This window comes from Arthrobacter sp. StoSoilB13, assembly GCF_019977255.1.
Taxonomy (GTDB): Bacteria; Actinomycetota; Actinomycetes; order Actinomycetales; family Micrococcaceae; genus Arthrobacter.
Map to the genome: position 1 here is coordinate 743,317 of NZ_AP024647.1, position 57,671 is coordinate 800,987.

Genomic DNA, 57,671 nt, shown 5'->3' on the forward strand with positions numbered 1-57,671 from the left:
GTTCCTCGGCCAGGTGGATAAGCCGGATGTGGACTTCATTGAGGGCCTGTCGCCCGCGGTGTCGATCGACCAGAAATCCACCAGCAAGAACCCCCGCTCCACCGTGGGCACCATCACCGAAATTTACGACTACATGCGCCTGCTCTGGGCGCGCGTAGGCCGTCCGCACTGCCCGGTTTGTGGCGAGCCCATCGCCCGGCAAACCCCGCAGCAGATCGTCGACCAGCTGTTGGAACTGGAAAAGGGCACACGATTCCAGGTTCTCGCTCCTGTGGTTCGCGGGCGCAAGGGCGAGTTCGTGGACCTCTTCAAGGAACTCACGGCCAAAGGCTATTCGCGCGCACGGGTGGACGGCGAACTGGTACAGCTCAGCGAGCCGCCCAAGCTTGGCAAGCAGTTCAAGCACACCATCGAGGTGGTAGTGGACCGCTTGGTGGTTAAGGAAGAGATCAGCCAACGGCTCACAGATTCCATTGAAACTGCCTTGGGCTTGGCAGAAGGCCGGGTGCTGATTGAGTTCGTGGACCTTGACGCCGGGGACCCCGCACGTATCCGTGCTTTCTCCGAGAACCTCGCATGCCCCAACGAGCACCCCCTGGCCATTGATGAAATCGAGCCACGCTCTTTTTCGTTCAACAACCCCTTTGGCGCCTGCTCGGCGTGCAGTGGCATCGGAACCAGGCTTGAAGTGGACGAGGAACTGATTGTTCCCAATCCGGAGCTTTCCCTGGCACAAGGCGCCATCGCCCCCTGGTCCTTGGGCACCGCCACCACGGAGTACTGGAACCGCCTCCTGGAGGGCCTGGCCCATGAACTCGGCTTCTCCATGGACACCTCGTGGGAAAAACTCCCCAAGGATGTCCGGAACACCGTGCTGCACGGCAAGGACCACAAGGTTGTGGTCCAGTATCGCAACCGGTTCGGCCGGGAACGCAAGTACAGCACCGGCTTTGAGGGCGCCATCCAATATGTTCACCGCAAACACGGCGAAACTGACTCGGATTGGGCACGGGACAGGTACGAAGAGTACATGCGCCAGATTCCCTGCCCCGAGTGCAACGGTGCCCGGCTCAATCCTGCCTCGTTGTCGGTGTTGATCAATGGGAAGTCGATCGCTGAAGTCGCGGCCCTTCCCATGCGTGAATGTGCGTCGTTCCTGGGCAGCCTGACCCTGACCGACCGCGAGGCACAGATTGCCCACCAGGTCCTGAAGGAAATCCAGGCCCGGTTGACGTTCCTTTTGGACGTGGGACTTGAATACTTGAACCTGGAACGTCCTTCCGGGACCTTGTCCGGCGGTGAAGCCCAACGTATCCGCCTGGCTACGCAAATTGGTTCCGGCCTGGTGGGAGTCCTCTACGTCCTTGACGAACCTTCCATCGGTCTGCACCAGCGCGACAACCGCCGCTTGATCGAGACGCTGACCCGCCTGCGGGATCTCGGCAACACACTGATCGTGGTGGAGCATGACGAGGACACCATCCATGAAGCGGACTGGGTGGTTGACATTGGACCCGGCGCCGGGGAGCACGGCGGGCAAGTGGTCCATTCAGGTACCTACAAGGAGCTCTTGGAAAACAAGGACTCCCTCACTGGCGACTACCTGTCCGGCCGCCGCAAGATCGATGTCCCGGCCAAGCGCCGCAAGTACGACAAAAAACGCGAACTAAAGGTCATCGGTGCCAGGGAAAACAACCTGGACAATGTGGATGCCACGTTCCCCCTGGGGCTCTTCACGGCAGTGACGGGTGTCAGCGGTTCGGGCAAGTCCACGCTGGTGAACGAGATCCTTTACAAGGTCCTCGCCAACAAGCTCAATGGCGCCAAGCAGGTTGCCGGGCGGCACCGGAGCGTGAATGGATTGGAGCACCTGGATAAGGTGGTCCACGTCGATCAGAGCCCCATTGGGCGCACACCCCGCTCCAACCCGGCAACGTACACAGGCGTGTTCGACAACATCCGGAAACTGTTTGCCGAAACCACCGAAGCAAAGGTCCGCGGTTACCAGCCCGGCCGCTTCTCGTTCAACGTCAAGGGCGGCCGCTGCGAAGCGTGCTCCGGAGATGGCACATTGAAGATCGAAATGAACTTCCTGCCTGACGTCTACGTTCCGTGTGAGGTGTGCCATGGCGCCCGTTACAACCGGGAAACCCTTGAAGTGCATTACAAGGGAAAGACCATTGCCGATGTCCTTAACATGCCCATCGAGGAAGGCGCTGAATTCTTTGCTGCCTTCACCCCTATCGCGCGGCATCTGAACACCTTGGTGGACGTGGGACTGGGCTATGTCAGGCTGGGCCAGCCGGCCACAACCCTGTCCGGTGGCGAGGCGCAGCGCGTGAAGTTGGCTGCAGAACTCCAGAAGAGGTCCAACGGACGCAGCATCTATGTTCTGGACGAACCCACTACCGGCCTGCACTTCGAGGACATCCGGAAGCTGCTTATGGTCCTGCAAGGACTGGTGGACAAGGGCAACACCGTGATCACCATTGAGCACAACCTGGACGTCATCAAGTCCGCGGACTGGATTGTGGACCTCGGGCCGAACGGTGGTTCAGGTGGCGGCAAGATCGTCGCAACGGGCACGCCTGAGCAGGTAGCCAAGTCCACTGACAGCCACACCGCAACGTTCCTTGCGGAAATTCTGCGCTAACAGCCCAGATCGCCTTCCTGGACGCCTAAAGAATATCCTCAGCGGGGCAGAAGTATTCCGGTAGCGGCATGCGAGTTTCAGGCATGCCGCTACTCGTGAGAAACTAACCCGGTGACTCAAACAACGGTGCCCGTAATTTTCGATCTGGACGGCACCCTTGTCGATCCAGCCGGCGGTATCACAGGAGGAATATCCGCGGCCCTGCGCGAAATGGACCTCCCGGTCCCGGAACAGGCCGTGCTGAACGCCATGGTTGGCCCCAAGCTCAGCGATGCACTCCTGCATCTGGCGAATGTTCCGACCGAATTGGTCGATGAAACCATTTCCCGTTACCGGCGGCATTACAGGGAAACCGGTATTGGCCAGAGCAAGTTGTATCCGGGAATATTCGACCTCCTTGAATTCTTTGCCGAAACGGGGCGGGCCGTCGCCGTTGCAACCCAGAAGCCTCAAGGTATTGCCCGGATTGTCCTTGAGCATCACGGTATTGCGGATTTCTTTGTCTCCATTAGGGGAGCTTCCGACGACGAATCGCTGGCAGCCAATTCCGCGTCCGGAAAGATCGGGATTGTTGGCGCGGCCTTGGCTGATCTCCACTCCCAGCCTGCTGTGATGGTGGGGGACCGGCACCAGGACGTTGCCGGAGCAATGGCCAATGGCCTTGACTGCATTGGTGTTGGCTGGGGTTTCGCTTCGGACGGCGAACTGGAGGAAGCCGGTGCGGTTGCCGTGGTCGGCAGCACCCTTGAGTTGCGAACCAAAATTGAAGAACTTGACGCTGTCCGCGCGGCGGCCCTGAGCGAGGTACAAAACGATGGCAGTCTTTGATGCGATCCGCTGGACAACGCGTGGACTGATCTCCACCACGTGCCGGCCCACGGTCATTGGACTGGAGAACGTGCCAACAGAAGGCCCGTTCATTGTGGCGCCAAACCATCTCTCTTTCCTGGACAGCGTCATTGTCCAGGCGCTCATGCCCCGTCCAGTAGCGTTCTTCGCCAAGGCGGAGTATTTCACCACCAAAGGCGTTAAGGGCGCCGTGATGAAGTCCTTCTTCGAAGCCGTCGGTTCCATCCCGGTGGAACGCGGTGAACAGGCTGCCAGCGTGCAGGCCCTGAAAACCCTTCTGGACATCCTGGAGTCCGGCAAGGGCATTGGAATTTACCCGGAGGGCACCCGCTCCCGTGACGGCATCCTTTATCGCGGCCGGACCGGCGTCGGTTGGTTGGCGCTCACCACGGGCGCACCTGTAATTCCCGTGGGCCTGATAGGCACGGAGAAACTGCAGCCAGCGGACAAGAACGCCGTCCGCCCCCAGCACTTCACCATGAAGGTTGGCGAGCCGCTCTACTTCGACAAGACGGGGCCCGGACCATTCCCTTCCAGCACGACGCCAGGTGACGGACAAGATCATGGATGCCATAGCTGCCCTCAGCGGACAGGAACGGTCCTCAAGCTACAACCAAAGCAAGTCGGTGGAGTGAGCGGGCTGGCGTAGGCTGCCGATCCTGTTCACTAGACTGGAATCGTGGCAAATCCAGCAAGTTACCGGCCCCAAACGGGTGAAATTCCCACCACCCCGGGCGTCTACCGTTTCCGCGACCCCCACGGCCGGGTTATCTACGTGGGGAAGGCCAAGAACCTCCGTTCCAGGCTGAATTCCTACTTTGCAAACCCGTCCGGGCTTCCACCCAAGACGCATGCCATGGTCCATGCCGCGAGCAGCGTGGAGTGGACGGTTGTGGGTAGCGAATTGGAGTCGCTACAGCTGGAGTACACCTGGATCAAGGAATTCAAGCCGCGTTTCAACGTGGTCTTCCGGGACGACAAGACGTATCCCTACCTGGCCGTCACCATGGGGGAGAAGTACCCCAGGGTGCAGGTCATGCGTGGCGAACGCAAGAAGGGCACCAGGTATTTTGGCCCCTATACCGCGGGCGCTATCCGGGAAACCATGGACACCCTCCTTCGCGTGTTCCCGGTCCGCAGCTGCAGCGCGGGCGTTTTCAAGCGCGCACAAGCCAGTGGGCGCCCTTGCCTTCTTGGCTACATCGACAAATGCGCAGCACCCTGTGTTGGCCGCGTGACGCCGGAGGAGCACCGTGAACTTGCGGAGGACTTCTGCGCCTTCATGGGCGGGGAAGCCAAACGCTTCATCAACCGGCTGGAAAAGGATATGGCGGCCGCCGTCGCAGAACTCGACTATGAGCGCGCCGCACGGCTCAGGGACGACATCATCGCTTTGCGCAAGGTCTTCGAACGCAACGCCGTAGTCCTCGCCGAGGATACGGACGCCGACGTCTTCGCGCTGCATGAAGACGAGCTCGAGGCGTCCGTGCAGGTGTTCCACGTCCGCGGCGGCCGGGTCCGTGGACAGCGTGGCTGGGTGGTGGAGAAAGTCGAAGACGCCACGACGCCCGAACTCATCGAGCACCTGCTGCAACAGGTGTACGGGGAAGACAGCGAGGTCCAGGGCCGCATTCCCCGGGAAGTACTCGTTCCGGAGAATCCGAGCAACCATGCCGAGCTGAGTGAATGGCTGGGCAGGCTCCGCGGAGCAAAAGTGGATATCCGCGTGCCCCAGCGAGGTGACAAGGCTGCGCTCATGTCAACGGTCCGCGAGAACGCCGAGCAGGCGCTGAAGCTGCACAAGACGCGCCGGGCCGGGGACATCACCGTCCGTTCGCTGGCCCTTCAGGAGCTACAGGAGGCCCTTGAGCTTCCGGTTCCGCTGCTTCGGATCGAATGCTTCGATATCTCGCACGTCCAAGGAACCAACGTGGTGGCGTCCATGGTGGTGGTGGAAGACGGCCTGCCCAAGAAGTCCGATTACCGTAAGTTCTCCATCACGGGAGCGGCGGCAACCGATGACACCGCCGCCATGCACGATGTCTTGACGCGCCGCTTCCGCCACTACCTCACCGACAAGGCCGCCCAGGTTCCCGTCTCCGGTGAAATCATCAACCCAACCCGTGCGGGCACCGCCGCGGCTGCCCCTGGAACTGAAACGCCGCCGTCGGACCCCACCATGCCGGCCCCCAAAGCCAAGTTCGCGTACCCGCCCAACCTGGTGGTGGTGGACGGTGGGCAGCCGCAGGTCAACGCTGCAGCGCGTGCATTGGCCGGGTTGGGCATCGACGACGTCTACGTGGTTGGCCTGGCAAAGCGCCTTGAAGAGGTCTGGCTCCCCGACAGCGACTTCCCGGTGATCCTTCCCCGGACGTCGCAGGGCCTGTACCTGCTCCAGCGCATCCGCGATGAAGCCCACCGCTTTGCCATCACGTACCACCGGCAAAAGCGCGGCAAGGCCATGACAGTGTCTGCCCTGGACGGCGTTCCGGGCCTGGGAGAAGCCAAACGCAAGGCCTTGGTGGCACATTTTGGGTCCCTCAAGAAGATCAGGGCGGCCAGTGTGGAGGAACTCACCTCCGCCAAGGGCATCGGTCCGGCGTTGGCAGCTGCAGTCGTGCAGCATCTGGGCTCCAGCGAAGACGCAGGTGAAACCGCTCCTGCCGTGAACATGACCACCGGCGAAATCCTCGAATCTTAGCTAGGGTAAGAACTTGACCGGTGGCCGCAACTGCGATGCCACCGGTCAGGCCGTAACAACCACTTGTCGAGGAAACGGGGACCACTGATGGATGAGGCAACGGCAGGAGCCGGCGCGGAGCAGGACGGACTAACGCCCGTCAAGCCGGCGGAGGCGGAACTGCTGGTGGTTACCGGCATGTCGGGGGCGGGCCGCAGCACCGCTTCGGACGCCTTGGAGGACCACGGTTGGTACGTTGTGGACAACCTTCCTCCCCAGATGCTTGGCACCCTGGCGGAAATTGTCTCGCACGCGCCCAAATCCATCCCGAAGCTGGCCGTAGTGGTGGATGTCCGAAGCAAGGACCTCTTTACCGACATCCAGACAGCTCTGGGGGGCCTTGAGCGCCACCGGCATCACGTTCCGGGTGTTGTTCCTCGATGCCAGCGACGAAGTCCTGGTCCGCCGGTTCGAACAAGGCCGGCGGCCGCATCCGCTGCAGGGCGGGGGACGGATCCTTGACGGAATCGGCATAGAGCGTGAAGTCCTGCGCGAACTGAGGGAGCATGCCGACGTTGTCCTGGACACCAGTGAGTTCAACGTGCACGGCCTTGCAACAGCCATCACTGAATTGTTCAGCGATACCGGACCTGTGACGCTACGGCTGAATGTCATGAGTTTCGGGTTCAAGTACGGCTTGCCTGTTGACGCCAACTTCGTAGCCGACGCCCGTTTCATTCCCAACCCGCACTGGGTGCCGCAGCTACGTCCCCATACAGGACTGGATGAGGACGTCAGCGACTACGTGCTCTCTGCCGATGGGGTGCAGGATTTTGTCGACCGTTACGTCAAGGCCCTTGAGCCGGTCCTGGACGGTTACCGCCAGGAGAACAAGCACTACGCCACCCTGGCCGTGGGATGCACCGGTGGCAAGCACCGTTCGGTGGCAGTCGCCGTCGAGCTCTCCAAACGCCTCGCGCAATATCCGCGCGTTACCGTGACAACCACCCACCGCGACCTGGGGCGTGAGTAATGGGAGTCCTCACAGGTCCGTTGCCCCTCATCCCGCCAAAGGGCGTTCCGGGCAGCCAGCAAAACAAAAGTCCTTCGGTCGTGGCCCTCGGCGGCGGACACGGACTGGCCGCGTCGCTCTCCGCACTTCGTTTGTTGACGTCGGAACTGACGGCGATCGTCACGGTAGCTGACGACGGCGGCTCCTCCGGGCGTCTTAGGGACGAGTACGGCGTCCTCCCGCCCGGCGACCTGCGCATGGCACTGAGCGCGCTCTGCGACGACACCGACTGGGGGCGGACATGGCGGGACGTCATGCAGCACCGCTTCACTGCCGGAACCGCCAAGGGCGGTTCGTTGGACCACCACGCCATGGGCAACCTGCTCATTGTCACGCTCTGGGAGCTGCTGGGGGATACCGTGGCCGGCCTCAAATGGGCCGGGGCGCTGCTGGGCGCGCGGGGCCAGGTGCTGCCCATGTCCAGTGTTCCCCTGACCATTGAGGGCCAAGCCCGGGTGGAACTGCCCGGCGGTGGATATGAACTGCAGACCGTCAGCGGCCAGGCAAAGTGCGCCGTTGCGGGAAAACTGGACGAAGTGCGGCTGCTGCCCGAGGACGCCCGGGCCTGCACCGAGGCCCTCACCGCGATCGAGCTCGCCGATTGGGTCATCCTCGGACCAGGGTCCTGGTACACCTCGGTATTGCCTCATTTGCTGCTCCCCGAGCTTCGGCAGGCCTTGGGGGATACCGCTGCCAAGCGCTGCCTCACCATGAATCTTGACGTCGAAACCAAGGAAACGTCCGGCATGACGGCGGCCGACCACCTGGATGTCCTGCGACGCTATGCGCCGGAGTTCAGCGTCGACGTCGTACTCGCCGATCCCTCCGCGATCCAGGACCTGAAGGCCTTTGAGAAAGCAGCGGGGATGATCGGTGCGGAGGTGGTGTTGGGTAGAGTAGGGGCTTCGAGGCGCCGCCCTGTCCATGATCCACTGCTCCTGGCAGCGGCGTACCACGATATTTTCGGGAACAGTTAGGAATACACACGCGATGGCACTTACCGCGTCGGTCAAGGACGAACTGTCCCGGCTGGACATAAAGAAATCTTCAGTCCGTAAAGCTGAGGTTTCGGCGATGCTCCGCTTTGCAGGGGGCTTGCATATTATCTCGGGACGAATCGTTATCGAGGCTGAGGTGGACCTGGCTTCCACCGCTCGGCGGCTGCGTGCCGCGATTGCAGAGGTGTACGGGCACCAGAGCGAGATCATCGTGGTTTCAGGTGGCGGCCTGCGCCGGGGGAGCCGCTACGTGGTCAGGGTTGTCCGCGACGGCGAAGCCCTTGCCCGCCAGACAGGTCTGCTGGACGGTCGCGGCCGCCCGGTGCGCGGCCTGCCTTCCGTAGTTGTCAATGGGTCCGCGGCCGATGCGGAAGCCGTCTGGCGCGGAGCTTTCCTTGCCCATGGCTCCCTCACCGAACCGGGTCGTTCGTCGTCCCTGGAAGTAACCTGCCCCGGACCGGAGTCCGCGCTGGCACTGGTGGGTGCCGCCCGCCGTCTGGGCATACAGGCCAAGGCCCGAGAAGTCCGCGGCGTAGACCGCGTGGTCATCCGCGACGGTGACACTATTGCCGCGCTCCTCACCCGGATGGGCGCTCATGACGCCCTGATGGTCTGGGAGGAGCGGCGCATGCGCAAGGAAGTCCGGGCTACTGCCAACAGGCTGGCCAACTTTGATGACGCCAACCTGCGCCGCTCGGCGCAGGCCGCCGTAGCGGCCGGCGCCAGGGTTGACCGGGCACTTGAAATCCTGGGCGATGATGTTCCGGACCACCTGAAGTACGCAGGCGAACTCCGGGTCGCCCACAAGCAGGCCAGCCTGGACGAACTGGGCCGCCTTGCCGATCCGCCCATGACCAAGGACGCCATTGCAGGCCGGATCCGTCGCTTGCTCGCGATGGCTGACAAACGCGCGCTTGATCTCGGAATTCCGGGTACGGAAGCAAATGTGACTCCGGAAATGATGGACGAATAGTTCCCGCCCATAGAATCGAGATCGTGTGGAGGAAATACTGCGAGGGCGCGGCGGGTTGTTCCCGTTGGTGGCAGGAGCAGGCTTCTTCCCCAGAGATTTCCGGCTGGCCTGCCGGCCGGATGAACACAACGAGAGTTACCAAACCGGACTTCGGTCCATTACATTGGAGGATTTCGTGACAGAGTACGTTCTGCCCGAGCTCGGCTACGACTACGCAGCTCTTGAGCCGCACATTTCGGCGAAGATCATGGAGCTGCACCACAGCAAGCACCACGCCGCCTACGTTGCAGGTGCCAACAACGCCCTCAAGCAGCTCGCTGAAGCCCGCGAATCGGGCGACTTCGCCAACATCAACCGCCTCTCCAAGGACCTCGCGTTCCACACCGGCGGACACATCAACCACTCCGTGTTCTGGAACAACATCTCCCCGGATGGCGGCGACAAGCCTGAAGGCGAACTCGCAGCAGCCATCGAGGACGCTTTCGGTTCGTTTGACGCTTTCCGTGCCCAGTTCACCGCTGCCGCACTGGGCCTGCAGGGTTCCGGCTGGGCCTTCCTGGCCTACGAGCCCATCGGTGGCAACCTCGTCATCGAGCAGCTCTACGATCAGCAGGGCAACGTCGCCGTTGGCACCACCCCGTTGCTCATGCTGGACATGTGGGAGCACGCGTTCTACCTGGACTACGTCAACGTCAAGGCTGACTACGTCAAGGCATTCTGGAACATCGCGAACTGGGCAGACGTCGCCAAGCGCTTCGAAGCAGCCCGCGCCAACGCTACGGGCCTCATCGTTCTGTAGCTGGTGAGGCCCGGTTCACGCTGATGTAACAAAAGTCACATTAACGGTGAAATGGGACCAAATACTGGAAAGCCTGCCCCCGCAGTTGCGGGGGCAGGCTTAGTTAAACGTAAGATGGGTCACGGAAGGCGGTTAGCCTTCAGCAACGTGGCTGGTCGCCCTCCGATCTGATAATCACCTCTGCCCAATGACGTGCGGGGTCTGTTAGTTGGAAATATTGATCCGACTCACTAGGCGTGCTTGCAAGAGCACCAAGGAGATTGACACATAGTGACCACCCGTATTGGTATCAACGGCTTCGGCCGCATCGGCCGTAACTACTTCCGCGCAGCACTGGCCCAGGGCGCAGACCTTGAGATCGTCGCAGTCAACGACCTCACCAGCCCCGAGACCCTCGCCCACCTCCTGAAGTACGACTCCGTCGGTGGCCGTCTGACCCAGTCCGTGGAAGTCAAAGAGGGCAACCTCGTTGTTAATGGCGAGTCCATCACGGTTCTTGCTGAACGCGATCCCGCGAACCTTCCCTGGGGCGAGCTCGGTGTTGACATCGTCATCGAATCCACCGGGTTCTTCACCAAGGCTGCAGCTGCGCAGAAGCACATCGACGCCGGCGCCAAGAAGGTGCTCATCTCGGCACCTGCCAGCGATGAAGACATCACCATCGTCATGGGCGTGAACCACGAGCTCTACGATCCTGCGGCACACCACATCATTTCCAACGCATCCTGCACCACCAACTGCCTTGGGCCGCTGGCCAAGGTAGTCAACGACGCCTTCGGCATCGAGCGTGGCCTGATGACCACGGTCCACGCCTACACGGCCGACCAGAACCTGCAGGACGGCCCCCACGGAGACCTCCGCCGTGCGCGCGCTGCCGCCATCAACATGGTTCCTACCTCCACCGGTGCCGCAAAGGCCATCGGCCTGGTCCTGCCGGAGCTCAAGGGCAAGCTGGATGGCTATGCGATCCGCGTCCCGGTCCCCACCGGTTCCGCCACGGACCTCACGGTCACTGTTTCCCGCGAAGTTACGGTCCAGGAAGTTAATGCCGCGGTCAAGGCCGCTGCTGAGTCCGATCAGTTCGCCGGGATCCTGAGCTACACGGATGCCCCTATCGTCTCCTCGGACATCGTCGGCGACCCCGCTTCCTCGATCTTCGACTCCGGCCTGACCAAGGTCATCGGCAACCAGGTCAAGGTTGTTTCCTGGTATGACAACGAGTGGGGCTACTCCAACCGCCTCGTCGACCTCACGGAGCTCGTCGCATCCAAGCTGGGCTAGGGTAGACACATGACATCTCACACCCTCAACGAACTCATCGCTGAAGGTGTCCGCGGGCGGTACATTCTGGTCAGAAGTGACCTTAATGTGCCGCTCGACGGCTCTACAGTGACCGACGACGGCCGCATCAAGGCCTCCCTCCCGGTCCTTAAGAAGCTCTCGGACGCCGGTGCCCGTGTGCTCGTAACCGCCCACCTCGGCCGCCCCAAAGGGGCCCCCGAGGAAAAGTACTCTTTGAAGCCCGCAGCAGCCCGCCTCGCGGAACTTGCGGACTTCAACGTCCGATTGGCTGCCGACACAGTTGGGGACTCCGCCAAGGAGTCTGCAGCTGCACTGCAGGACGGCGAAGTACTCATCCTGGAGAACGTCCGCTTTGACGCCCGCGAGACCAGCAAGGACGACGGCGAGCGCGGCGCATTCGCTGACGAGCTGGTTGCCCTGACGGGCGACAACGGCGCGTTCGTGGATGACGCCTTCGGCGCAGTCCACCGCAAGCACGCCAGCGTTTACGACGTCGCAACGCGGCTGCCGTCTTACCTCGGCGACCTCGTGCACACCGAGGTGGAAGTTCTCCGGAAGCTCACCGCGGACACCCAGAGGCCTTACGTCGTTGTCCTGGGCGGTTCCAAGGTCTCGGACAAGCTGGCAGTCATCGACAACCTTCTTGGCAAGGCAGATACCATCCTGGTTGGTGGCGGCATGCTGTTCACCTTCCTGGCCGCCGAAGGCCACAAGGTTGCCGGCAGCCTCCTGGAAGAAGACCAGATTCCGGTGGTCCAGGACTACCTCAAGCGCGCGGCTGATGCCGGTACTTCGTTCGTGATTCCCACGGACGTTGTGGTTGCAAGCCGATTCGCGGCGGATGCCGAGCACGAAGTCGTCCGGGCGGATGCCATTGAGGAAAGCTCCTTTGGTGCCTCCGGCATCGGGCTGGACATTGGGCCCGAATCCGCGTCTGCATTTGCAGCGCAGATTGAAGGAGCCAAGACCGTCTTCTGGAACGGCCCCATGGGCGTCTTCGAATTTGAAGCATTCTCCAGCGGCACGCGGGCTATCGCGCAGGCACTCACTGACACTGTGGCCTTCACAGTGGTCGGTGGCGGCGACTCCGCCGCAGCAGTAAGGACCCTCGGCTTCGAGGATTCCCAGTTTGGCCACATCTCTACCGGTGGCGGGGCAAGCCTGGAATACCTTGAAGGCAAGGAACTTCCGGGCCTCAGCGTCCTGGACCGCTAAACAGCAATCCGGCCGGCAGGACGCCCTCGCGTCCTGCCGGCTGTTTCCATTTATCAACGCATTCTTGGAGTTCATGTGACTACCTCTGCCAACGGCAACTTTGTCCGAAAGCCCTTCATCGCAGGCAACTGGAAGATGAACATGGACCATGTCCAGGGCATCACCTTGCTACAGAAGCTCGCCTGGAACCTCTCTGACGCCAAGCATGACTACAACCGTGTAGAGGTTGCCGTCTTCCCTCCGTTCACTGATCTCCGCGGCGTGCAGACGCTCGTACAGGGCGACGAACTTGACGTTGTTTACGGCGGACAGGATCTGTCCCAGTTCGACTCCGGAGCCTATACCGGTGACATCTCCGGACAGTTCCTCAGCAAGCTGGGCTGCACCTACGTACTGGTAGGGCACAGTGAACGCCGGACCATCCACAACGAGTCCGACGACGTCCTGAACGCAAAGGTCAAAGCCGCGTTCCGCCACGGTGTCACACCGGTCCTTTGTGTCGGTGAAGGCCTCGAAATCCGTCAGGCAGGAACGCACGTGGAGCACACGCTGGCGCAGCTGCGCGCCGGCGTCGAAGGCCTCACTCCGGAACAGGCCCGCTGAGCTTGTGGTCGCCTATGAACCTGTGTGGGCTATCGGAACAGGTGAAGTCGCAGGTCCGGACGACGCACAGGAAATGTGTGCAGCTATCCGCGCCGAACTTGCCAAGCTCTTCGACGAGGGCGTAGCTGAGAAGACGCGCCTTCTGTACGGAGGCTCCGTCAAGGCAAACAACGCTGCCGCCATCATGGCGGAAAACGATGTTGACGGCCTGCTTGTGGGTGGCGCCAGTTTGGACCCAGCTGAGTTTGCTAACATTGTCAGGTTCGAGAGCCACCTCGTCACGGACTAGTCCGGCTCCCGATTTCCGCTTCTTCGAAAGGCCGTCGTGGACGTTCTTCATGTCATTCTGCAGATCCTGCTGGGCGTAACCAGCCTTCTGCTGACGCTGCTCATTCTTCTCCACAAGGGACGTGGAGGCGGTTTGTCCGACATGTTCGGTGGGGGAATGAGCTCCGGATTGAGCTCCTCCGGTGTCGCTGAGCGGAACCTGAACCGCTTCACCATCATTCTTGGCGTTACCTGGGGAGTCGTCATCATCGGCCTTGGCCTGATCATGCGCTTCACTTCGGGTGGCGATTCTTAAAAGTTCGTGTGGGAAGGCTCCTGCAAGGGAGCCTTCCCGGCACTTCCGGATCATTCGGCACCAAACACCAGTGCCGCCGTCGTACCCCTCGCATTAGACTGGCCCTGTTGGCCGTAAGGCCTACGGGCCGTGACGGCCAACCACCGAGTCGCTAGGGGTTCGAAAATGGTTCATGGCACGCCTGGTTACCGGGGCACCCGTGTTGGTGTAGCACTGGGATCTGCCCCTCGACATCAAAGCGACCACGGCGATGGAGAACAACTGCCGCGTATTCGTGTCCCATATTGGTGCGCCAAGGGACACGAGACGCGGCTTGTTTTTCTTAAGCTGCCGGACGAACAAATACCCAAGACCTGGGACTGCCCCAAATGCGGCCTTGTGGCATCCAGAGACCCGGGCCAGGTTACGGAAGCCCGGCCGGACGACGACCTCTTCAAGTCCCACCTGGATTACGTTAAAGAACGACGCTCCAGCCAGGACGCCGAAATCGTCCTGGCTGGAGCGTTGGAGCGGTTACGCGCCCGCGGGGTCCTTCCGGACCAACTGCTGGGGGACACGTGACGCAGCGTTCTCGTCAATGAGCCACAGGGTCCTGGAGCGCCCCACGGGGCCCGCTGCGGGGACCTGAACAGGATTGGCACCTGCCAAGGCAAGGCCCACAGCACCGGCCTTGTCTTCACCCGCTACCACCATCCAGATTTCCTGCGCCGTGTTGATGGCGGGCAAGGTCAGGGAAATGCGCGACGGCGGCGGCTTGGGTGAGTTTTCAACGCCCACCACTGTCCGGTTCTTCTCCCTGATGGCAGCCTGTTCCGGGAAGAGGGACGCGACATGGGCGTCCGGACCTACACCGAGCAGGAGTACGTCGAAACGCGGAAGGACGCCGGGCTCCTCCGGGCGGGTATCGGACATGTCAGCTGCGTGCTCTGCCTCAGCTGCTGCCTTCAGCCTGTCGGCATAGTCAGCCGCAGCGTCGTCAGCTGAAACGAACTCGTCCGAGGAACCGGGCTCGTGGACCCGGGCAGGGTCAACCGGCAGGTGAGCGAGCAGGGCCTGGTGTGCCTGGCGGGTGTTGCGGTCATCGCTGTCTGCTGCGACAAAGCGCTCATCACCCCACCAGAAGTTCACCTTTGACCAGTCGACAGCTGGTGCCGCGGCCGAGTCCGCCACCGCTTTCAGGGTGCCGATCCCGACAGTTCCTCCTGTCAGGACCACCGTGGCCTCACCGTGCTTGTCCTGGACATCCACAAGCTTGGTGATAAGGCGGGCCGCAATGGCCGCCATGAGCACCTTGGAATCGGGGTGGATGCTTACTCTGGGCTCAGCGTGCACTGGTCTGGACTCTCCTCTGACTGGTTAATGGCAGTCCCATCGTAATCACTTCTCCGAAGACTTCGTCGGGGTCCAGCCGGCGGAGTTCTTCGGCAAGGCAATCCTTCAGGCTGCGTCGGGGGAGGGTGATGCGCTGCGCGGGCTGACCCGGCTGCGTTAGCTCTGCCACGGACAATCCCGGGCGGAAAAGTTGGACGTCACCGCTGGCACGCGTCATGCGGACGCGGCGGATTCCCGTACCGGCCGGATCGGCAACGATCGTTACAGGCGCCTGCAGGGCAAGGCTCAACCAGGCTGCCAGTAGCAGGGTACTCGGAGAGTCCGAAGCACCTTCCACCGCAACGGCCGAGACAGGATCGCCGTCCACTTGGTCGAACACGGCAGCAAGCTGCATGCGCCAGTTCGTCAGGCGGGTCCATGCGAGATCGGTGTCGCCTGCCTTGTAGGTCCGACGAATGTTCTCCAGTGCTTGGGCGGGGTCGGGCTCATTCGCGGAGTCCGTGATGCGACGGTGTGCAATACGACCGATGGACGTCTCGCAGGCACTTTCCGGTGCGCCGTGGGGCCACCACGCCACAATCGGTGCGTCCGGAAGCAGGAGGCCTGATACCAGGGACTCGCTTTCGTGGGCCATGTGGCCGAATCCCCGGAGAACGATGACTTCGGAAGCACCGGCGTCGCCGCCAACGCGGATCTGCGCGTCGAGGCGGTCCGGTGCTTCTGCCCCGGCATCGGCAAGCACGATGATGCGGCAGGGGTGTTCGCGGCTGGCCTCGTTGGCTGCCTCGATGGCGTCTTCTTCCTGTCCGGACTTCGTGACGACCACCAGGGTCAGGACCCGGCCCAGGGCGATCACGCCGCCCTGTTCCCGCAGGGACATGATCTTTTTGGAGATCTTGGAGGTGGTTGTGTCGGGAAGATCTACGATCATGGCCTTCTCCAGGTTCGTCCGTCGCGGGCCAGGAGCTCATCGGCTGAAGCCGGCCCCCAGCTGCCCGGTGCATAGGGTTGCGGTTGTTCGTCCAGGCCCGCCCAGTACTCTTCGAACGGGTCCAGGATCTTCCAGGACAGCTCAACTTCCTGATGGCGCGGGAACAGCGGCGGTTCGCCCAGGAGTACGTCCAGGATGAGCCGTTCGTAGGCTTCGGGGCTGGACTCGGTAAACGAGTGGCCGTAGCCGAAGTCCATCGTGACGTCGCGGACCTCCATTTGCGTGCCCGGGACTTTGGAACCGAAACGGATCGTGGCGCCCTCATCAGGCTGGACACGGATCACCACGGCGTTCTGGCCGAAGTCGTCATCGTTGTGATCGCGGAACAGCAGGTTGGGCGCACGCTTGAAGACAACCGCAATTTCGGTCACGCGGCGGCCCAGGCGCTTCCCGGCACGCAGATAGAACGGCACCCCGGCCCAGCGGCGGGTGTTGATATCCACACGGATCGCGGCGTACGTTTCGGTTTTGGAATCAGCAGGAATGCCGTCCTCGTCCAGGTAGCCAAGGACTTCCTCGCCACCCTGCCAGCCGCCGGTGAACTGTCCGCGGGCGGAGTGGGTGGAGAGGTCATCCGGCAGCTTGACGGCGGCCAGGACCTTTTCCTTCTCGGCCCGCAGGTCATCGGCGTTGAAGGAAATGGGCTCCTCCATTGCCGTAAGCGCCAGCAGTTGCAGCAAGTGGTTCTGGATGACGTCGCGGGCAGCACCCACGCCGTCGTAATAGCCTGCGCGGCCACCCGTGCCGATGTCCTCGGCCATGGTGATCTGGACGTGGTCAACGTAGTTGGCGTTCCAGAGGGGCTCGAACAGCTGGTTCGCGAAGCGCAGCGCCAGGATGTTCTGGACCGTCTCCTTGCCGAGGTAATGGTCGATCCGGAACACCGCATCCTGCGGGAACACAGACTCCACGATGTCGTTCAGCTGACGGGCAGACTCGAGGTCGTGGCCGAACGGCTTTTCGATAACTACACGCCGCCATTGCCCGGGCTTCGCTTGGGCCAGGCCATGCTTGGACAGCTGGCGACAGACCTGCTCGAACGCCTTGGGCGGGATGGAGAGGTAGAAGCCGTGGTTGCCACGCGTGCCGCGGGTTTCATCCAGTTCCTCCAACACGTCACCGAGGCGCTCAAAGGCGTCGTCGTCGTCGAATTCGCCCTGAACGAAGCGGATGCCCGAAGCCAACTGTTCCCAGACAGCTTCGTCAAACTTGGTCCGTGCATGGGCCTTGACGTTCTCCTTCACCTCTGCGGCGAAGTCGGCGTTATCCCACTCACGGCGTCCGAATCCAACCAAGGCAAAGCTGGGCGGAAGCAGGCCGCGGTTCGCGAGGTCATAGACCGCTGGCATGAGTTTCTTACGGGCGAGGTCCCCGGTGACTCCGAAGAACACCAACGACGACGGCCCGGCGATGCGGTTCAGGCGCCGGTCCCGCGGATCCCGCAAGGGATTCCGCAGGCCGGCGTTCTTCCTGCCGTTTTCAGTTTCTGGCATGTTTGGTTTTGTGCCTTAGCTTTCGAGTGCGCTGGCCTGGCCGGCCAGAGCAGCGACGACTTCCTGGAGTTGGGCTACGCCGGCAGCACGCTCGGTGAGGTGCAAGCGCAACACAGGACGGCCATGGCCTTCCAGGACCTGGGCATCCCCGGAGGCCTGTGCAGCAATGAGCTCCCCGAATGTGAAGGGGCGGTCCGGGATTTCCAGATCCAGGGACGACGCTGCGGTGATCTGGAGGAACACACCAATAGCCGGACCGCCCTTGTGGAATTGTCCCGTGGAATGCAGGAACCGCGGGCCCCATCCGAACGTCACCGGACGGCCGGAGACTGCGGCAAGTTCGTCACGGATGCCCTCAAGGGGTGCGTGGGAGATGCGGTCCAGGTAAGCCTGGACACTGAGGTAGCCATCCGTGCCGAGCTGGGCCAGAAGGGCCTGCACGGCTTCAGGTGTCGTGGACGCACTACCGAGCCAATCTCCGCCGCGAACCTCTACGACGCCGTCAGTGAAAGCCGCGGGCGTGGGCTCAGGGCGGGCATCCAGAAGGCCGCGCGCGGCCACCTTGGCAGCCTCGACGTCGGGCTGGTCAAACGGGTTAATGCCCAGGAGGCGTCCAGCTACGGCGGTGGCGAATTCCCAGAGGAACATCTGGGAAGCGAGACCACCAGCGATGGCTACTTCGTTTTCACGAAGTTCGACGTCGGCGTCCGCACTGACCAGCCGGACCACCAGGACATCCTCGGCCCCGTTGAGGGCCTCGGGGGAATCAGGTCCTGCAACAACAGGCAACACACCCGTGCCCAGCTTGCCCGTGGATTCAGCGATGAGCTGCTCGGCCCAGTCGGCGAAGCCGACAATGCCGGAACCATCCTCGGCAATGACGATCTTGTTGCGCAGAGGATTGGTACCACCCAGGGCAATGCCCAAAGCAAGACCAATGTTGTCCTCCGAATCCTCATTGAGGATCTCGGCAGCCTCCTCAGCTTCGTCCAGGAAAGCCTGGATATCCACGCCAGCCAGGCCACATGGGACAAGCCCGAATGCCGTGAGCGCAGAGAACCGGCCCGCCGACGTTGGGATCGGCGTTGAAGACTGCACGGTAGCCGGCTTCGCGGGAAGCCTTGTCCAGCGGAGAACCCGGATCCGTGACGATGATGATCCGGCTCTTCGCATCGATACCGGCGTCGTTGAACGCCTTCTCGAACACCCTGCGCTGGGAGTCAGTCTCAACGGTTGAACCTGACTTGGAGGAAACCACAATCGCGGTCTCCACCAACCGGTCCGTCAAAGCAGCGTTGACCTGCTCAGGATCCGTGCTGTCCAGCACAGTCAGCTCGACACCGGCGGTGCCGGCAATGACCTCGGGAGCCAAGGAGGAGCCGCCCATGCCACAGAGGACAATACGGGAGACGCCCTCGGCGCGGAGAGCATCGCGAAGTTCGAGAATGCTCTCCACCAAAGGTTGCGATACGGCGGCAGCCTCAACCCAGCCCAGGCGGATTGCCGACTCGGACTCCGCTTCAGGACCCCACAGCGTATGGTCTTTGGCGAAAATCCGTGTGGCGACCTTGTCGTCTACCAGGCTGGAGATGTTCTGGGCGATGGCCTGCTGCGCGGCACCGCTGGCGTCGTAGCTGATTGTGCTCATGGTTGGTTAGGAAGCCTTCCGTGCGGTGGCGAGGGCGCCTTCAACGTCGGCCAGGAGTTCCTTCCAGCTGGCCACGAACTTCTCGAGGCCTTCGGTCTCAAGGACGGCTACGACGTCGTTGTAGGAGACGCCGAGTGCTTCGAGTGCGTCGAGGGTCTGGTTCGCTTCTGCGTAAGTGCCGGTGATGGTGTCTCCGGTGACTACGCCGTGGTCGAACGTTGCATCGAGTGTCTTTTCCGGCATGGTGTTGACCACGCCGGCGGCGACGAGTTCGGTGACGTAGAGGGTGTCCGGGTAGGCCGGATCCTTGACGCCCGTCGAAGCCCAGAGCGGACGCTGGGGGAGCGCGCCGGCTTCTGCGAGCAAGGCCCAGCGTTCGGTGGAGAACAGCTCTTCGTAGACCTCGTAGGCGAGGCGTGCGTTGGCGACGCCTGCCTTGCCCTTGAGGGCCTTGGCTTCATCGGTGCCAATGGCGTCCAGGCGCTTGTCGATCTCGGTGTCCACGCGGGAAACGAAGAAGGATGCCACGGAGTGGATCTTGGAGAGGTCGTGGCCGTTGTCCTTGGCCTGCTCCAGGCCCGTCTGGAAGGCGTTGATGACGGCGCGGTAGCGCTCCAGGGAGAAGATCAGTGTCACGTTGACGCTGATGCCCTCGGCCAGGGTAGCCGTGATGGCCTCCAGGCCTTCCAGGGTTGCCGGGATCTTGATGTGGACGTTGGCCTTGTTGACCTTGCCGTACAGGTGCTTGGCTTCGGCAATGGTGGCTTGGGTGTCCCAGGCCAGGCGGGGATCCACTTCGATGGATACGCGACCGTCCACGCCGTTGGTGGCGGCAGCGATCGGTGCGAACAGATCGCAGGCGTCTGCGACGTCCGTAGTGGTGATCTCGAAGATGGTTTCTTCGACGCTTGCACCGGCCGCGGCCTGCGCGGCGATCGTGGCGTCATAGTCCGTGCCCGTGGTGATGGCGGCGTGGAAGATGGACGGGTTGGTGGTTACACCGACGACGTTCTTTTCGTCGATGAGCTTCTGCAACGTACCCGTTTCGAGGCGGTTGCGGGAAAGGTCATCGAGCCAGATTGAAACGCCGGCGTCGGAGAGTTGCTGCGTGGCAGTGCTGGTCATTGTTTTCTCCTTGATAGAGGTATCAGGCGCTCAGGCCTGCGAGGGAGTCTTTTGCGGCGGCGGCAACGGCTTCGGCAGTGATGCCGAATTCCTGGAACAACCGCTTGTAGTCTGCCGAGGCGCCGAAGTGCTCAAGGGAGACCGAACGGCCGGCGTCACCGACGAATTCCTTCCAGCCCAGTGCGAGGCCGGCTTCAACGGAAACGCGTGCCTTCACATCGGCCGGGAGCACGGACTCGCGGTAAGCCTCGTCCTGCTTGTTGAACCATTCCACGCACGGCATGGAGACAACGCGGGTGGCGATGCCTTCAGCCTGGAGTGCTTCGCGGGCTGCAACGGCGAGCTGGACTTCGGAGCCGGTGCCGATCAGGATGACCTGGGCGTCAACGGTTTCGCCGTTCTTGGAAGCCTCAGCCAGGACGTAACCGCCCTTTGCCACACCAGCGGTGGAACCGAAGGTGTCACCTTCTGCAGTGCCTTCGCCGCGGGCGTAGGTGGGGATGTTCTGGCGGGTCAGGACAATACCTGCGGGGTTCTCGTGGTTCTCCAGCATGGCCTTCCATGCTGCGGAGACCTCGTTCGCATCACCAGGCCGGACTACGTCCAGGCCGGGGATTGCGCGCAGGGAAGCGAGCTGCTCCACGGGCTGGTGGGTGGGACCGTCTTCGCCCAGGCCGATGGAGTCGTGCGTCCACACGTACAGGGACGGCACACCCATCAGAGCGCCGAGGCGGATGGCCGGGCGCTGGTAATCCGAGAAGATCAGGAACGTGCCGGAGAACGCGCGGGTACGTCCATGCAGGGAGATACCGTTCACGATCGAGGCAGCCGCGTGCTCACGGATACCGAAGTGCAGCACCCGCCCGTAGGGGTTGCCCTTCCAGGCTTCGGTGGAGCGCGAGGCCGGAATGAACGACGGCGAGCCTTCGATCGTGGTGTTGTTGGACTCCGCGAGGTCGGCCGAGCCACCCCACAACTCCGGCAGGACAGGTCCGATGGCGTTCAGGACCTTGCCCGATGCCGCACGGGTGGAGACGTCCTTGCCGGCTTCGAAGACCGGCAGTGCAGCGTCGATGCCGACGGGAAGCTTCTTGGCTTCGACGCGCTCAAGCAGGGCAGCGGCGTCCGGGTTGGCGGACTGCCATGCCTCGAACGAGGACTGCCATGCGGCGCGGGACTCGGCGCCGCGGTCCAGGACCTTGCGGGCGTGGGCCAGGACTTCTTCGTCAACATCGAAGGACTTCGCGGGGTCGAAACCGAGCACGGTCTTCAGTGCTGCGACTTCCTCGGCGCCCAAGGCAGAGCCGTGGATCTTGCCGGTGTTCTGCTTCTTCGGGGCCGGGTAGCCAATGATGGTCCGCAGCGAAATGATGGACGGTTTGTTCGTCTCAGCCTTCGCTGCCAACAGTGCCGAGTAGAGTTCCTGGACGTCCTCGACGTACTCCCCGGTCCTGGTCCAGTCCACACGCTGGGTGTGCCAGCCGTAAGCTTCGTAGCGCTTCAGGACATCTTCAGTGAACGCGATGTCGGTGTCGTCTTCAATGGAAATGTGGTTCTCGTCGTAGATCACTACGAGGTTGCCCAGTTCCTGGTGGCCGGCAAGCGAGGACGCCTCTGAGGTCACGCCCTCCTGCAGGTCGCCGTCGGAAGCGATAACCCAGATCGTGTGGTCGAACGGCGACTCGCCAGCGGGAGCATCGGCGTCGAACAGGCCACGCTGGCGGCGCTGGGAGTAAGCGAAGCCAACAGCCGAAGCCAGGCCCTGGCCCAACGGGCCAGTAGTGATTTCCACACCCGCGGTGTGCTTGTACTCGGGGTGTCCCGGAGTCAGCGAACCCCAGGTACGCAGTGCCTCGAGGTCCTTCAGCTCCAGGCCGTATCCGGAGAGGAACAGCTGGATGTAAAGCGTCAGTGACGTGTGGCCGGGGGACAGGACGAACCGGTCACGCCCAATCCAGTCAGGGTTCTTCGGGTCATGGCGCATCAGCTTCTGGAACAGCAAGTATGCTGCCGGAGCCAAGCTCATAGCCGTGCCAGGGTGGCCATTTCCGACCTTCTCCACGGCGTCAGCGGCCAACACGCGAACGGTGTCAACAGCCTTCTTGTCCAGATCGGTCCATGACAGTTCTTGCTCTTCCAAATGTGGCACGAAAACCGAGCCCCTCTCTGTGCTGACGGCAGGTGTAAGGACACGGCACGCAGGAAGCACAGGATGGCGCCCGCTGCAATGTGTCTACCAGCCGTTCACCATTGAAACGTTGATCCTTCATCCAGACGCACGGCTCCTCCGAGAATACGGTTTCCCGGATTGTCAACGTGTGCTGATCTGCTCAACAGCTTAGCCCCAAACGTGTCCTGAGACTCAGGGAATCCCACTAACTGGACAGAATTTCCCTTATATGAATCACGATGGCGCCCCCGCAGAGTGAACTTTCCGAAACATTGGCGTATTTTGCGGACATGGACGCACTTCCAGCCACGGTATGATATCTGGAGGCCACCAGCGGTTCATGCGCCTGCGGTTCCACCTCGGAAACCCGGACTGCGACCGCTGCGAGAACCCCAGAGCATAGAACAGAGTGACTGCCGCCGTGAGCACAACTGATACGCCCCTCAACGCGTCCCCGGCCCGGGGAAGCATCGGAATCTCCCGTAAGTTAAAGGCGTATCTGGCTCTCACCAAGCCGCGTGTCATCGAGCTGCTCCTGGTCAGCACGCTCCCCACCATGATCTTCGCCCAGCGCGGCTTCCCGTCCATCGGGCTGATTCTGGCCACTCTCGTTGGCGGCGCCTTCGCGGCGGGCAGCGCCGGCGTGTTCAACTGCTACATCGACCGCGACATCGACAAACTGATGCACCGCACCGAGAAGCGCCCGCTCGTAACCGGCGAAGTCTCCCCGCGGGAGGCTTTGGTATTCGCCTGGATTCTCGGCGCCGCGTCGATCGCAATTCTGTGGTTCGGTGCGAATCCCTTGTCCGCATGGCTTGGGTTGGGTGCCATCGTCTTCTACGTGGTCATCTACACCATGATCCTCAAGCGCCGCACCGCACAGAACATCGTTTGGGGCGGGGCTGCCGGCTGCTTCCCGGTACTTATCGCCTGGGCCGCGGTCACCAACACCGTTGAATGGCCTGCCATTGTGCTGTTCATGGTCATTTTCCTCTGGACGCCGCCGCACTACTGGCCGCTGTCCATGCGCTACGGCGAGGATTACCGCAACGCCAAGGTGCCCATGCTCGGCGCGATCGCCGGCGCCAAGGTTGTTTCCGTGCAGGTGGTCCTCTACGCCTGGGCCATGGTTGCCTGCTCCCTGCTCATGATTCCCGTTGGCGGCGCCGGCTGGGTCTATACAGTTGCCGCTGTCGCTGCTGGCGCCTGGTTCCTGTACGAAAGCCACGCCCTCTACAAGCGCGCACAGGGCGGCGACGTCTCCAACAAGGGCGCCATGAAGGTCTTCCACGGCTCCATCAGCTACCTGACGCTGCTCTTCATCGCGCTGGCCGTGGACCCGTTCATCGGATCACCAATCATCGGCGGCTAACCACCGCGACCGCTTCAACAAAGAAGGCACGACGCCGGAACCCACCCGGGTTCCGGCGTCGTGCCTTCTCGTTTCCCCAGCGATGTTCTCTCACATCCTGCCCGTTTTCGGCGGACGCTCTCTCACATCCGGCCGGTCCAAAGCGGATCTTCTCTCACATCCGGCCGGTCCAAAGCGGATCTTCTCTCACATCCTGCCGGTCCAAAGCGGATCTTCTCTCACATCCTGCCGGTCCAAAGCGGATCTTCTCTCACATCCTGCCCGTTTTCGCCGGATGCTCTCGCACATCCTGCCCGTTTTCGGCCGGATCCTCTCGCACGTCCTGCCGGTTCAAAGCGGGTCTTCTCTCACATCCCACCGGTCCAAAGCGGATGTTTTCATAAGGCACTTATGCATGCACGTCGTCTGCGCTCGGACGTGGCGGTGCTGTAGATAGCGAACAGCCACTACACGATCTGATAGAGCATCCGGCCCCACACCCACACGATCTGCGATAACATCCGGCCCCACACCCACACGATCTGCGACAGCACCCGACCCACACCCCACGATCTGATAGAGCATCCGGCCCCATGGCCGCAGGATGTGAGCGAGCACCCGCCCCAGGGCCACACGATCTGCGAGAGCACCCGGCCCAGGGCCGCACGATCTGATAGAGCACCCGGCCCTGCGGCCGTATGGTTTTCTGAGACAGCTTGATGGGAGATTCGTTTCAGATGACCACGCCCAGAAGAAAATATGATGCCGCTTTCCGTGAGGAAGCAGTGCGGCTGGTGCTGTCCACGAACCGTTCGGTGAAGCAGGTCGCCGAGGAGATCGGGGTGAAGGAAAGCACGCTGGGGAACTGGCTTCACCGACATCGGGAACGTCAACCAAATGCCCCTGTCCCGTCCGAGGACAGGGGCCCGGTTGCCTGGGAAGAACACCAAAAGGCCTTGGCCGAGAACGCCAGGTTGAAGGCCGAGGTCGAGTTCCTGGGAAAAGTCAGCGCCTTCTTTGCCGCGAAGCAAAAGTAGAGGATTTCTACGAGTTCATCGAAGCGGAGAAGGCCAACCATTCAGTGGTGTGGCTGTGCCGGGCATTGAAGGTCTCACGGGCCTCGTTCTATCGGTGGCGCAACCCCGCCGGGCCCTCACCACGTGCCGTGCGGCATGAGGATCTGGTCACCGCGGTCACCGACCTCTATACGAAGGAGGAAGGCCGTGCCGGACGGGACCAGTTGGCCTTGTTGCTGAACGCGGCCGGGACCAAGGTCTCCGCCCCAACCGTCGGAGCCATCATGCGCGAGACCGGTCTGCGTGCCATCCGAACTCGGGCCTGGAAACAGACCACGGTCCAGGACCCGCAGGCCAAGACCGCCCACATCGAGAACCACATGCTCGACACCGACGGCAAACGCGACTTCACCTCCACCGTGCCCGGGACCCGTCTGGTCGGCAATATCACCTACCTGCGCACCGGCGAAGGCTGGCTCTACCTGGCCACCGTCATCGATCTGTTCTCCGGCATGGTCATTGGCTGGTCCATGGCCGGACACATGCGTGCGAGCCTGTGCACCGCGGCCCTGCAGATGGCCCGGAACCACGGCCGCTTCGCCGAGGATTCTGTGGTCTTCCACTCCGACCGCGGCGCCCAGTACACCTCTGAGGAATTCCAGCAATGGTGCGGCACCAACGCGGTCACTCAGTCCATGGGCAAGGTAGGGGTGTGCTGGGACAACGCGGTCGCCGAGAACTTCTTCTCCCACCTCAAAACCGAGTTCTACCACCACCACCGCTTCGGTTCCAGGCTCGCCGCCCGGACCGCCGTGATGGACTACATCGAGGGCTGGTACAACCGCCGCCGACCCAACCGCAGGGCCGGCGGCGCACCACCCGTAACAGCCCACACCGCTTACCAAACCACCGTTCAGGGACCCCTGGCCGCCTAACCAACAACAACGAGAACTGTCTCAAAAACTTGACGAGCGCACCCAGGGGCGCAGGATGTGAGCGAGCGTGTTTGGGGTGCTACTTGGAGGGGCTGTACTTGGCGATATCAGCTGCGTTGGTCGATGCACTCATCAGCAGGGCTGCCCCCAGCATGTGTGCGCCCACGAGAAGGGCGGGAATTCCGTTGTAGTACTGGGTGAACCCGATGACGGCTTGGAGCAACGTCACGGCGAGCAGCAGGAAAGAAGCGGTTCGGAACGGGCCGCCGATCCTATGCCGCACCACAAGGTACACAGCCAATAGTGTCCCGGCCGTAATCAGGTAAGCGGGCACAGCGTGAATGTGTGAGAAAAGGTCCCAGTCCAGATCATTGCGTGGCGCATCCGCATCGCCTGCATGCGGACCGGCGCCTGTGACAACCACGCCAAGCATGACCGCTATTGCAGAGAAGACGGCGACAGCCAGCATAACGGGGCGGGCAACCACAGGCAGGGCAGGCAGTACCTGCTTCATGAATCGGCCGGTGCGGCCGAAGGCGCGGTTCACGAGCAGGGTCGCGAAGACAACCAAGGCCATGGATACGAGGAAGTGCAGGCCCACGACCCAGGGGTTGAGGTTGGACAGGACGGTGATTCCGCCGATGATGGCCTGGGCAGGGATGCTCGCCAGGAGGCCAAGAGCGAGCATGAAGAGGTCCCGACGTTCCTTGCGGAGATTCCACAAGTAGACCAGCATGAGTGCTGCAACCGCCGCCAGCGCGAACGTGAGCATACGGTTGCCGAATTCGATAAAACCGTGAATGCCCATTTCAGGCGTGTTGACGAGCGATTCGTTGGTGCATCGAGGCCACGTGGGGCAACCGAGGCCCGAAGCCGTAAGGCGAACTGCACCACCGGTCACCACGAGTACCGTCTGTCCGATCAGGGAAAGTACCGATAGCCGGCGGATAGTGCGGTTTACCTGCGTCGGCAGCTTGGTGGTGAATCGCTGGACGGATTTAGGGAGGCGCGATGCCGTGCTCACAGTTTGCTCAACTCTCAGTTCTGCTTTGTTGTCAGTTCCACTTGAACCAGCGAATGGCTGCGGCGCCGGCCAGCAATGTCCACACCAGGAGGACCAGGACGGCGGGGAAGGGCACAATGCCCAGCAGGAACGCGTCCCGCAATGCCTGGCCCAGGGCGCCGGAGGGCAGGAAGTGCACGATGCCCTGGGCCACGGCGGGAAGCCGTTCTGCCGGGACAACGATCCCGCCCAGCGCTCCGAGGAGGATCCATAGAAGATTGGTGATGGCCAGAGTGGCTTCCGGTCGCACCGTTCCAGCGACGAGGAGTCCCAGCGCAGTGAACGCAGCCGCACCAAGGACAAGGATGCCAAGGGCCCGGAAGCCATGCCTCCGGCCGCGGCTGCCAGCCCAGGAGTCCAGCGACTACCCCGACTACCAGTACTTGAAGGAAGAGGACGACCAGCACGGCGAGTATCTTGCCGGCGATCAGGCCACCCCGCCCCAGCGGGGTGGTCGAGAGAAAGCGAAGAACGCCGTAGCGCCGGTCAAATCCCGTGGCAATGCCCTGGCCAGTGAAGGCGGTGGACATGGCACATAGGGCGAGAATGCCCGGCGTGGCTACGTCGACACGAGAGCCTCCGAGCCCATCCAGCAGGGGAGTGACAGTCAGCCCGGCCAACGCAAGAAGTGGCAGGACAACGGCAAGAATCAGTTGCTCACCGTTCCGCAGCATCGTGATGGTCTCGTACCGGCCTTGCTGCAGAATACGGCGTGGCAGGGAAGCGGGTCCGGCGTTGGGGGACAGTAACTTGCTCATCGGAGGTCCCTTCCGGAAATGTCCAGGAAAACGTCCTCGAGGCTCCGCGCCTCGAGTCTTAGTGACGCGGGCATAATGTTCCGTGCGGCCCACCAGGCGGTCAGGGCGGCAAGGTCGTCGGGCCCCAGGGCGCCGGTAATCGAGTAGCTGCCGGCCCGGGTTTCAAGGACTTGCAGGCCTGCTCCCAGGACGTCTTTGAACTCGAGCCCCGGCGGCGCATCGAAGAAGAGGGTCCGGTCAGTGATTGCGGTGTCGGTGGAATGATCGTGCCGCAGGAGGTCGGCGACCGTTCCCTCCGCGACGTTGTGTCCGCCGTCGATGATGTAAACGTAGTCAGCCAGGCGTTCGGCGTCATCCATCAGGTGCGTCGTGAGGATGATGCCCATGCCGGCGTCGCGCAGTTCCGCAATGAGGTCGAAAACCACTTGCCGCGAATGCGGATCCAATCCAGCGCTGGGTTCATCGAGGAAGAGGACCTCGGGGTTGCCAATCAATGCCGCAGCCAAGGCCACCCGCTGCTTCTGGCCACCTGAGAGGCGCCGCACGCTGGTGCGGCTGAACTGGGCAATGCCCAGGCGGTCCACGAGGGCATCGACGTCCATGGGGTTGCGGTACATACCGGCAACATGACGCAACAGAGGGATGGGACGGGCCGACGGCGGGAGGCCGCCATCCTGGAGCATGACACCTACCCGGGACCTCAAGTCAGCGCCGGCAGTATCCGGGTCTTCCCCCAGAAGTGAAATGGTTCCAGCGGTCCGTCTCTGCAAACCCTGGGCACATTCAAGGGTGGTGGTCTTGCCGGCGCCGTTGGCTCCAAGGAGCGCGGTAATCCGGCCCCGCTCAGCCACCATGGACAGCCCACTGACAACCCGGAGCATTTTGCCGTCAAGGGAGGCCAGGGGCCCTACATCCTTAATGAGTCCGTCTATAGTGAGGACAGGGGAATCGGTGGATCGCACCAGAGTATTCTACGTGAAGTAGTACGGTCGCACCTTGCGGGTGACTAAGGTCAGTCTTGCCTTACTGGATGCATGAAACAAATTACGACATGATTGTGTTGTGTATTCCATGAGCAGTCCAATTTCCATGCCCTCACGGCGGCATGCTGCAGCGGCGGAGGCCTTCGCGCCTTCGTCTGCGCTGCCGGACGCGGAAGACCGCACAAGGGACCGCGTACTGGGTGCCGTGTTGGAGCACGGCCCCGTGAGTGCTGCCGAGTTGGGTGACCTCCTTGGCTTCACGCCTGCAGCAGTCCGCCGGCATCTGGATCACTTGGAGCGCAATGGCGTTATCGAAGTCAAGCGCGTCGCCAAGGCTGGAGCCGGTGCGGGACGCCCTGCGCGGCGCTATGTCCTGAGTTCACAAGGGCAATCCAAACTTGGCGATGACTACTTGAACATCGCCAGCTCCGCGCTCCGTCGACTCCAGGAAATTGCCGGTGAGGATGCAGTCCGCGAATATGCGGAAGAGCGCTTCTCTGAAATGGAGCGCCGCTATGCCCCCGAAGTTGCGGCCGCCGGGCAGGACATCGCCGCCCGCGCCTTGGCCTTGTCCAAGGCCCTCAGCCGGGACGGCTACGTAGCCTCTGCCCATTCCATTGAGGCCAAAGCCCCTCTGCCGGCAGAATTTTCCAGTGTCCAGCTGTGCCAGGGACATTGCCCCATCCAGCAGCTCGCAGCCGAATTCCCGGTTTTTTGTGACAGCGAAACCAAAGTCTTTTCCCGCTTGGTGGGCGTCGACGTCCGGCGTCTTTCAACCCTGGCGCAAGGCGGGCACGTCTGCACCACCCATATACCTACCGGGCGACCAGCTGCCACGGTGCCCCACAGCACCGCAGAGCAGTCCGGGAACCCGTACCAGGAATCAAACAACCAGCAAGAAAGGCCGTGATGACGGACCAACTAGCAGAGAAAGCGGTAGCTGACGGCACTGTGATCTCGGAGATTCTGGAGAAGAATCCCGAACTGCACGGTATCGGAAACTACGAGTACGGCTGGGCCGACAAGAACGACGTAGGCGCAAACGCCCGTCGTGGCCTCGACGAGGAGGTTGTCCGCGACATCTCCTCGAAGAAGAACGAGCCCGAATGGATGCTCGATCTGCGCCTCAAGGGCCTGAAGTACTTTGACCGTAAGCCCATGCCTACGTGGGGCGCAGACCTCTCGGGCATCGACTTCGACAACATCAAGTACTTCGTGCGTTCCACTGAGAAGCAGGCGGCCACGTGGGAAGACCTGCCGGAAGACATCCGGAACACCTACGAAAAGCTCGGCATCCCGGAAGCTGAGCGCAGCCGGCTCGTTTCCGGCGTCGCTGCCCAGTACGAATCCGAAGTTGTCTACCACCAGATCCGCGAGGACCTCGAGGCCCAGGGTGTTATCTTCCTGGACACGGACACCGCGCTGCGGGAACACCCGGAGATCTTCCAGGAGTACTTCGGCACCATCATCCCCGTGGGCGACAACAAGTTCGCTTCCCTGAACACGGCAGTATGGTCCGGTGGATCGTTCGTGTACGTGCCCAAGGGCGTGCACGTGGACATCCCGCTCCAGGCTTACTTCCGTATCAACACGGAGAACATGGGCCAGTTCGAGCGCACCCTGATCATCGCCGATGAGGACTCCTACGTTCACTACATCGAGGGTTGCACGGCTCCGATCTACACCTCGGATTCCCTGCACTCCGCCGTTGTGGAGATCATCGTGAAGAAGGGCGCCCGCGTCCGCTACACGACCATCCAGAACTGGTCCAACAACGTGTACAACCTCGTCACCAAGCGTGCCATCTGCGAAGAGGGCGCCACCATGGAGTGGATCGATGGCAACATCGGTTCCAAGGTGACCATGAAGTACCCGGCTGTTTACCTGGTAGGCGAGCACGCCAAGGGCGAAACCCTGTCCATCGCTTTTGCCGGCGAGGGCCAGCACCAGGACACCGGCTCCAAGATGGTGCACATCGCACCGAACACCAAGAGCTCCATCATTTCCAAGTCCGTGGCGCGCGGCGGTGGCCGTGCAGCTTACCGCGGCTTGGTCCAGGTCCGCGAAGGTGCAAAGCACTCGGCCAACACGGTCCGTTGCGACGCCCTTCTGGTGGATACCATTTCCCGCTCGGACACGTACCCGTATATCGACATCCGTGAAGACGACGTCGTTATGGGTCACGAGGCCACCGTTTCCCGCGTCAGCGAAGAGCAGCTCTTCTATCTGATGTCCCGCGGTATGCCTGAGGACGAGGCCATGGCCATGATCGTGCGCGGCTTCATTGAGCCGATCGCCCGTGAACTGCCCATGGAATATGCCCTTGAGCTGAACCGCTTGATTGAACTGCAGATGGAAGGGTCCGTCGGTTAACAATGACTGATATCACTACTGAAAAGGCACGCATCGGCGCGCCCTCGGCCCAGCCGTTTATCGACGGCTTCACCGAGGAAGGCGAAAACCTTTCGCCCGTAAACACCGGAACAAACACCAGCACGACGTCGGAGCAGCCTGCTGCTGGTCCGCTCGGCGGCGCATCGGTAAAGAGCCACTCGCATGGCGGCGGCGTCGGTATTCCGGACAGCTCCCGCGCCGGACGCCTCACGTCCTACAAGCTGGAGGACTTCAAGCCCCTGACCGGTCTTGAAGAAGACTGGCGTTTCACACCGCTGAAGCGCCTGCGCGGCCTCCACACCGAGGTCCTTGACGGTGCAGCTCCCGCTGTCAGCGTGACTGCACCTTCCGGCGTCGTTGTCGAAACGGTTGGCCGCGAGGATCAGCGGATCGGCCAGGCAGCAATTCCCGAAGACCGCGTGTCCGCCAACGGTTGGGAGAACTTCACCGAGGCTACCGTTGTCACGGTTCCGGCTGAGCTCCAGGCAGAGGGCGAAGTTTCCGTCCTGATCACCGGATCCGGCGAGGCTCCGGCTGCCCAGCACATCGTGATTGTGGCAGAGCGTTTCTCCAAGGCTGTTGTTGTGTTGGACCACCAGGGCACCGCGGTCGTTTCCGAGAACGTTGAAATCATCGTAGAAGATGGCGCTGAACTGACTGTCGTGTCCTTGCAGGAATGGGACGACAAAGCAGTACATGCTTCATCGCAGCAGGCCAAGATCGGCCGCGACGCGAAGTTCAAGCACATTGTGGTCAGCCTCGGCGGCGATGTTGTTCGCGTTACGCCGTCCACCCGTTTCACGGCCCCTGGTGCCGACGTCGAGATGTTCGGCCTGTACTTCGCCGATGCCGGTCAGCACCTTGAGCAGCGCCTGTTTGTTGACCACGCAGTGGCCAACTGCAAGTCGCGTGTGCTGTACAAGGGCGCGCTGCAGGGGCCGCAACGCCCACACTGTGTGGGTAGGCGACGTCCTGATCCGTAAGGAAGCCGAAGGCACCGACACCTATGAGGCCAACCGCAACCTGGTCCTCACGGACGGTGCACGTGCGGACTCTGTGCCGAACCTGGAAATCGAGACGGGACTCATCGAGGGTGCCGGCCACGCCAGCGCCACCGGCCGTTTCGACGACGAGCACCTCTTCTACCTCATGGCGCGCGGCATTCCGGAAAAGGTTGCCCGCCGCCTGGTGGTTCGAGGCTTCCTCAACGAGATCATCCAGCAGATCAACGTCCCGGCAATCGAAGAACGCCTGACCGCAGCTGTTGAGCGCGAACTCGCCGCGACCGACAACTAGCAGACCAGGCAGGCAACCATGAGTGAACAAACCAAGGGCGAACTGGTATGCAACGCCAATGACATCCAGGTCAAGCAGGCGCTGCGCGTCCTGATCGATGACTATCCCGTAGCCATCGTGAGGGACTCGATGGGTGAGATCCATGCCATCGGCGATACCTGCTCGCACGCGGACATCTCGTTGTCCGAAGGCGAGATTGACGGCTGTGCGATTGAGTGCTGGGGGCACGGTTCCCAGTTCGACCTCCGCAGCGGACAGCCTCTCCAGCTGCCTGCCTACGACCCCGTTCCCGTTTTCGCCGTCACCATCGATGGTGACGACGTCTACGTGGACGTGACCAACGTTGTGAACGGTGCTTCGGTAGATAACTACTGAGCGCCCGGTATCACCAGACTTACGAACGGAAAAGAAAGAAGAGCATGTCTACTCTTGAGATCAAGGACCTGCACGTCAGCATCGAGACGGAGCAGGGCACCAAGGAGATCCTGAAGGGCGTCAGCCTCACCATCAAGACCGGTGAAACGCACGCCATCATGGGCCCCAACGGCTCGGGCAAGTCCACCCTCGCTTCCACCATTGCCGGCCACCCCCGTTACACGGTAACCAGCGGCACCATCACCCTCGATGGCGAAAACGTTCTCGAAATGAGCGTTGACGAGCGCGCCCGTGCAGGCGTCTTCCTCGCCATGCAGTACCCGGTTGAGGTTCCCGGCGTCACCATGACGAACTTCCTGCGGACCGCCAAGACCGCGATCGACGGCGAAGCACCCGCCCTTCGCACGTGGACCAAGGACGTCAAGGCTGCCATGCAGCAGCTGCGCATCGACGCCGACTTCGCACAGCGCAACGTCAACGAAGGCTTCTCCGGTGGCGAGAAGAAGCGCGTCGAGATCCTTCAGCTCGAGCTCTTCAAGCCGAAGTTCGCGGTTCTGGATGAGACCGACTCAGGCCTGGACGTCGACGCCCTCAAGGTAGTTTCCGAAGGCGTCAACCGCGCACACGCAGAGGGCAACATGGGCACGCTGCTCATCACCCACTACACCCGCATCCTGCGCTACATCAAGCCGGACTTCGTCCACGTCTTCGTTGACGGCAAGGTCGTTGAAGAGGGCGGCCCCGAGCTCGCTGACCGCCTTGAAGAAGAAGGCTACGACCGCTACGCCGCTGGCGCCGGCGTTGCCGTTGCTCCTGCCGTACAGGCCTAGTTAGGATCGTTCCATGACCGAAATCAACGCGGCGCGCACCAGCCTCGAGGACGTCGAGGAAGCGCTCAAGGACGTCATTGACCCGGAACTCGGTGTCAATGTCGTTGACTTGGGCCTCCTCTATGGCCTGAAGTACTCGGACGAGGACGGCGCACTCCTCATCGACATGACGCTGACCACTGCGGCCTGCCCGCTGACTGACGTCCTGGAGGAGCAGGTGGGCAAGTCCCTTGACGGAATCGTCGATGACTGGCGCCTCAACTGGGTATGGATGCCGCCATGGGGTCCTGAGCGGATCACCGACGACGGCAAGGACCAGATGCGGGCCCTCGGCTTCAACATCTGATCAGCAGTTTTCGCCTTTGAAGGGCAAATAGAAATGGTTCCGGGCCAATTGGCCCGGAACCATTTCTGCATTTAACCGATAGTCCAGCAGCTACGGTGCTGCAACACCAAAGGTGTCGCATTTGTTGATGTCGCCTGTGGCGTACCCCTGGTAGAACCACTTCTGTCGCTGTTCGCTTGAGCCATGCGTCCATGATTCCGGCGAGACCCGTCCGGTTGCGGCTTCCTGGATGCGGTCATCGCCGACGGCGGACGCGGCGGACAGCGCGTCCTGCAGGTCCTGCTCGGTGAGGGGGTCAAGGAACGGCTTGCCCGTTGCCGGGTCCTTCTGGGTGGTGGCGTGGCGAACCCATAGTCCGGCGTAGCAGTCCGCCTGCAGTTCGACACGGACTGCACCGGATTGTGGTCCTTGGGGATCCTGTTGTGCCCGGTCCAGGTTGCCCAGGATGTTTTGGATGTGGTGGCCGAATTCGTGGGCCACCACATACTCCTGCGCCAGTGGACCCCCTGATGAACCGAAACGGGTCACGAGCTCATCGAAGAACCCGGGGTCGAAGTATGCCTTGGTGTCCGCCGGGCAATAGAAGGGTCCTACAGCCGTGGTGGCAGGGCCACATCCCGTATTGGTTCCCTGGTCGAAGATGACCGTTCCGGGCCGGGAGTACTGCACGTTGTATTGGGCGAGGTATTCCGGCCAGAAGGCATTAAGGCTGTTGACCGTGCCTGTGATCCGGCAGTCGAGTCGTTTATCCGCGTCAGCGCCCGTCTGGCACTCCTGCACACCGCCGCTCCCGCCTTCCACGGCGGGCGGCTGCGTTCCGCCGCCTGTAAGGTCACCAAGGATGTTGGGGTTGATTCCGAAGAGGGCCAGAAGCAGCACGACGATGCCACCACCAATCCCGCCACCTATCTTCGTCCCACGGCCCATGCCTCCGCCGCGTCGGTCTTCTACCTGGGATGGGTCAAGCTGCGCACCGTCATTGAAACTCATACAGTCAGAATAGACGTCACCGTTGGTGCCGTAGGGAGAACACTGCCGTAAAATTGCGGGGATGCCTTTCCTGGACAAAATTCAGCTCTGGGCCGATGAGCGTCCCCACGACACCGCCGTCGTTGTGGGGCGCAGCCGGCTCAACTGGGCCGAGCTCCGCGACGCCGCGGCGGGCCTGCTTGGCCATGCGATGGCCACTACGGTGCTTGCCGAGCCCAACTCCACTGACTTCATCGCCAAGTTCGCGGCGGCGGTGGCGGGAGAGCGCCGCTGTGCTGTGCTGGACCCACAGTGGCCCGCAGCAATGGTGGAGGAAGTGACGTCCCGGATCGTCGACTCTTCCGTCGCATCCGGCGTCGAACTCACTGACGGCGATCCCTCCACGACGTTCCTGATTGGGCTTACTTCCGGCACCACTTCGGTGCCGAAGGCGTTCACGCGGTCCCGCCGTTCCTGGCAGGTTTCCTTCGAGGCATCGATCGAGTTCTTTGGGCTCTCGCAGGACGACCGGACCCTGGCAGCAGGTCCGCTCTCCTCCAGCTTGAACCTCTACGCCCTGTCCGAGTGCCTGTACGCGGGCTCCGCATTCCACACGCTGGAGTCATTCGACGTGGGTGACGCCCACGCTTCGATCAGCCATGACAACATCACAAGGCTGGTTCTTACGCCGACCATGCTTCGTTTGCTGAGTGAACGGGGCCCTGGCTGGAGACGTGGATGCTTCCGGCATCCGCAGCATTGTCTGCGCGGGTTCCAAGCTCGATGGCCGTACGTTGGAAGCGGCGCGCCGCTGGGCCCCGCATGCTGCCATCTTCGAATACTACGGGGCCTCCGAATTGAGCTTCGTTTCCGGCACACGGTTGGCTGCGGGGGAACCCCTCGACGTCGGGGGTACGGGGATTGGCCGGCCTTTTCCTGGCGTGGAATTGCGGATCCTGGACGACACCGGCCGGAACCTTCCGGACGGGGAGCACGGCAACATCAGCGTCCGCAGTGGGATGGTCAGCAACGGCTACCTCTGGGGTGACGACGGCCAGGCCCTCCGCTGCTTGGACGGCTGGTACACCGTGGGGGACCAAGGCTATCTCGCCGACGGGACCCTGCACATTCTGGGACGTCGTTCGGACATGATCATCACTGCGGGGAAGAACGTGTATCCGCACGAGGTCGAACTCGCCCTCGCCTCCGTTCCGGGCATCGAAGTTGCGGTAGCAGCCGGCGCTCCGGATGACGTCCGCGGTCAAAAGGTGATTGCCGGCGTCGTTCCCGCCTACGGTGCCGTCACGGCGACGCAGCTCCGCACCGGCCTTGATGGCCTTCTCGCACGGGACAAGTGGCCACTGCAGTACTACGTCCTGTCCGAGTTACCCATCACGGATCGCGGTAAGGTCAGCCGGATGGTGCTACTCGACTGGATCAAAAACCATGATGCCCGGGCGCGTCCCCTTGGGTAGCGGCGTCCCCTTGGGTAGCGGCCCTTCAATGCAGGAGGTGGACGAGTCCCGCCAGCCGGTCATCATAGCGGCGCTACGGACTCCGATCTGCCGTGCCAACGGGCAGCTGAAGCACTTCCGGGCGCCGGACCTCCTGGCGCCGGTCATCCGTTCCCTCGTCGAGTCGGCAGGCATTGATCCGGCAGGGGTGAACGACGTCATCGTGGGCAATGCTGTTGGTGGTGGTGGAAACGTGGCGCGATTCGCTGCGCTGCAGGCCGGCCTGCCCATCACCGTGCCCGGGCTCACGGTTGATCGGCAGTGTGGTTCCGGCTTGGATGCTATTGCACTTGCTGCGCGTCTGGTTGGCGCCGGTGGAGATCCGCTGTATGTGGCCGGCGGGGTGGAAAGCATCAGTACCGCTCCAGCACGGGCCAACAGGACCGACGACGGCGGCCTGGACTTTTACTCTCGGGCCACCTTTGTGCCACCCGGGTTTGGTGACCCCGACATGGGTGTTGCTGCGGAAAATGTGGCGCGCACGTTTGGTATCAGTCGTGAGCGGCAGGATGAGTACGCACTCCGCAGCCATCGGCGGGCACTTGAGGCTGTTGCAGCGGGCAAGCTCGCACGCGAAATCGTGCCGCTGGAAAATGCCGGGACGCTCGTCGAGGCCGACGACGGCCCCAAGCGTTCGTTGCGCGCTCCGCTGATGTCACGGTTCCCGGCAGTTTTCGTCCCTGACGGAACTGTCACGGCAGCCAACTCATGTTTCGATGCCGACGCGGCTGCCGCCGTCGTTATAACGTCCCTGAAGCGTGCCCGGGAGATGGGCGCGGTTGACGGCTTGCTGGTTTTGGGTTGTGAAACGACGGGGGTGCATCCGGAGTTGCTCGGCATCGGGGGCCCGCGCATGCTGCGGAACGGTTGTTGGCTCAGCAACGCGTTGCTGCCACTGACGTTGACCTCATCGAATTCAATGAAGCTTTTGCCTCGCAGGCCATCGCTTGCCTTGATCATCTGGGCATCGATCCCGGGAAGGCCAATGCAGAGGGCGGAGCGCTGGCGCTTGGCCACGGCTACGGCGCTTCGGGGGCTGTCCTGGTTACGCGCCTGTTCACCCAGGCGCGCAGCCTGTCCGAAAACTCCGGACTCGCACCGCTGGCCTTGGCGATGATCAGCATCGCGGGGGGCATGGGCACGGCAGCCCTCCTGCGTTACGCCCGGCTCTGAACCAACTGAGTCGCATTAGAGCGCGTTTAGAGCCGTGAAAACGCGCTCAGCTGCGACCTAGTTGGGCTCGTTCGGTTCCCCGAGTCCCCGGGCGGCCAAAGCGTCGCCGGTCTGCCGCGCATAAGCGACCGTCGAGATAAAGACGGGGAGTATCAGTGCCCTTGGATTGCGTTCAAGTCCGCGGGCGCGGGCCGCATCCCTGACGTCCGAAAAGGCTCCCGCAATGAACGGGATGCTCCTGAGCATCACGGCGATGGTCAGCGCGAAACGCTCGGGATCGGCACCGAAGCGCTGGAACGGTTTGGCGAGGGAGACAACGCCGTCCAAGAGGTCCTGCACGGGTGTCGTGGCAGTTAGAACCGAGGCGGCGACGACGCACACCAGGACGTTCAGGACAATGCGTGCAGCCGTGGGGGCACCCAATTGCCACCATTGAAACAAGCCGATCACCACAAGGATGGGCGTAACCGTCCATATGGCACGCATCAGTCGGCGCAAACCGGCCCCGCTGAGCAGGAACAAGCCGCACATCAGGGCGAAGACCACCAGCGACACCGCCCAGTCGACGATCAGGAAGGACGCCGTTCCGCAGGCAGCCACTACGAGGAACTTCAGCCACAACGGGATCTGGTGGATGAGCGAGTTTCCCGGCACAAAGTTTGCGATCAGGAAGCCATGGCCCCTCATAACCGGCACCTCATGACTGGCCTCTCCCCGGACGTTCGCCAAAGCCCGGGACCTCGTCGAGGGCAGTTGCGCACAGCTCCCGGTACCGTGCGACGCCTTCGGCCGGCCCGCCGTCGAAAATGATGCGCCCTGAGTCCACCACCAGGACGCGGTCCATATCCAGGGCGAGGTCGAGGTCGTGCGTGGACATCATCACTTGCTGGTCCAAGGCCGCCACCGTGCGGCGAAGGAGTTCGCGGTTACGCAGATCAAGCAAGGTGGAGGGCTCATCGAGGACCAGCACTTTGGGGTCGACGGCGAGGACCGCAGCCAGGGCCAGCAACTGACGCTCGCCACCGGAGAGCTCATAAATGCTCTGGTCCGCCAGGGGCAGCAGGCCAAACCGGTCAAGAACCGCCTCCGCGCGTGTGGCGCGTTCGCGCGTGTTCTTGATGGTGCGGCGGAGCGAGAGTTCAACGTCTTCCCGCCCGGTAGGCATCACCAATTGCGACAAGGGATCAGTGAAGACGAAGCCGACGTTCGCACGAACCCTGCGCACAGCTTTGACTGTGTCATCGCCGTGGACTTCAACAGTTCCGTCGCTGGGCTCAACCAGGCCGTTCACCAGCCGCAACAGTGTGGACTTTCCGGAACCGTTGGCCCCAATGACGCCGATGCGCCGCTCCGTAAGGCTCAAGGAAACATCCTCCAGCAGGGTCTTGGACGTGCTGGAGCCGTCAATGGCCACACGAACCGAGACCCTGCTGAAGCTGATGGAGTTCATAGAGGTATTGTTTCCGACTTTGCGTGCCGCAGGCTATTTGACCCTGCGGACCAGGACATCGGGGAAGGCTTTGTGAATAGCCACAGCAATGATCACTGCAAGGACATTCTTGAGGATGTCCCCGGGGTAGAACGCCAGATCGGCAATGAAGGCTTTGGTGAAGTCCAGTTTGCCGTTGACCATCATGCCCAGGACGCCCAGGCCGTGGATGAGGACGATGCTGCTGGCCATAGCTGCAGCAAACAGGAGCAGGGAGCGGTTCCGCACCGTCTTACGGATAATCAGCGCGGCCAGATAGCCCGTGGCGGCCGCCGCGAGGGGGAAGGCAATGATGTAGCCTGCCGAAGCTGTAGCGAGGATGCCCAGTCCGCTGCGGCCGCCGCTGAAGATCGGCAGCCCGGCGAGCCCAAGGAGGACATAAAGCCCGACGGCGGCGAATCCCCGCCCGGGGCCAAGCACCAGGCCGCTCAGCATCACAGTGAGGGTCACCAGGGTGATCGGCACGCCAAGGGCGCCAACCGGAATGCCGGGAACGATCGCGGATGCGGCCACAAGGGCTGCGAAGACGGCAATGAGGCCGAGGTCCGTGGCGGTCCATCGCTTACGCGAAGAGTTGCGTTCCACAGAGGCGGAGGTGGTTTGGCTCATGACGGGTCCTATCAGGAAATGCTGTGGGTGCGAGGTTGACGTTTATTTCCCCCAACAGTGAGGATACGGAGCTTGGGAACGGCCTTTTTTGGAGCCTCTCCACAACCGTGGGTCTAAATTCTGTGGGTGATGGCACAACGCGCCGACCGGGCAATGTGAGGTCCGGGGGAGGGCATGGTGCCGGTAGACTTGAACAGGCTGTTCTCACAGCCGTCCCCGCCGCACTACCGGGCCAACCGGTCACGCAGGCGTTCCCCATTGAAAGGCATCACCCGAATTGATTACCGTCCAGGAACTCGAACTCCGCGCCGGCGCACGCCTGCTCATGGACAAGGTCAACTTCAGGGTGGACAAAGGCGACAAAATCGGCCTTGTTGGACGCAACGGCGCCGGCAAGACCACTTTGACCCGCGTCCTCGCGGGCGAAGGCCTCCCGGCGGGCGGCAAAGTGACCCGGAGCGGCGAGATCGGCTATCTGCCACAGGATCCCCGCACCCCGGACATGGAACAGCTCGCCCGTGATCGCATCCTTTCTGCACGTGGCTTGGACGTGGTGGTAGGGAAACTGAAGAAGGCGCAGGCTGAGATGGCCAGCGAGGATGACGCCATCCAGCGCAAGGCCATGAACCGCTACGATCGCTTGGAAGCTGAGTTCCTGGCTGGCGGCGGATACGCCGCTGAAGCTGAGGCAGCCGCGATCTCCTCCAACCTTGCGCTCCCGGAACGCATCCTTAACCAGCCGCTGAAGACCCTCTCCGGTGGTCAGCGCCGTCGCGTGGAACTCGCCCGTATTCTCTATTCCTCGGCAGAAACCCTGCTCCTTGACGAACCAACCAACCACCTCGACGCCGACTCCATCACCTGGCTGCGCGACTTCCTCAAGGACCACCAGGGTGGGTTGATCGTGATCAGCCACGATGTTGAATTGTTGGAGGCCACGGTCAACAAGGTCTACCACCTTGACGCGAACAGAGCCCAGATCGACTACTACAACATGGGCTGGAAGCGCTATCTCCAGCAGCGCGAAACGGATGAAAGGGCCCGAAAGCGCGAACGGGCCAATGCGGAAAAGAAGGCCCAGGTCCTCATCGACCAGGCCAACAAGATGCGCGCCAAGGCAACGAAAGCCGTCGCAGCACAGAACATGGCAAAGCGTGCTGAGCGTCTCCTTGGCGGTTTGGAAGCCGTTCGTGAAAACGATCGCGTCGCCGCCCTGCGCTTCCCGGATCCGTCACCCTGCGGCAAGACCCCGCTGACTGCCGAAGGTCTCAGCAAGTCCTACGGCTCCCTGGAGATTTTCACTGACGTGGACCTGGCGATCGATCGCGGTTCCAAAGTGGTGATCCTTGGCCTCAACGGCGCGGGCAAGACCACCCTCCTGCGAATGCTTGCAGGCGTGGACAAGCCGGATACCGGCGACATCATCCCGGGGCACGGATTGAAGGTGGGCTACTACGCCCAGGAACACGAAACCCTGGACCACGATCGCACCGTCCTCGAAAACATGCGTTCCTCCGCACCTGACATGAAGGACGCCGAAGTCCGCGGCATTCTGGGTTCGTTCCTGTTCTCGGGTGACGATGTCGAAAAGCCGGCGGGTGTTTTGTCAGGTGGCGAGAAGACCCGGCTAGCCCTTGCAACCATCGTGGCCTCCAGCGCCAACGTGCTGCTCCTCGACGAGCCCACCAACAACCTGGACCCCGCCAGCCGCGCGGAAATCCTTGGTGCACTGAAGAACTACAGTGGCGCTGTCGTCATGGTCAGCCACGATGAGGGCGCCGTATCGGCCCTGAACCCGGAGCGCGTGGTGCTGCTTCCGGACGGTGTCGAAGACCACTGGAACGAGGACTACCTGGACCTGATCACGCTGGCGTAGGGACCGTTCACTTCTGCGTCCGCTTCGCGGCGCGCTAGCGGACCTGCAACGCCTCGGCGTTCGTTATCCTTTGCAGCTGGTCGTAAGTGATGGAGAACATTGAATTGTGGTCTCCGGCGCCGGCCCATAGGACGGGGTGTTGCTTCAGCGAGACATCCAGGATGGTGCGGATGTGGTTGGGGTGACCTACCGGGGCGACACCTCCCACCTCCTGGCCGGTGTGTTTGAGCACGAAATCAGGCTTCGCCCGGCGGATCTTTCCGGTGCCGAGCAGGTTGGCCACCAGTGCTGTGTCTACTCTCGCGGCTCCGCTGGCGAGGATCAGCAGGGGTTTGCCGTCGAGGTCGAAAATCAGGCTGTTGGTGATGGCTGCAACCTCGCATCCAAGGACAGAGGCGGCCGCTGCGGCCGTGGGCACCTTGTCCGTGAAGATCCGGACGGTGTCCTCAACGCCGGCCGCCGTGAGGGCCGACTTCACGTTGAGCACCGGGTCCGGAATAGCTTCAGTAACCTTGGGCATCCAGGATTGCGTCTTCCTCTTCTTCTGACGTGGGGCGCTTGTTCTTTCGGTTTGCGGGCGCACGACGCTTGGGTGGGCTACTGACGGCAATGACTTCGTCCTCGCCTTCTTCTTCCTCTTCCGCGTCGATGGCAGCGTTACGGGCCTGCTGTCGGGCTGCGTAACCGAAGCCAATGAACATCAGGACGCCGAAGGCAAACCACTGCAGGGAGTAGGAGAGGTGCGTGCCCTCCTCCGTGGCTGGTTTGGGGAAGGGCGTTGGCATGGGCTGGACTGCGGGGTCCTCGCTGGCCAGCTGCCCATAGGCGCCCGTCGCGATGGGATAGGGGAGTTCGCTCGCGAAGCCGGCAAGGTCAATGGATGGCAGCTGTCCGTCCACCGCACCACGGTCCAGCTTCGGTTCCGTTGGCTTGAGGCGGGCAACCACGGTGACCTCACCCACGGGAGGGGCCGGAACGACGTCGGGACGGCCGGGAGTGTTGTTGCCAATTGGCAACCAGCCGCGGTCGATAACCACCGCTTCGCCGGTGCTGAGGCGGAAAGGAACCACGACGTCGTAACCTGGCTGCCCATTCAATGGACGGTTCCGTACAACGCGCTGGCCGTTTAGGTCATAGCTACCCCGCAGCTCTACCTGGGTCCATTCGCGCTCAGGGTCCAAGGTGTGGAACTGGTCTTTGATGTCAGCGAAGGGGACTGGCGTCGCGGAGTAATTGCTGACTACGCGGTTGATCTCAGCCAGCGTCTCCGCCCGCCGATCCATCTGCCAACGGCCGAGGAACACGCATGCTGTGGCGAAGATAACGGCCAGAACGAAGTAACCCAGCCACTTGCTGGAGAACAGGAACCGATACATTCAGCGGGCCTCGCCAACGGCAGCGTCATCTGCCTCGAAAGGGATGGTCTCTTTCCAGAGGCCCCGGGTTTGAAGGTAGTCCTCAAGCCAATCGCGGTGCTCGTCGCACGAAAGCCAAACCTTCCGCCGGTCAGGGGTGTGGATGCGCGGGTTGTTCCACAGGAGTTGCCAGGCTGCGCCCTCCCGGCACCCCTTGCGGGAGCAGAGGGCAGGGCCAGTGGCGCGATCGGACTCCTGGCTGCCCAAACCGGTGCCGCCAAGGTTGAAGATGTTCATGAAGCCGCCCGTTCGTTGCCGGCATCCCCGGTCTTGGGTGTCTGGGTCGCGTCAGGCTCTGTTCCCTGACCTGCTGGCTCGTCGTCTACCAGTTCGCCTTTGAGCACAGTGATGTTGTCTGTCGATTCGTCGTAGGTGGACTGGGGCGAGCCCTCGATTTCCGCTGCTGCCACATAATCCAGGAGGGAATCGCTGTGGTCCTCGGCTTTATCGCTACCGTTCGCGATGACAACGGCTATCCAGGGAAGGAACACGGCGCCGGCCACGGCGATGATCTTGAACCAGCCGTCCACCACGAAGATCAGGATGATGCAGACCATGCGAATACCCATGGCCACTGCGTACTTGATCATGCGTTCCCGCATGTCTTCCGAGTGGGCAGCAGCGGCATCGGTGATGCTGTGGACTTCGGGGTCGCCGGAGACAGCGTCCGGATCCCCGGGCACCTGCTGCAGGGGACTGTTTTCTCGTGTCACAGCTGAATCATCACGCTCCAAAGGCTTCACTCAATTCTCTCACCAAGGCGGTAGCCGCCCAAACCGCGGGACGGGCCGGTTACCCGCGGGTTGGAGCAGGTGCCCGATAAGATCGAGGCAGGAAATCCCCTCTTCACCGCAGCACACCCATGCCGCAGAACCTGGAGCGAAAGTATGTCTGAAGCAGTATCCACCGGCCGCAGCGTCCTCATTACCGGCGGCAACAGGGGCATCGGTCTGGCCATTGCCGAGTCCTTCCTTGCAAACGGTGACAAGGTGGCAGTGACTTATCGAAGCGAATCAGAACTGCCTGAAGGCATCCTGGGAGTCAAAGCCGACGTCACGGACGAAGCCTCGATTGATGCCGCCTTCAAGACAGTAGAGGAAGCGCACGGCCCCGTGGAGGTTCTGGTTGCCAATGCTGGCATCACCAAGGACACGCTGCTCCTGCGCATGAGTGAGGACGACTTCACCTCTGTGCTGGACACGAACCTCACCGGAGCGTTCCGCGTCATTAAGCGTGCTTCCAAGGGCATGATCCGGCTCCGCAAGGGCCGCGTAGTCCTCATCTCATCGGTGTCCGGCCCTGTATGGAGCTCCGGGCCAGATCAACTACTCCGCATCGAAGGCGGGCATGGTGGGCATCGCACGCTCGCTGACCCGCGAACTGGGCAGCCGGGGCATCACGGCCAACGTGGTAGCTCCCGGATTCATCAATACGGACATGACGGCAGAACTACCCGAGGAAACCCAGAAGTCGTATCTGGCAAACGTGCCGGCGGGCCGTTTCGCCGAGGCTTCCGAGGTAGCCAACGTTGTGCGTTGGGTAGCCAGCGATGAGGCCGCCTACATTTCAGGCGCTGTGATTCCGGTTGACGGCGGCCTCGGGATGGGCCACTAAAGCGGCACGCTCTGAGGCCATCAGCCAGTTTTTGTCGCGACCCGACAAAGGCGTTCGAGCCCACCACTGGCATGATGGAACCCAGGCCCGCACATTTTTAGCTGAAGTGAACAAAAGGAGCACGAATGGGAATGCTGGATAACAAGACCGCGATCGTCACGGGATCTTCCCGTGGTATCGGTGCTGAAGTCGCCAAGATCCTCGCGGGCGAGGGTGCCGCCGTCGTCGTCAACTACCGTCAGAAGGCACCGCGCGCCAACAAGGTAGTTGCTGAAATCCAGGCAGCGGGCGGCCGCGCTGCGGCTGTCGGCGCAGACCTCACTACCGATGAAGGCGTACACGCGCTTGCCAGCACCGCCATGGAACAGTTCGGTTCGCTGGATGTCCTGGTCCTGAATGCTTCCGGAGGCATGGAGTCCGGAATGGAGGAGGGTTACGCCCTCAAACTCAACCGCGATGCCCAGATCAACATGCTCAATGCGGCTGTTCCCCTCATGCGCGAAGGTTCGCGCGTCGTCTTCGTGACCAGCCACCAGGCGCATTTCGTGGAGACCGTCCCCACAATGCCTGAATACGAGCCGGTGGCAAAGAGCAAGCGGGGCCCGGCGAGGACGCCCTGCGTGCACTCCTGCCCGACCTCGCCGCCAAAGGCATCTCGCTGGTGGTTGTTTCCGGTGACATGATCGAGGGCACCGTCACGGCCACCTTGCTTGACCGCTCCAACCCGGGCGCCATCGAAGCCCGCCGTGCAGAAGCCGGCAAGTTGTACTCGGTTGAAGAATTTGCGGCCGAGGTCGCCAAGATGGTGACGGCCGACGTCGAATCCGGCCACACTGAATACGTGGGTGGAGCAGACTACTTCGGCAAATCCGCCGAGTAGGCATCCTGCCAAAATTTGTTGTGGCCCGGACACGCGTCCGGGCCACAACTGTTTAACCGTTCAAATGGCAACCAAAGGTGGGGGATGACAATTTCATAAATTGTTCAGCTTTCTGCGACACGAAATTCGATTAGTTGTTTCAAGTTCGAGCTTTTGCATTTACGGAATCGATCTGATTGAATCTCCAAGGCGTCATCGTCCCTAAGGTAAGCAAACTGTATTAGGCCAAGGCAGGAACTTTATGGCAGTGTCCAGGGTCGAACCCACTACTGTGAACTAGGAGCATCTTTGGACCTGTTACTGCATGCTGATGATATTCACGCGTCCTACGATCAAAGGCGCATCCTCAAAGGTGTTGGACTTTCACTCCACCGCGGCGAGATCCTGGGATTAATCGGGACCAACGGCGCCGGCAAAACCACCCTCATGGGCGTATTGGCTGGCTCCCATAAGCACGATGGCGGGCACATCATGCTGGCTGGCGAGAAATATGGACCGGATTCGATGGAGGAATCCCAGGCTTGCGGCGTAGGCCTCATCCCGCAGAACTTCCGGCTCGACTCTGACCTGACCGTCGCCGAGGCAATTTTCCGGGGAACGTTTCAAGCCAATCGATCCCATGATGAACTCCGGGGTCAAGCAATCAAACTCATTCAGGACATCGGAATCACCTTGGATCCCGACGTGAAGGTGGGCACTTTGATTCGTGCCGAGCAGACCCTCGTGGAAGTTCTGAGAATGGTTGCCGAGGAAGCCCAACTCGTGATCATGGACGAGGTTGCTGCGTCGCTGCCGGATCATGACGTCGCCGTCCTGCATCAAGTCCTGCGGATGCTGGTCGGGCAGGGACGTGCCATCATCTACATCACCCACCGCCTTGATGAGGTCCGGTCCATAGCCCACCGCATCGCCGTCATGCGGGATGGAAGGGTCCACAAAATCCTGGAAGCCAGCCGGACCGACGTCGACGAGCTCGCCTTCCTCTTGCTTCAGCACGAGCTGGCCAACAACTCCAGGCCCACGGATCCGGCACCCGGAGATGAGGCCATTCGGGTGGTGGAGCTCACTGTCGAAGACAGTATCCGCGATATTTCCTTCAGCGTGTCCAAGGGTGAGATTTTCGGTTTGGCCGGAACACATCGCTCAGGCATTTATCAATTGCTCGAAGCGCTGGTAGGTATCCACCCGAGTACCTCGGGCCAGATTTTCATACAAGGGAAACCTGTACAGATCCAGGGGCTGCAGGATGCCCTGCGTTTGAAGATCGGTTACTTGTCAGACACCGCAGACACCCTGGAATCAGCAAGCGGAATCGTTGAAGGCCCTCCAGCGTACTGACGATGCTGCGGGCGCGAATTTGCAGGATGAGATCACCCAGCTTCGTGGCGTGATCGAACTGGTTCGCCGCATGCGCATCAACACGACGAACATTCATGGCGCCATCACCACTCTTTCGGGCGGCGATCGCCAGAAGGTGCAGCTTGCCAAATGGATGACCAGTGACTGCGATGTGTTGATTCTTAGCCACCCCAGCCGCGGTATAGATGTTGGGGCCAAAGAGACCGTGTACAGGATGCTCCAGGAGCTCAGCCGCACGGGGGTTGCGATCATCCTCTTGTCGTCGGATTTGTCGGAACTGGTCAGCTGGTGCCATCGGATTGGCGTGATGCGCAACGGCGAAATGGTGGCCATCGAGGCCAATGCCAATACCAACGAAGACGCCTTGGTGCACCATATGCTGGGCGAGAAGTTCACTTCCGGCAGTGGGGAAGCCCGCCGGGTGAAGAGTTGACGGCCCTCTCTTCCTGACGCGAACCGAAAGGGGCGACCGCGAATGCGCGGCCGCCCCTTTCACTGTTCCGGGGAAGATCAGACGGTAATTCCCTTGGCCAGGTTGTTGAGCTTGTGGCGCGCCAGCGCAAGGTTTGCGTACGTTCGATCCAGCACCAAGTAGACAAACAGGCCCTTGGAACCGCCTGCGTTCAGGACGTTAATCAGGTGGTACTGCGAACCGAGGGTGATGAGGATATCTTCGATATCACTGTCCACGTGGAGGTCCGCCATGGTGCGGAGTTTTGCACTGACAACATTTGAGTTGCCGGCAGCTGCCACACCCAGGTCAAAGCCAGGGTTTCCACCCTGGGCCAAAGCCATTCCGCTGGAGTAGTCCACGACGGCCGCGCCCGTTGCGCCCTCTATGGACAGCAACTGCTTTATGGATTCGTCAAGCGTGCTCATATTATGTTCTTCCTTTTCTTTTTTATCATCACCGATATGTGTGAAGTAGTCCGTCCGGATCTCTTGGTACACCGGCGCATTGGGAAGTGATTCATCCTCATTGGCAAGCACTCCAGCAGATACAGACTTTTCCTGACGTTTCCACCATCTCCGTGCGTGCCGCGAACGATTCACTTTCTGCCCCTGCTGGTATTGATCCCCGGCTGCCTAATGCATCACGGCTCCGTCTTGGAGTTTCCAACTTTACACATTGGGAACACACTGGAATGCACTGTCTCAACAAGTGAACCAGTTAGTGACGATCGCATAAATTATTCCGAAGTTGGCGTCACGAAATACGTTCATGAGTTTCAGGGGCGTTTATGTTCATCGCCTTTCGATTAATGAAGGCAACGTTAATAATGTGGTCCCCACCGGCCTCCACCGTGTTCTGGAAGATCACTTGATAGGGCGTGTGCCCAATCAACAGGGCTATTCCGTCAGGTGCCCTGTCAGGCGTTCGCGACGCATGTGCGAGCATGCTCCGAAAACCCGGATGGTTCTCCACGTGCCCACGGATCCCCGAATGATCAAAGGATGCCAAGGTAGACAGCCAGACAGTTCCATCTGCCTCGACCACCCCGTGGGCCGGGTACACGATGTGGCCGGTTTCGGTGGCGAAGCCGGATTCTGTTGGAAAGATCTTGAACCGCGCACACCAGGACGTGAAGTGCTTCCTCAGCACACCGTCAGGGTCAGCCGAAACAACAGACTTGCACAGGGTTTCATGCTCCAGCAACGCATCTCCTTCGGATCGGCAAGGCGACGTGCGCCAACCGGCAAGCGCCACATCTGATGAGTGTCCTGAAAGCGCAAATCGTTTCGCTGAAAGGTCGTGGAATCCGCAACATGAACACCGTCCCAGCGCTACTCGAATGGTGGAGGCCCTCGGCCAAGTGTCCTGGGCACCATCAATCGAAGGGGAAAAGTGTGATCAATCAACGCGCCTCACGACATTGGCGAGCCGCCACTGCCGCCTTGGCAGGGGCAGTGCTGTCTGTGTCACTCTCCGTCGCGCCGGCCCTCGGCAGCCCCGGTGATCAATAGTGACCAGACCGGTTCCATCACCGTTCACAAGTTCGAGAAGCCCATCCCTGGTGGCAGTGGCGGCGGTGGCCACGGCGGGGGTGGCAATGGCAGCGGCCACGGCGGGGGAGGCAATAACTTTTCCCGCGTCGTTCCGGACACCACGGGCCTGACGCCCTTGCCTGGTATTGAATTCACGATCCAGCAGGTCAATACGATTGACCTATCCAGCAATGCAGGCTGGGACGCGGCACACAACCTTAGCAATGTCTTTGTGCCGTCTGACCCCTCCGGTTCCATTACTGGCGCTGGATACACCCTGGGTGCCAGCCAGGTGCAGGTCACTGCTGCCGACGGCACTGCCGTCTTTGCCGACCTGCCCATTGGCGTGTATCTAGTGACCGAGACGAACTATCCGGCCGGTGTCACCCCATCGGCTCCGTTCCTTATCTCGGTGCCGACAACTGATCCGGATAACCTTGACAACTGGATCTACGACGTCGACGTGTACCCGAAGAACTCCGTCTCCGGTGCGGAGAAGACGGTCACTGATGCTCCCGACGTCAAGCTCGGCAATCAGGTCGATTGGACGATCACCGCTGATATCCCCAACGAGGCCGTGATCGACGGTTACAAAGTGGTGGATCAGCTCGACACCAAACTGACGTATGTTGGTGCCACCGCCTTGCTGGAGGATGGGACCGCACTTGCGGAAGGTGCCGATTATGTTGTGAGCTTCGATGCCACAACCAACACTGTCTCGGTGGTCTTCACCGATGACGGCCGTGCCTTCCTGGCCGCCCGCACCGATACCCGTGTGCAGATAGTTGTGAGCACCAAGGTCAACACCATAGGTGAGATTGAAAACGTCGCACTTGCCTACCCGAACGCTGCGAGCTTCACCATCACCCCCGGCCAGCCCGGCGGCCCGGTAGTAACGCCGCCCGTCGTTACCAAGTGGGGCGGGATGACGTTGCAGAAGGTAGACGAGAATGCTGCCGCCCTGGCTGGCGCTTCTTTCTCGGTCTACACCAATGAGGCCCGATGCCAACGCAGGCACCAACCCTGTGGATATTGACGGCCAGACTGTCTTCACCGTTGGCGGCGATGGAACCTTGACCATTTCAGGGCTGCGCTACTCGGATTGGGCCAACGGTGCGGCCGTTGCCCCTGGGGACCTGGACTACCGCACCTACTACCTGGTGGAGACCACGGCGCCGGCAGGCTACGAGTTGCTTGCTGAACCTTTGTCCTTCCTGATCAACTCCACAACCACAACCGTTGGCGTTGACCTGAGCGTGAAGAACATGCGGTCCAACGCCGGGTTCGAGCTGCCTCTGACGGGAGGAGTGGGAACCGGTCTGCTTTATGGAGCCGGCGCTTTCCTGGTCATTGGTGCCGGCCTGCTGTTTGTCCGCAACCGCAGGGCAGGTAGCAACAGCTAGGGGGTTCAGACGTTGGCGATGTGCCGCACCGCATCAAGGTAGGGCATGTTGATGACGGCGTCTGCCACTGCACGGACGGCCGGTTTGGCGTTAAAGGCAACGCCAATTCCGGCCGCTCCCAGCATGTCGAGGTCGTTGGCGCCGTCGCCCACTGCGATGGTGTGCTGAAGGTCGATCCCCTCGGCAGCTGCCCACTTGCGCAGGTACTTCTCCTTCGCTGCGCGGTCGATGACGTCGCCCAGCACCCTGCCCGTCAAAGCGCCATCGACGATTTCCAGCTCGTTGGCAATCCAGTAATCCAAGCCGAGTTCTTCGGCTATGGGCCCGAGGATCTGGTTAAAGCCACCGGAAACCACAGCCACCGCGTGGCCCGCTTCCTTGAAGGCAGCCACCAGTTCTGCTGCGCCAAGGCTGAGGCGCACCTCCGCGCGTACAGAATCGACGACGGCGGCCGGCAGCCCTGCGAGGACCTCAACGCGGGCGTAGAGGCTCTGTGCGAAATCAAGTTCCCCACGCATGGCGGCTTCGGTTACGGCTGCAACTTCGTCGCGCTTGCCTGCATAAGCGGCAAGCAACTCAATGACTTCCTGTTGGATCAGCGTGGAATCCACATCCATGATGAGGAGCTTCCGTGGAGCCTGGCGAAGGTCCTCCGGAACGATCGCAGTATCCACGCCGGCATCCGCGGCCTCAGCCACCCGCCGTCGAATACTTGTCAGGGCTTCGGGCGTGATGGCATCAACGGCAAGACCGGCCGTGTGAACACGAAAGCGGTGGTCCCCCGATTGTGATTCCGATGACACTTCGGCGCCGGCATCAGCCAGCACTTTGCGCACGTTATCAAGCGATTCAGGGGACAAATTCACGCCATAGCTGACCGCAGCCAAGTTCGAAGTCATGGTCCCAATCCTACTGAGCGTGCTACCTCCACCCGAATTCGTTTCTCCGCAGCAGCCAGCACGTACGCCCGGTTATCAGTCATCTGTATTTTTGTCCTAGTGTCTACTGCTATGAGTGATGTTCTGGAATTGGCTTCCGTCAGCGTTGTCCGAGGCAAGAAGACCCTGCTGGACAAGGTTGACTGGCAGGTCAACGAAGGCGAACGCTGGGTCATTCTTGGCCCCAACGGCGCAGGCAAAACGACGCTTCTCCAGATTGCTGCAGCCCGCATGCACCCGACCAGCGGAAGGGCAGGGATCCTTGACGAAACCCTGGGCCGGGTTGACGTCTTTGAACTGCGCCCCCGCATCGGCCTTTCCTCGGCCGCACTGGCTACCCAGATCCCGGAACACGAGAACGTCCTCAACGTCGTAGTGACCGCGGCATACGGCGTCACCGGCCGCTGGCGTGAAGGATACGAGCGCGACGACGAGCGTCGTGCCTTTGGCCTCCTGAATGACTGGGGGATGGGACCGCTGCTCAACCGCACGTTTGCCACGCTTTCCGAAGGTGAGCGGAAGCGGGTGCAGATCGCACGCGCACTCATGACCGATCCCGAACTCCTGCTCCTGGATGAACCGGCCGCCGGACTCGATCTTGGGGGGCGCGAAGAGCTCGTGCACAAACTCGGTGAACTTGCCAAGGACGAGGCAGCTCCGGCGATGGTCCTGGTGACCCACCACCTTGAGGAAGTTCCCCCGGGATTCACCCACGCCATGCTGCTGCGCGAAGGTGGAGTAGTGGCAGCCGGTGCCATTAAGGACGTACTCACGGACGAGCACCTGAGCAACACTTTCGGCCTGGCCCTGGACGTCACGGAAAACGCCGGCCGTTACACGGCAACCGCCCGCCGCCAGGCGGGCCAGTAGTCGACGGTGGAGATTCTTAGCAGCATCCTGATCTTTTTCGCGGGCTTGTGGGCCGGCACCATCAATGCGGTGGTCGGCTCCGGCACCCTCGTGACTTTTCCTGTGCTCATCGCGCTGGGCGTGACTCCGGTGGTTGCCTCCATGAGCAATGCCATGGGCCTGGTGGCTGGCACTGCCGCCGGAGCCTGGGGGTATCGCCGCGAACTCGCGGGCCGCGGCAGGCAGTTGATGAAGCTGCTTCCGGCCTCTCTGCTGGGCGGTATCACGGGGGCTTGGCTGCTGCTTCATCTGCCGGACAAAGTCTTCCACTTTGTGGCCCCCGTCCTGCTGGTACTGGCGCTGCTGATGGTGATGTTCCAGCCTCGTCTCCAAGCCTCGGTGCGAAACCGTGAACAAAATCCGGAACATGCCCTCAGGGACCGGAGCCACGGAGTCCTCCTCGTGGTCCTGGTTTACCTCGCCGGCGTTTACGGCGGCTACTTCGTAGCGGCTCAAGGGATTTTGCTTGTAGGAATATTGGGCGTGTTCCTCACAGGGACCATGCAGAACGCCAACGCCATGAAGAACATCCTGGTGCTCGGCGTCAACATGGTGGCTGCTGTGTCCTACCTGATCTTCGCCTTCGATCGAATCAACTGGCTCGTGGTCCTGCTGATCGGCGTGAGTTCAACCATTGGCGGCCTGGTCGGATCCAAGGTTGGCCGCAAGCTTTCGCCACGCGTCTTGAGGGCGGTCATCTTTACGCTTGGGATCGTGGCCCTTGGCTTTATGATCGCCAATCTGCTGAAATAATCGGCCGGTGACGTTTCACTATCTTGAGTCCGCCGATGATCCCCGCGTGACCGACTACACCACGCTGACGGATGTGCACCTTCGCAAGGTTCGCGAGCCGGAGGAAGGCATGTACATTGCCGAATCCTCCAAGGTCCTCCGCCGTGCATTGGCAGCAGGTCATCAGCCACGCTCGTTCTTCCTGGCGGAGAAGTGGCTGGAAGACCTCGACGACGTCTTCCAGGCTTATCCCGACGTCCCGGTGTTCGTTGGCAAAGCCAAGCTGCTGGAAGAAATCACGGGTTTCCATCTGCACCGCGGAGCGATGGCAGCCATGCACCGTCCGGCACCTGTGCCGCTCTCGCAGCTGCTGGCGGATGCGCGCCGGGTTGCCGTGCTGGAAGACAGCGTGGACCACCCCGACGTCGGTGGTTCCAAAGTGCAAGGGGACGAAACCGCTCCTCTTCGAGGACGATCGAGGATCGCGGTCCTTGAAAACCTAACCGACCATACGAACGTAGGGGCGATCTTCCGCAGCGCGGCAGCCATCGGTGTCGACGCTGTACTGGTCTCGCCCCAGTGCGCCGACCCGCTGTACCGACGCTCCATCCGGGTGTCGATGGGCACCGTGTTCCAGGTGCCGTGGACGCGGATCGAGTCGTGGCCTGGAGACCTTGGAGTCCTTAAGGATGCAGGTTACTTCGTTGCCGGCATGTCGCTTGGCGAAGGGGCCATAACACTCGATGAGCTGGTCGCCCAGGACCATCCGAACCTCGCGCTGGTCTTCGGCACCGAGGGTGAGGGATTGAAGCCTGAGACCGACCAAGTGCTCGACGCGCGCGTAACAATTCCGATGATGAATGGCGTGGATTCGCTGAATGTTGCCGCGGCATCCGCTGTGGCGTTCTACGCGACAAAGTAGTGGCCCCCCAGCGATCGCGGCCCGACGATGGCCGGGTCATGCTGAGGCGATGAGGCGGGGGAGGTTGGAGAGCGCTCCGGCGGCATGGGCTCGGCTGCGCTCCTGAGCCTCGGGGATGCGTGGGTCGTCGGCATAACGCTGCAGCTCGGCGAAAGGATACAGCCGGCTCGTGCGCGACCATGCGGACACGGCCGGATGCTTGCCGCGTGCCCGGGAGTTCGCCATCAGCGCGGCGTAGGCGATAAGGAAGTCGACATTCCGATCCCAGAGGTGCAGCGGGCGGCACAGCTTGTTCTTCTGGTCGTCGTCGTGGAGTTCGGCTTCGACGACGCCAAGCATCGCGTACTGGAACGAGACGGTGCCCCAGAACATCGGCTGAAGCGTGATGCGGCCAGGTTCGAAGATCGGACGAAGTGGAGGCCGGACGAGCCCCGTCGCCGCGCAGTGGACGTGCAGCGTTTCGCGTGTCGTGGGGATGACGCCGTCGTCGAGGATGATGCGGTCGCGCTCGACACTACGCACGTGGCCGAGTCGGACGACATCCTCGATTTGCCGGAGGAGGGCGATCTCGGCTTCTCCGACGATCGCGCCGTGGAACATCGTGGGTGGCACCGAGGGATCAACCCGTAGCAGGATTCCCTGTTCGTCGAGCCGTGCGAAGAGATCGTCAAGCGTCGTTGCTTGGGCCATGGCCTCGATCTGTGCAGCGTTCGCGACGTACTGGTCGACGACCAGATCGTGCGGCTGCAGGTAGCGTCTATTCGGCCACCAGCCCTCGCGCGGCTTGATCCACGTGAGGTCGGCGGGATCCACACCCCGCTCAAGAAGCCACACGCATGTGTCGAGGGCGGTCTTTCCTGCGCCGATCACGGTGAAGCGTCCGGCCGGGTGGGCGAGTCGGGCGAGCCCACCGGTTGGGATGCAGCGGACTCCATCGGCAACGGCGAACGGCGGGGCGGAGGTGGCGGGGATGCGCCCCTCGAGATACCTGGCATCCACCACGCGGCGGCGCACGGTGACGGGCACGGTGCGGCCGTCCAGGCGGGAGACGATCCGATCCTCGTCAACGAACTCGCACTCGGGCAGGTACATTACACGGCCGCTCGGCAGGAAGACCCGCGTCATCGCCTCTTCGAAATGCGCACAGATCTCGCTCGGGCCCGGCCAGTTCGTACATGCCTGCGTTCGTGCCACTGACGTCGCGCCTGCTGGCTCCGAATGGCACGGATTCCACGCCATAGAGGTTCGCGGGCTGGTGCAGCCGAACGAACGGATATGCGTCCTGCCAGTGTCCCCCGGGCGCGTGCCGACGATCTACGATCGCGACCGTTGCATCCGAATGCGCGAGGATCCGGTCGGTGAAGACCATCCCCGCTGTCCCGGCGCCGACCACCAGATAGTCGGCTTCGATGCGCCCGCGCATGCACTTACAGTAAACCCGGCCATCTGCGCAGGGGAAAGGGCTTCACTGTTGCCGCCATGGAATTGACCGAAGACGCCATTGATCGTGGCGAACACGCTGCCCGCAACATACCCAAACCCGGCTTCGCCCGCAGGACTGAGGCTGGTTCGTGCACCCGGCTGGTTTCGGCTATGATTGATTGTTGGCCCGGCCGCTGAAATTTCTACCTGCAGCAGGCGGACCACCTCCATTCATACCTGGCAGCTGGCAAAATCCAGTTGCGTGAACAAAAGGTCCCATTATGAAGTCTGATATCCACCCGAAGTACGAAGCTGTTGTTTTCAACGACCTGGCTTCCGGCACGAAGTTCCTGACCAAGTCGACCGTGTCTTCCTCGAAGACCATCGAATGGGAAGACGGAAACACCTACCCGGTTATCGACGTCGAAATCTCTTCGGAGTCCCACCCGTTCTACACGGGCAAGCAGCGCATCATGGACTCCGCTGGCCGCGTCGAGCGCTTCAACGCTCGCTTCAAGGGCTTCGGCGGCTCGAAGTAACCACTTCACCCCAAGGCTTTTTCGAAGGCCCGCATCGCTGGAATTTCCGGCAGTGCGGGCTTTTTCGTTTTCCGGCAAGATGGAACGCATGACGTCCCAGCCCGCACCCGAAGAACACCTTAGCGACATTCACGACGGCGTCACCCGCCTTCACGGGGAGTATAAAGTTCTCGGGGGCAAACTCGTGGTGGTGGACCTGGATGTCCGGGATGGCCGGCTGGCCAACGTTTCACTGAGCGGGGACTTCTTCCTGGAGCCCGACGAAGCCCTGCAGGACATCAATGCCGCGCTGACTGGCCTGCCCGTGACGACCCCGGCTGCAGACATCGCTGCGGCTGTCTCACAAGGGTTGCCCCCGGAGTCCGTACTGTTTGGATTCTCTGCAGAGGCGGTTGCCGTGACTGTCCGCCGTGCGCTGTCCAAAGCCACGGGGTGGTCCGACCACCAATGGGAAGTGATACCGCCGTCGGTCCTGCCCACCCACGTCAACGTGGCACTGGACGAAGTACTCACCGAGGCGGTGGGAGCAGGCCGTAGAAATCCCACCCTGCGGTTCTGGGACTGGGAAGAACCTTCAGTTGTCATCGGGAGTTTCCAGTCCGTCCGGAACGAGGTCGATCCTGAAGGCGTGTCCAGGCATGGCATCACGGTGGTTCGCCGTATCAGTGGTGGCGGTGCAATGTTCATGGAAGCAGGCAACTGCATCACCTACTCCCTTTACGTACCGCAGACGTTGGTGGATGGCATCAGTTTCGCTGATTCCTACGCCTTCCTTGATGCATGGGTCATGGCGGCGCTGGAGAAGCTTGGCATCACGGCTTTCTACGTTCCCCTCAATGACATCGCCACCGAGCAGGGCAAGATCGGGGGTGCGGCCCAGAAACGGCTGGCCAACGGAGGGATGCTGCACCACGTGACCATGAGCTATGACATCGACGCCGACAAGATGGTGGAGGTCCTGCGCATCGGCAAGGAAAAGCTCTCAGACAAGGGCACGCGCAGCGCCAAGAAGCGAGTGGACCCGTTGCGCCGTCAGACCGGCTTGGCCCGCGCCGCCATCATTGAGGCCATGCAGGAAGTTTTTGTGGAACGCTACGGCGCAGTTGAATCCCGCCTCTCAGACGATGAACTTTCGGAAGCCAGGAAGCGGGTGGAAACGAAGTTCGGCACGGAGGAGTGGTTGAACCGGGTTCCTTAAACAGGGTTCCTTACCCGGCTGCCTGTGCGGTCAGCGCCCGCAGCAGATGGCTACGCTGTTCGATGATGATGCGGCGCAAAGCACGGGGTGCGTCGCTATGTTCATGCAGCCACCGGTCGGTCGTCACCAGCACTGGATGGGCGACCGGCTCCATTCCGGCCGCCAAATCCTGGGCGCCGGGGTAGAGGCCCCTGACGATCCTGCCTGCAATTTCGATACTGCGCTCAGCCCAGACACGTTCCAGGCATTCGAAGTAGGGCTCAGTGTACGGCTGCAGGAGCTCTCTGGGCGCAATGGTGAAACCCGTGATTGTTGCACTGAGGATCTCGTTGGACAGCCCGGTAGTGTTGACGGCTGCGTCCCATGCTGCCGCCTTTACGGAGGCATCGGGGCGGGCTGAGGAGGCTACTGCATGGCCTTCCCGGCCGGAGGCCGTCTTGTCGGCCTCAAGTTCAGCATCCAGCTCGCGCTGCATGGCTTGTCCGTGGGCGGCGAGGGCCTGCCAGAAACTCCAGCGCAGTTCGGCATCGACCGCCAGGCCGTCAATGATCGTGGCGCCTTCCAGGATGGCCCGCAGCAGGGGAAGTTCGCTGTCGCCGTGCCTGGAAACATCGGCCAGGGTTCTGGCCCAGGCAAGCTGGTGGTCGGATCCAGGGGCTGCGGATTGCAATTGGGCCGCGGCGACCGCCAGAAAGTCCTTACGCACGCCTTCCCGCATGACCGCGGGGACATAACGTTCGATAGCCGTGGCTGCATTGCCCAGCACGTTCAGGAGGACGCCGATGCCGGTTTCGGTGGGTGCGAACTGTTCGACGGCGGCAACGTACCGTACCGCTGGGGTTGCGCCGTCGCGAGCCGAATCCCACAGTGCGGTCCAGCACAGCGCACGTG

48 protein-coding genes and 12 pseudogenes (2 of these 60 only partly in view) are annotated in these 57,671 nt (G+C 61.8%); 36 read left to right on the forward strand and 24 right to left on the reverse strand.

From position 1 onward, the window contains the following. The 13 genes and pseudogenes from uvrA to LDP01_RS03545 all read left to right on the forward strand — a co-directional run. Nucleotides 1-2,653: the 3' portion of an excinuclease ABC subunit UvrA gene (uvrA, locus tag LDP01_RS03485; RefSeq protein WP_224090221.1), read on the forward strand. It extends 275 nt beyond the left edge of the window; 2,653 of the gene's 2,928 nt are visible here — the last part of the coding sequence; its start codon lies beyond the left edge, outside the window; its stop codon occupies nucleotides 2,651-2,653. A gap of 111 nt (nucleotides 2,654-2,764) precedes the next feature. Beyond that, nucleotides 2,765-3,481, forward strand: a complete 717-nt coding sequence (locus LDP01_RS03490; RefSeq protein WP_224090223.1) for an HAD hydrolase-like protein — start codon at nucleotides 2,765-2,767, stop codon at nucleotides 3,479-3,481. After that, nucleotides 3,468-4,137: pseudogene (locus LDP01_RS03495) on the forward strand (lysophospholipid acyltransferase family protein). The gene LDP01_RS03490 and the pseudogene LDP01_RS03495 overlap by 14 nt, the downstream one beginning before the upstream one ends. A 44-nt stretch (nucleotides 4,138-4,181) precedes the next feature. Next, nucleotides 4,182-6,203 carry an excinuclease ABC subunit UvrC gene (gene uvrC, locus LDP01_RS03500; RefSeq protein WP_224090224.1) on the forward strand — a complete coding sequence of 674 codons (2,022 nt, stop codon included), beginning with the start codon at nucleotides 4,182-4,184 and terminating at the stop codon, nucleotides 6,201-6,203. An 87-nt stretch (nucleotides 6,204-6,290) separates the two neighbouring features. Beyond that, a pseudogene (gene rapZ, locus LDP01_RS03505) lies at nucleotides 6,291-7,215 on the forward strand (RNase adapter RapZ). Further along, on the forward strand, nucleotides 7,215-8,231 hold the full coding sequence (locus LDP01_RS03510; RefSeq protein WP_224090225.1) for a gluconeogenesis factor YvcK family protein: 1,017 nt from the start codon (nucleotides 7,215-7,217) through the stop codon (nucleotides 8,229-8,231). Before rapZ ends, LDP01_RS03510 begins: the two are co-directional and overlap by 1 nt. A gap of 13 nt (nucleotides 8,232-8,244) precedes the next feature. Further along, complete coding sequence (gene whiA, locus LDP01_RS03515) at nucleotides 8,245-9,225, forward strand: DNA-binding protein WhiA (RefSeq protein ID WP_018777554.1); 981 nt, start codon at nucleotides 8,245-8,247, stop codon at nucleotides 9,223-9,225. Nucleotides 9,226-9,400: 175 nt separating this feature from the next. Continuing rightward, nucleotides 9,401-10,024: a superoxide dismutase gene (locus LDP01_RS03520; protein WP_216925790.1), complete on the forward strand. Its 624-nt coding sequence runs from the start codon at nucleotides 9,401-9,403 to the stop codon at nucleotides 10,022-10,024. A gap of 270 nt (nucleotides 10,025-10,294) precedes the next feature. Continuing rightward, nucleotides 10,295-11,305: a type I glyceraldehyde-3-phosphate dehydrogenase gene (gene gap / locus LDP01_RS03525; RefSeq protein ID WP_224090226.1), complete on the forward strand. Its 1,011-nt coding sequence runs from the start codon at nucleotides 10,295-10,297 to the stop codon at nucleotides 11,303-11,305. A 9-nt stretch (nucleotides 11,306-11,314) separates the two neighbouring features. After that, entirely contained in the window at nucleotides 11,315-12,541 is a 1,227-nt protein-coding gene (locus tag LDP01_RS03530) for a phosphoglycerate kinase (protein ID WP_224090227.1), read from the forward strand. A 75-nt stretch (nucleotides 12,542-12,616) separates the two neighbouring features. Further along, nucleotides 12,617-13,433 (forward strand): annotated as a pseudogene (gene tpiA, locus LDP01_RS03535) (triose-phosphate isomerase). A 36-nt stretch (nucleotides 13,434-13,469) separates the two neighbouring features. Then, on the forward strand, nucleotides 13,470-13,727 hold the full coding sequence (gene secG / locus LDP01_RS03540; RefSeq protein ID WP_216925786.1) for a preprotein translocase subunit SecG: 258 nt from the start codon (nucleotides 13,470-13,472) through the stop codon (nucleotides 13,725-13,727). A gap of 165 nt (nucleotides 13,728-13,892) precedes the next feature. Then, nucleotides 13,893-14,288, forward strand: coding sequence for an RNA polymerase-binding protein RbpA (locus LDP01_RS03545; RefSeq protein WP_224090228.1), 396 nt, complete (start codon nucleotides 13,893-13,895; stop codon nucleotides 14,286-14,288). On the opposite strand, the gene pgl is transcribed toward LDP01_RS03545, so the two are convergent. The 6 genes and pseudogenes from pgl to tkt all read right to left on the reverse strand — a co-directional run bounded on the left by pgl (nucleotide 14,241) and on the right by tkt (nucleotide 22,465). Continuing rightward, nucleotides 14,241-15,059, reverse strand: coding sequence for a 6-phosphogluconolactonase (pgl, locus tag LDP01_RS03550; protein WP_224090229.1), 819 nt, complete (start codon nucleotides 15,057-15,059; stop codon nucleotides 14,241-14,243). The genes LDP01_RS03545 and pgl overlap by 48 nt on opposite strands. Beyond that, nucleotides 15,049-15,990, reverse strand: a complete 942-nt coding sequence (locus tag LDP01_RS03555; RefSeq protein ID WP_224090231.1) for a glucose-6-phosphate dehydrogenase assembly protein OpcA — start codon at nucleotides 15,988-15,990, stop codon at nucleotides 15,049-15,051. Before LDP01_RS03555 ends, pgl begins: the two co-directional genes overlap by 11 nt. After that, complete coding sequence (zwf, locus tag LDP01_RS03560) at nucleotides 15,987-17,543, reverse strand: glucose-6-phosphate dehydrogenase (RefSeq protein ID WP_224090233.1); 1,557 nt, start codon at nucleotides 17,541-17,543, stop codon at nucleotides 15,987-15,989. The genes LDP01_RS03555 and zwf overlap by 4 nt, the downstream gene beginning before the upstream one ends. A gap of 15 nt (nucleotides 17,544-17,558) precedes the next feature. Continuing rightward, nucleotides 17,559-19,191 (reverse strand): annotated as a pseudogene (locus LDP01_RS03565) (phosphoglucose isomerase-related protein). Nucleotides 19,192-19,197: 6 nt separating this feature from the next. Continuing rightward, complete coding sequence (gene tal, locus LDP01_RS03570) at nucleotides 19,198-20,316, reverse strand: transaldolase (RefSeq protein WP_224090235.1); 1,119 nt, start codon at nucleotides 20,314-20,316, stop codon at nucleotides 19,198-19,200. Nucleotides 20,317-20,338: 22 nt separating this feature from the next. Then, the gene (gene tkt / locus LDP01_RS03575) at nucleotides 20,339-22,465 is read right to left on the reverse strand and encodes a transketolase (protein WP_224090237.1); all 2,127 of its coding nucleotides are present in this window, start codon (nucleotides 22,463-22,465) and stop codon (nucleotides 20,339-20,341) included. 430 nt (nucleotides 22,466-22,895) lie between these two features. Here tkt and LDP01_RS03580 point away from each other — a divergent pair, with 430 nt between their 5' ends. Both LDP01_RS03580 and LDP01_RS03590 read left to right on the forward strand, forming a co-directional pair. After that, nucleotides 22,896-23,858 (forward strand): heme o synthase, encoded by a 963-nt coding sequence (locus LDP01_RS03580; RefSeq protein WP_224090238.1) that lies wholly within the window; start codon nucleotides 22,896-22,898, stop codon nucleotides 23,856-23,858. A 716-nt stretch (nucleotides 23,859-24,574) separates the two neighbouring features. After that, a protein-coding gene (locus LDP01_RS03590) for an IS3 family transposase (RefSeq protein ID WP_527249054.1) occupies nucleotides 24,575-25,788 on the forward strand; the annotation gives its coding sequence in 2 pieces (ribosomal slippage) (nucleotides 24,575-24,836 and nucleotides 24,836-25,788; 1,215 coding nt in all). Nucleotides 25,789-25,867: 79 nt separating this feature from the next. Here the strand turns inward: LDP01_RS03590 and LDP01_RS03595 are convergent. The 3 genes and pseudogenes from LDP01_RS03595 to LDP01_RS03605 form a co-directional block, all read right to left on the reverse strand. Beyond that, complete coding sequence (locus tag LDP01_RS03595; RefSeq protein WP_224090243.1) at nucleotides 25,868-26,812, reverse strand: COX15/CtaA family protein; 945 nt, start codon at nucleotides 26,810-26,812, stop codon at nucleotides 25,868-25,870. A 31-nt stretch (nucleotides 26,813-26,843) separates the two neighbouring features. After that, a pseudogene (locus LDP01_RS03600) lies at nucleotides 26,844-27,609 on the reverse strand (ABC transporter permease). Further along, nucleotides 27,606-28,571 (reverse strand): ABC transporter ATP-binding protein, encoded by a 966-nt coding sequence (locus tag LDP01_RS03605; RefSeq protein WP_224090244.1) that lies wholly within the window; start codon nucleotides 28,569-28,571, stop codon nucleotides 27,606-27,608. Before LDP01_RS03605 ends, LDP01_RS03600 begins: the two are co-directional and overlap by 4 nt. A 109-nt stretch (nucleotides 28,572-28,680) precedes the next feature. On the opposite strand from LDP01_RS03605, the gene LDP01_RS03610 reads away from it, so the two are divergent. The 6 genes and pseudogenes from LDP01_RS03610 (at nucleotide 28,681) to LDP01_RS03635 (ending at nucleotide 33,833) form a co-directional block, all read left to right on the forward strand. Further along, nucleotides 28,681-29,502: a helix-turn-helix transcriptional regulator gene (locus LDP01_RS03610; RefSeq protein ID WP_396133434.1), complete on the forward strand. Its 822-nt coding sequence runs from the start codon at nucleotides 28,681-28,683 to the stop codon at nucleotides 29,500-29,502. Further along, on the forward strand, nucleotides 29,502-30,965 hold the full coding sequence (gene sufB / locus LDP01_RS03615) for a Fe-S cluster assembly protein SufB (protein ID WP_223932865.1): 1,464 nt from the start codon (nucleotides 29,502-29,504) through the stop codon (nucleotides 30,963-30,965). The genes LDP01_RS03610 and sufB overlap by 1 nt, the downstream gene beginning before the upstream one ends. 2 nt (nucleotides 30,966-30,967) lie before the next feature. Next, nucleotides 30,968-32,282, forward strand: a pseudogene (sufD, locus tag LDP01_RS03620) (Fe-S cluster assembly protein SufD). A gap of 18 nt (nucleotides 32,283-32,300) precedes the next feature. Beyond that, entirely contained in the window at nucleotides 32,301-32,657 is a 357-nt protein-coding gene (locus LDP01_RS03625) for a non-heme iron oxygenase ferredoxin subunit (RefSeq protein WP_216925772.1), read from the forward strand. Between the two features lie 44 nt (nucleotides 32,658-32,701). Next, nucleotides 32,702-33,487 carry a Fe-S cluster assembly ATPase SufC gene (gene sufC / locus LDP01_RS03630; protein WP_224090246.1) on the forward strand — a complete coding sequence of 262 codons (786 nt, stop codon included), beginning with the start codon at nucleotides 32,702-32,704 and terminating at the stop codon, nucleotides 33,485-33,487. Nucleotides 33,488-33,500: 13 nt separating this feature from the next. Then, nucleotides 33,501-33,833, forward strand: coding sequence for a metal-sulfur cluster assembly factor (locus LDP01_RS03635; RefSeq protein ID WP_021470428.1), 333 nt, complete (start codon nucleotides 33,501-33,503; stop codon nucleotides 33,831-33,833). A 90-nt stretch (nucleotides 33,834-33,923) separates the two neighbouring features. Here the strand turns inward: LDP01_RS03635 and ypfJ are convergent, their stop codons facing one another. Continuing rightward, entirely contained in the window at nucleotides 33,924-34,823 is a 900-nt protein-coding gene (gene ypfJ, locus LDP01_RS03640) for a KPN_02809 family neutral zinc metallopeptidase (RefSeq protein WP_224090248.1), read from the reverse strand. An 81-nt stretch (nucleotides 34,824-34,904) separates the two neighbouring features. Further along, complete coding sequence (locus LDP01_RS23905) at nucleotides 34,905-35,261, reverse strand: hypothetical protein (RefSeq protein ID WP_224091207.1); 357 nt, start codon at nucleotides 35,259-35,261, stop codon at nucleotides 34,905-34,907. Between LDP01_RS23905 and LDP01_RS23910 the strand changes: the two are divergent. The 3 genes and pseudogenes from LDP01_RS23910 to LDP01_RS03660 form a co-directional block, all read left to right on the forward strand. Continuing rightward, nucleotides 35,245-35,782: pseudogene (locus tag LDP01_RS23910) on the forward strand (AMP-binding protein); the annotation flags it as partial. The gene LDP01_RS23905 and the pseudogene LDP01_RS23910 overlap by 17 nt on opposite strands. Nucleotides 35,783-35,950: 168 nt before the next feature. Next, on the forward strand, nucleotides 35,951-36,277 hold the full coding sequence (locus LDP01_RS23915; RefSeq protein WP_224091014.1) for an AMP-binding enzyme: 327 nt from the start codon (nucleotides 35,951-35,953) through the stop codon (nucleotides 36,275-36,277). 28 nt (nucleotides 36,278-36,305) lie between these two features. After that, a pseudogene (locus LDP01_RS03660) lies at nucleotides 36,306-37,489 on the forward strand (thiolase family protein). A 57-nt stretch (nucleotides 37,490-37,546) separates the two neighbouring features. Here the strand turns inward: LDP01_RS03660 and LDP01_RS03665 are convergent. Genes LDP01_RS03665 through LDP01_RS03675 form a run of 3 tightly spaced genes read right to left on the reverse strand, consistent with a single transcriptional unit; the run spans nucleotide 37,547 to nucleotide 39,587 of the window. Then, nucleotides 37,547-38,176 (reverse strand): energy-coupling factor transporter transmembrane component T family protein, encoded by a 630-nt coding sequence (locus LDP01_RS03665; protein WP_224090250.1) that lies wholly within the window; start codon nucleotides 38,174-38,176, stop codon nucleotides 37,547-37,549. A 10-nt stretch (nucleotides 38,177-38,186) separates the two neighbouring features. Beyond that, nucleotides 38,187-38,939 carry an energy-coupling factor ABC transporter ATP-binding protein gene (locus LDP01_RS03670; RefSeq protein ID WP_224090252.1) on the reverse strand — a complete coding sequence of 251 codons (753 nt, stop codon included), beginning with the start codon at nucleotides 38,937-38,939 and terminating at the stop codon, nucleotides 38,187-38,189. A 33-nt stretch (nucleotides 38,940-38,972) separates the two neighbouring features. After that, a complete protein-coding gene (locus LDP01_RS03675; protein WP_224090254.1) occupies nucleotides 38,973-39,587 on the reverse strand; it encodes a biotin transporter BioY in 615 nt (204 codons plus the stop codon). Nucleotides 39,588-39,864: 277 nt separating this feature from the next. On the opposite strand from LDP01_RS03675, the gene LDP01_RS03680 reads away from it, so the two are divergent. After that, on the forward strand, nucleotides 39,865-41,463 hold the full coding sequence (locus LDP01_RS03680) for an ABC-F family ATP-binding cassette domain-containing protein (RefSeq protein WP_224090256.1): 1,599 nt from the start codon (nucleotides 39,865-39,867) through the stop codon (nucleotides 41,461-41,463). Between the two features lie 34 nt (nucleotides 41,464-41,497). On the opposite strand, the gene LDP01_RS03685 is transcribed toward LDP01_RS03680, so the two are convergent. From LDP01_RS03685 to LDP01_RS03700, 4 genes are read right to left on the reverse strand one after another with little or no spacing between them, the layout of a single operon-like run. Then, a complete protein-coding gene (locus tag LDP01_RS03685) occupies nucleotides 41,498-41,983 on the reverse strand; it encodes a YbaK/EbsC family protein (protein WP_224090258.1) in 486 nt (161 codons plus the stop codon). Continuing rightward, nucleotides 41,967-42,839 (reverse strand): SURF1 family cytochrome oxidase biogenesis protein, encoded by an 873-nt coding sequence (locus LDP01_RS03690; protein WP_224090260.1) that lies wholly within the window; start codon nucleotides 42,837-42,839, stop codon nucleotides 41,967-41,969. Before LDP01_RS03690 ends, LDP01_RS03685 begins: the two co-directional genes overlap by 17 nt. Further along, on the reverse strand, nucleotides 42,840-43,115 hold the full coding sequence (locus LDP01_RS03695) for a hypothetical protein (RefSeq protein WP_224090264.1): 276 nt from the start codon (nucleotides 43,113-43,115) through the stop codon (nucleotides 42,840-42,842). Continuing rightward, nucleotides 43,112-43,612: a DUF3099 domain-containing protein gene (locus tag LDP01_RS03700; protein WP_224091017.1), complete on the reverse strand. Its 501-nt coding sequence runs from the start codon at nucleotides 43,610-43,612 to the stop codon at nucleotides 43,112-43,114. The genes LDP01_RS03695 and LDP01_RS03700 overlap by 4 nt, the downstream gene beginning before the upstream one ends. A 153-nt stretch (nucleotides 43,613-43,765) precedes the next feature. Here LDP01_RS03700 and LDP01_RS03705 point away from each other — a divergent pair. The 4 genes and pseudogenes from LDP01_RS03705 to LDP01_RS03720 all read left to right on the forward strand — a co-directional run bounded on the left by LDP01_RS03705 (nucleotide 43,766) and on the right by LDP01_RS03720 (nucleotide 47,164). Beyond that, nucleotides 43,766-44,492 (forward strand): annotated as a pseudogene (locus LDP01_RS03705) (beta-ketoacyl-ACP reductase). 125 nt (nucleotides 44,493-44,617) lie between these two features. After that, a pseudogene (locus tag LDP01_RS03710) lies at nucleotides 44,618-45,372 on the forward strand (SDR family NAD(P)-dependent oxidoreductase). A 288-nt stretch (nucleotides 45,373-45,660) separates the two neighbouring features. Next, nucleotides 45,661-46,710, forward strand: a complete 1,050-nt coding sequence (locus LDP01_RS03715; RefSeq protein WP_224090266.1) for an ATP-binding cassette domain-containing protein — start codon at nucleotides 45,661-45,663, stop codon at nucleotides 46,708-46,710. Continuing rightward, nucleotides 46,688-47,164, forward strand: coding sequence for a sugar ABC transporter ATP-binding protein (locus LDP01_RS03720; protein WP_224090268.1), 477 nt, complete (start codon nucleotides 46,688-46,690; stop codon nucleotides 47,162-47,164). Before LDP01_RS03715 ends, LDP01_RS03720 begins: the two co-directional genes overlap by 23 nt. A 77-nt stretch (nucleotides 47,165-47,241) precedes the next feature. On the opposite strand, the gene LDP01_RS03725 is transcribed toward LDP01_RS03720, so the two are convergent. Both LDP01_RS03725 and LDP01_RS03730 read right to left on the reverse strand, forming a co-directional pair. Further along, entirely contained in the window at nucleotides 47,242-47,610 is a 369-nt protein-coding gene (locus LDP01_RS03725) for a hypothetical protein (protein ID WP_224090277.1), read from the reverse strand. 328 nt (nucleotides 47,611-47,938) lie between these two features. Beyond that, complete coding sequence (locus LDP01_RS03730; RefSeq protein WP_224090279.1) at nucleotides 47,939-48,388, reverse strand: hypothetical protein; 450 nt, start codon at nucleotides 48,386-48,388, stop codon at nucleotides 47,939-47,941. A gap of 297 nt (nucleotides 48,389-48,685) precedes the next feature. Between LDP01_RS03730 and LDP01_RS03735 the strand changes: the two genes are divergently transcribed. Further along, nucleotides 48,686-49,753 carry a SpaH/EbpB family LPXTG-anchored major pilin gene (locus tag LDP01_RS03735; RefSeq protein ID WP_263433750.1) on the forward strand — a complete coding sequence of 356 codons (1,068 nt, stop codon included), beginning with the start codon at nucleotides 48,686-48,688 and terminating at the stop codon, nucleotides 49,751-49,753. Beyond that, complete coding sequence (locus LDP01_RS23350; protein ID WP_263433751.1) at nucleotides 49,710-50,120, forward strand: SpaH/EbpB family LPXTG-anchored major pilin; 411 nt, start codon at nucleotides 49,710-49,712, stop codon at nucleotides 50,118-50,120. Before LDP01_RS03735 ends, LDP01_RS23350 begins: the two co-directional genes overlap by 44 nt. Before the next feature lie 5 nt (nucleotides 50,121-50,125). On the opposite strand, the gene serB is transcribed toward LDP01_RS23350, so the two are convergent. Beyond that, nucleotides 50,126-51,019, reverse strand: a complete 894-nt coding sequence (gene serB / locus LDP01_RS03740) for a phosphoserine phosphatase SerB (protein ID WP_224090281.1) — start codon at nucleotides 51,017-51,019, stop codon at nucleotides 50,126-50,128. A gap of 111 nt (nucleotides 51,020-51,130) precedes the next feature. On the opposite strand from serB, the gene LDP01_RS03745 reads away from it, so the two are divergent. Genes LDP01_RS03745 through LDP01_RS03755 form a run of 3 tightly spaced genes read left to right on the forward strand, consistent with a single transcriptional unit; the run spans nucleotide 51,131 to nucleotide 53,621 of the window. Next, nucleotides 51,131-51,928, forward strand: coding sequence for an ABC transporter ATP-binding protein (locus tag LDP01_RS03745; RefSeq protein WP_224090283.1), 798 nt, complete (start codon nucleotides 51,131-51,133; stop codon nucleotides 51,926-51,928). Nucleotides 51,929-51,934: 6 nt separating this feature from the next. Then, nucleotides 51,935-52,720 carry a sulfite exporter TauE/SafE family protein gene (locus tag LDP01_RS03750; RefSeq protein ID WP_224090293.1) on the forward strand — a complete coding sequence of 262 codons (786 nt, stop codon included), beginning with the start codon at nucleotides 51,935-51,937 and terminating at the stop codon, nucleotides 52,718-52,720. Between the two features lie 7 nt (nucleotides 52,721-52,727). Further along, nucleotides 52,728-53,621 carry a TrmH family RNA methyltransferase gene (locus LDP01_RS03755; RefSeq protein ID WP_224090295.1) on the forward strand — a complete coding sequence of 298 codons (894 nt, stop codon included), beginning with the start codon at nucleotides 52,728-52,730 and terminating at the stop codon, nucleotides 53,619-53,621. A 36-nt stretch (nucleotides 53,622-53,657) separates the two neighbouring features. Here the strand turns inward: LDP01_RS03755 and LDP01_RS03760 are convergent, their stop codons facing one another. Together LDP01_RS03760 and LDP01_RS23920 are read right to left on the reverse strand one after the other, a co-directional pair. Beyond that, nucleotides 53,658-54,815, reverse strand: a complete 1,158-nt coding sequence (locus LDP01_RS03760) for a hypothetical protein (protein WP_224091208.1) — start codon at nucleotides 54,813-54,815, stop codon at nucleotides 53,658-53,660. A gap of 97 nt (nucleotides 54,816-54,912) precedes the next feature. Then, nucleotides 54,913-55,044, reverse strand: a pseudogene (locus tag LDP01_RS23920) (NAD(P)-binding protein); the annotation flags it as partial. 280 nt (nucleotides 55,045-55,324) lie between these two features. Here LDP01_RS23920 and LDP01_RS03770 point away from each other — a divergent pair. After that, nucleotides 55,325-55,582, forward strand: a complete 258-nt coding sequence (locus tag LDP01_RS03770; RefSeq protein ID WP_223932840.1) for a type B 50S ribosomal protein L31 — start codon at nucleotides 55,325-55,327, stop codon at nucleotides 55,580-55,582. Between the two features lie 88 nt (nucleotides 55,583-55,670). Next, the gene (gene lplAB, locus LDP01_RS03775; protein WP_224090297.1) at nucleotides 55,671-56,780 is read left to right on the forward strand and encodes a lipoate-protein ligase LplAB; all 1,110 of its coding nucleotides are present in this window, start codon (nucleotides 55,671-55,673) and stop codon (nucleotides 56,778-56,780) included. A gap of 10 nt (nucleotides 56,781-56,790) precedes the next feature. Here the strand turns inward: lplAB and pepN are convergent. Then, nucleotides 56,791-57,671, reverse strand: a pseudogene (gene pepN / locus LDP01_RS03780) (aminopeptidase N) (it continues 1,724 nt past the right edge of the window).

Coding starts and splice junctions, on each gene's coding strand:
- LDP01_RS03670 (WP_224090252.1), bottom strand. CDS start 38,939: ATGAACTCCATCAGCTTCAGCAGGGTCTCGGTTCGTGTGGCCATTGAC.
- LDP01_RS03635 (WP_021470428.1), top strand. CDS start 33,501: ATGACCGAAATCAACGCGGCGCGCACCAGCCTCGAGGACGTCGAGGAA.
- lplAB (WP_224090297.1), top strand. CDS start 55,671: ATGACGTCCCAGCCCGCACCCGAAGAACACCTTAGCGACATTCACGAC.
- sufB (WP_223932865.1), top strand. CDS start 29,502: ATGACGGACCAACTAGCAGAGAAAGCGGTAGCTGACGGCACTGTGATC.
- tal (WP_224090235.1), bottom strand. CDS start 20,316: ATGACCAGCACTGCCACGCAGCAACTCTCCGACGCCGGCGTTTCAATC.
- LDP01_RS23915 (WP_224091014.1), top strand. CDS start 35,951: ATGATCATCACTGCGGGGAAGAACGTGTATCCGCACGAGGTCGAACTC.
- LDP01_RS03665 (WP_224090250.1), bottom strand. CDS start 38,176: ATGAGGGGCCATGGCTTCCTGATCGCAAACTTTGTGCCGGGAAACTCG.
- zwf (WP_224090233.1), bottom strand. CDS start 17,543: ATGCCAGAAACTGAAAACGGCAGGAAGAACGCCGGCCTGCGGAATCCC.
- LDP01_RS03725 (WP_224090277.1), bottom strand. CDS start 47,610: ATGAGCACGCTTGACGAATCCATAAAGCAGTTGCTGTCCATAGAGGGC.
- sufC (WP_224090246.1), top strand. CDS start 32,702: ATGTCTACTCTTGAGATCAAGGACCTGCACGTCAGCATCGAGACGGAG.
- LDP01_RS03530 (WP_224090227.1), top strand. CDS start 11,315: ATGACATCTCACACCCTCAACGAACTCATCGCTGAAGGTGTCCGCGGG.
- LDP01_RS03555 (WP_224090231.1), bottom strand. CDS start 15,990: ATGATCGTAGATCTTCCCGACACAACCACCTCCAAGATCTCCAAAAAG.
- LDP01_RS03610 (WP_396133434.1), top strand. CDS start 28,681: ATGAGCAGTCCAATTTCCATGCCCTCACGGCGGCATGCTGCAGCGGCG.
- LDP01_RS03510 (WP_224090225.1), top strand. CDS start 7,215: ATGGGAGTCCTCACAGGTCCGTTGCCCCTCATCCCGCCAAAGGGCGTT.
- whiA (WP_018777554.1), top strand. CDS start 8,245: ATGGCACTTACCGCGTCGGTCAAGGACGAACTGTCCCGGCTGGACATA.
- serB (WP_224090281.1), bottom strand. CDS start 51,019: ATGACTTCGAACTTGGCTGCGGTCAGCTATGGCGTGAATTTGTCCCCT.
- LDP01_RS03695 (WP_224090264.1), bottom strand. CDS start 43,115: ATGAACATCTTCAACCTTGGCGGCACCGGTTTGGGCAGCCAGGAGTCC.
- LDP01_RS23350 (WP_263433751.1), top strand. CDS start 49,710: ATGAGGCCCGATGCCAACGCAGGCACCAACCCTGTGGATATTGACGGC.
- LDP01_RS03545 (WP_224090228.1), top strand. CDS start 13,893: ATGGTTCATGGCACGCCTGGTTACCGGGGCACCCGTGTTGGTGTAGCA.
- LDP01_RS03685 (WP_224090258.1), bottom strand. CDS start 41,983: ATGCCCAAGGTTACTGAAGCTATTCCGGACCCGGTGCTCAACGTGAAG.
- LDP01_RS03745 (WP_224090283.1), top strand. CDS start 51,131: ATGAGTGATGTTCTGGAATTGGCTTCCGTCAGCGTTGTCCGAGGCAAG.
- ypfJ (WP_224090248.1), bottom strand. CDS start 34,823: ATGAGTTTCAATGACGGTGCGCAGCTTGACCCATCCCAGGTAGAAGAC.
- LDP01_RS03690 (WP_224090260.1), bottom strand. CDS start 42,839: ATGTATCGGTTCCTGTTCTCCAGCAAGTGGCTGGGTTACTTCGTTCTG.
- LDP01_RS03770 (WP_223932840.1), top strand. CDS start 55,325: ATGAAGTCTGATATCCACCCGAAGTACGAAGCTGTTGTTTTCAACGAC.
- LDP01_RS03675 (WP_224090254.1), bottom strand. CDS start 39,587: ATGAGCCAAACCACCTCCGCCTCTGTGGAACGCAACTCTTCGCGTAAG.
- LDP01_RS03625 (WP_216925772.1), top strand. CDS start 32,301: ATGAGTGAACAAACCAAGGGCGAACTGGTATGCAACGCCAATGACATC.